Below are 57,671 nucleotides of genomic sequence, written 5' to 3' on the forward strand. Positions count from 1 at the left end.
TTCGAACAAAAACGAACGGTGAAAAAAATTCTTTTAAAAGCCCTATTCCCCAACTCGAAGAATACAAATACCAACTATCCCAACTTTTTAAAAGCCTCAATATAAAAATCCCAATTTACGGCGCAGTCACATTTGCATTTGCGAGCTCTTATGTTAAAACTGCTCCAGTCGATACAGTTTTTTTATTAACAAATGAAATTCGGAATTTTATTAGAGAATTAAACACGACTAATTCTATCTTAACCAATGAAGAACTCGACAAGATTAAGAATTGGATTCTAATCAAAAACAGAGAATACAACTCTTTTCCATTAAGCAGATACTATTCTATAGATCCTTCAGATATTATGACCGGAGTAGAATGTCCTGCTTGTGCATACATTGGCATGAAAAAAGTGAGCAGAAACTGGGTTTGTCCAAGGTGTAGAAATTTCAGCAAGTTAGCACACGAACATACTTTAAAAGACTACTTTCTAATTTACAAAGATATTATTAACAATCAAGAATGCCGGAGATTCTTTCATTTACAAGACAAACACGAAGCCACCAGGATTCTAAAAAATAATAAGCTAATAGCTAGTGGTAAATCTAGAAAAACTGAATATACTATGTCTCTATTTAAGTAAAAGCTATTTGCATTGGCAAATAGTTTTTATATTTATTCCCAGTAAATGTCTATACGAGACAGAATACACTGTGAACGCGACAACTTTCCAGGCGAGTACGACAAACAACACCTCGAAGACGACCAAACAAATGCCCAAAGCAACAAACCTATTAAATTGAATCTTTTCACTAGAGTGAAAAGCAAAAGCCTCTAAACCATCAAAAGGTTTAGAGGCTTCTCTTTATTTAATTGAATACTTCCCAAATCCATCGGTGCCTTCACCAATGTATTTGATATTACCATCTGCAGGGATTACTTTCTCAGCTTGTTTCGATGATTCAAATACTACATTAGCATTAGCCGGTAATGCAGCAAATTTCCAGTTGCCGTCTGCAGTTGGATCGATTGTTTTCTCTGCTAAAATATAGTCGATGATTGCTTGGCGGTTTTCATCTGGATATATTTCGATAGCTGTTGCATTACGTACGCCTGGGAATGTTCCGTTTGCGCGGTAGTTGTTTGTTGCAACGATGAATTCTTGTTTAACATCAATTGGTTTGCCATTGTATTGTAAGTTTTTAATACGAGATGAACTTTCATTTTTCAGGTTACCATCTGCATCGTATTTTGCAGGTTGTGTTACGTCTATTTCATAAGTTACGCCGTCAATTACGTCATAGTTGTATGAGCGGAAATCAGCGTTGATCAGCTGTTGCTCCCCTGTTTTCGCTGCATCAATTTGATTGAATTGACCAGCTGACATTTCCAACCATTCTTTAACGTCTGCTCCTGTTACTTTAACAGTCGCAAGTGTATTGTCATATAGGTATAGATCCGCTACGTTTTTAATTGCCAGTTCGCTTTTTGGAACGAATGTGTAGTATTCAGGATCACTTCTAGTTCCAGCTTTGAATGGTGCACCAGCAGAAAGCACTGGTAGGTTTTCATTTGTTGTACCTTTCAGTTTTGATTTCACATAAACTGTTTGAGCGTTGGTTACGATTTGGATGGATGGATCATCTTGCACTTGTGAGAAGTAGCTATGAATGTCTGCTGTTGTTGTTCCAACGGCTTTACGAACATAATTGATTGTACCTTCGTGTGCTTCTTTCACTGCATTTACAACGGTTTGATCAACGTCTGTAGCATCCTTCGCAATTGTACGAACTTCTGCTTTAGAAGACGCTACTGACCACTTATTTCCTTTTTTCTCAAGCATTAAATCAATTACACCTAAATGACTGCCGAATTTACCAGGCATTACAACTGGAACACCATTGATCGTTCCATTCGCTACATCAACATTCGTTAAAGAAGCGTCCACTTTACCAGGGAATACTTGGTGAGCATGTCCAGTAATAATTGCATTTACACCTTTAACCTTTGTCAATAAATACGTAACATCCTCTTCTCCTACTTCATGCTTCGTATCGCCAAGACCAGAGTGAGATAGAACAACGATTACGTCTGCTCCTGCTTTTTGCATTTCAGGAACGATTGCTTCTACAGCTTGAACAGAATCGTCGACCGTTAATTTTCCTTCTAAATGAGATTTATCCCATTTCAAGATTTGCGGAGGTACGATACCAGTAACCCCTACTTTAATCGTTGATTTTTTACCTTTTGCATCAACTACTTCTTTGTCAATTAATACATAAGGTGTATAAGCTAATTTTTTTGTAGCTGCATCGCGGATATTTGCATTTACATAAGGGAAGTTCGCATCATCTGTTACTTCATCTAAATAATCAACGCCATAGTTGAATTCATGATTACCAAACGTTGCTCCATCATATTTCAGTAATTCCATCGCCGTTACAGATGGATGTTCTTCTCCGTCAACGAGTTTGTCTACCGCTTGCTTGTAAGAACCAAGTGGAGTACCTTGGATTGCATCTCCGTTATCAAACAATAGAGTATTGCTGTTTTCCGTACGTGCATTTTTGATTAATGTAGCTGTTTTAGCAAGTCCAAGGCTATTAGAAACTGTATCTTTGTAATAATCATAGTTCACGATATTTGTATGAATATCAGATGTACCTAAAATACGTAAAGAAACTGTGTCACCAGTTGGAGTTGAATCTACACCAGCTGCTTTCAATACTGCCTCTACTCTTTCAAGTAAATCTTTCAACATTGGCAGGGTGCTAGTAGAAGGTAACTTATCAAGCAATGGCTTCATTGTTTCTAATACCTTTACTGCTTCTTCTTTTTTACCAGCTGTTAATAAATTTTCCGCTTGAACTACCTTCATATAAATAGTGACAGGTACTCGTAACTGGTCACGCTTTAGGTCCGCTGGTTTTTTGTAATGCTCTAACAATAAATCTCTTGCGGCTTTACCTGTAATTCTATATAGAATAGCCGTACGACCTTTTAATTGATAAGAAAGTTGATGGTATAATTTCTCTACTTTTGCCCAGTCTTTTTCAGCCTCTGCCTTCTTGATATCTGCCATAATTGGATTCAAATACTTGTCCGCATAATTATAAGCATCAATATAAGGAATAAGACCTTTTGCAATACTATCATTATATTGTTTGTTCAAATCTACTAACAAAGCAGCTTTATTTTTTTCTTTAGAATTAAAAATGGCATTTTTCGCTTTTTCGTAATTTACTTTCGCCTTGTTTAGCGCAGGATATAAATCCTTACTTGTAGCTAATTTACCCTTTTGTGCAGACACTACATAACCATGAGTAGCTGCTTTCATTTCTTTTTTCGCCTGATCCGCTAAACCTTGCATCGAGCTATTAGCAAATCCTACATTCGTAGAAGCCAACAAAGACGTCGCAAGTGCCGCAGCCACTACAGACTTTTTAATCGTATTTTTCTTCATAATTCCCCTCCTAATTTTAATCGTGCAAATTCTCACCTTATCACTCTATTTTCAGAATAATAAGACCCCTATTTAAAGATAATCTAAAACAATATCTACGACAATCGAAATATTATTAACTTTATGTAAATAGTTAAAATATCCCTTGTTATTTTTATCCACAAAATTTACATTATGTGGATATTAGATATTATTACAGGGTTGTTACTGGTGCCAGGCACCAGTAACAACCCTGTAATAATAATTCCTTTATTTCTTTTATCTTTTTTTATTCTTTTTAATGACTACTGCTAGACAGTATAAAATGCGAATGAAATAGTTTATCGTAGAACTCGACTAAGTAACCCGTTATATTAAAAAACTGGACTTCCAGTTGTTAGATAGTTTCTAACAAACGGAAGTCCAGATCTGCCGAATAGAGATTTTTACTTAGTTACTCTAAATGGATCTTGATTGTTTATTATTATATTCAAATCGGATTTATGGATTCGTTGACCAAAGGCCAGCTTCTTTAATGAAGATACGTTTGTTCAGCTTCAACTGTGCAACGATAAATTCTGCAATATCTTCCGGTTGCATCACTTTATCTGGATTGCCGTCGGTTAATTTATTTTCAAGAGCCAAATCTGTTGCGACAGTACTTGGTGCTAAAGCTGTCACACGAATATTATGCTTACGTACTTCCATCGCTAAGGACTCAGTGATTCCAAACACCCCGAATTTTGAAGCGCTATATGCACTTGTCAAAGGTGCTCCCTTTTGTCCTGCTGAAGAGGAGATATTAATGATGTCGCCTGATTTCTGTTCGATCATTCCTGGTAGAACTGCACGTGTCACATAATACACGCCCATCAGGTTCACTTGAATTATTTTCTCCCATTCCGCTACATCCAAATCCATAAAATTGCCGAACTTCGCTATTCCTGCGTTATTAATTAAAATGTCCACCTGACCGAGTTCATTCGTCAATGAATCAATTGCCTGATTCACTTCATCAATTGATGACACATCCGCTTTTGCAATTGTTGCTTTCACTCCGAGTGCTTCTACTTCCTTTGCAACGTCCTGCAATGTTGCTTCCGATTGTGCAAGAAGACCCACATTGACTCCTTCAGTAGCCAGTGCAAGAGCAATTGCACGTCCAATTCCTCTTCCAGCACCGGTAATTATAGCGTTTTTGCCTAATAATGTTTCACCCATCATGTTACCTCCCATTGACTCTAAATACTTCAAAACTCAAAGTCAGTATATCTAAAAATGGGGATAGTTGAAACAAATCTGACTTTAAGATAAGTATCTTTGCAACTGACAGACAATTTAGCATTCAGCAGAAGTAACTGAATAGGTGAAGTATATTTCTATTTAATCGTTTCAATAAAATGTTTTAAAATCCTAGCAGTTAAACCCCAAATTGTATAATGCTCATAGTCATAAAACCATTCCTCTATTTTTCTAGCTCTCCATTGATACTGATTGCCATTAGCAATCTTATCATAAGGAAAATCAGTTGGTGGCATCGGTTGCACGGGTACATAATGAACGTAAGGCTCATGGTTTATCAGCCATTTGACTGGTATCGTGAAAGTTTCCTCTACTTCTTGTTTGTTAAGTGAATATTTTTGTTGATCAATAGTTGCTACAAATGGATAAACGATAAACGAAGAGTTTGGAATATAGACACTCAATTGTCCAAGAACATGGATGCTTGCTGGATCGATACCTAATTCTTCATGTGTTTCTCGAATGGCTGCGTCTGACGGAGACGCATCTGTTGGATCAATTCGTCCCCCTGGAAAGCTAATATCCCCTGGCTGACTTCTCATCGTCATTGAACGCACTTCAAAAAGAACATGCCATTCGTCATTTATTTGAAAAAGCGGAATCAAAACTACAAACCGCATCGCTGTCTCCTCGCCAATAAATAAAGGTTGATCTTTTAGTCCATTCTTAATTTTATCGAGAAACATGAAATTCCTCCTTACCACTTTATTTCATATACTTCCATCGTACCATGAAAAAACTGTAGCCGAAATCACGAAAAGGATTCTACTAGTTTTTTGATTTCCATAATACCAAAAAATGGTTGAACGAGACAAACCTTGCCTTGAGCACGACAAACTATCCTTTAAGAGCGACAAACCAAGCCTCGAACACGACAAACTATGCTACGAGCACTACAAAACAAAAAAGCCTCTTAGAAGAGACTTCCTTATATTCATATCTAACTATTTTCTTTTAGTTGATTGATTCTTTCTATTATATGAATAATATTTGCTGTTTCTTTTAATGAAACTGGTGTAACCCCTGTTTCAAAAAATTTAACGACATGCTCTAGCAGTCCTGCATAGTATGGTTTTTCTTCTTCCCAGAGTTTCAGTGTATGCACGTGTTCTTTTGAATGAAGTACTGCTCCAAATCTATTATGCCATGCGTTTTCTCCACGGATGATCACGTGATTGCCATTTGAAAAAGTTAAATGTAATTGCTCACAATCTGGTAGAACCTTCAGTTCCATATGATCCACTGCCGTTCCAAAAAGGGTGACAACCATTTCAACTAAATGAATTCCATACCAAAAATACCCGGGCATTTGCTCTTGCAATGGAGTCGGCCCAAAGAAATAACCGCTAAGAAGATCTTTATTAGACGCCGCTGTCATAACTGATTCTGAGAATCTTAAAGAAGAGGAGCTCATTACAGATGTATTAAACCCTTTACTTAGCTTAATCACTTCTTTCATCTCCGTACTGCTCATCACAATCGGCTTATCAATAAAAACCGGTTTGCCATAACCCACAACTTTCTTGTACCAATCTAAATGATTTCTACCATCAACCGTTCCAATAATTACTGCATCGACCAAATTCATAAATTCATCAACATCATCAACAGGTACTACTCCATACTTCGTTGTAACTAATTCAAAATACTGTGGGAATCTATCCGCACTTATTGGCAAATCCTTCGAAAAGGTAGGAATAGCATGAGATATTCTAACCCCCTTAACATGATGAGGGTCACTTGAATCATTCAGTAATCTCGTAAAAATCTCACTATGAGAGGTATCTAAGCCGATTAAACCGATATTCATACGCTACTCTCCTCACTTTTTAGAAGAGAAAAAACTTGTCGTGGTCGTCCTCTTCTTGATATTTTTTCCATACCTATTACTTTTATTAATTTGCCGTCCAACCAAGACTGGATAATTCGGTGGGCACTCCTTGGTGTAATTCCTAAAACGGAAGCAAGTTCATGAGCTGTGAACTCGTTTTTCTTTTTTCGTTTTATTAATGCCATTGTTTTCTCCATATTTGCTGCACTCATACCGATAATCTCGGCTTTGTTAATTAATAATTGATCTGTCATTGCTAATGGATATTTCAATGGGGCAATCAAATCGATCGGACCAAAAACACTTCGGTCTTCCCTCACGATAAAGCAGCAAGATCCTCCACTATCTTGCGCTTGAATAAGCGCTACTCTTGCGTGAGAACCAGCCTCCAAGGCCGAAAAACCAAATCCAATCCCAATGGATAAGTGAACACCCAATTTCTTCTTTACTTCATCTACAATCGGCAAAAACTTATACCCTTCTGTAATTCGCTCAAAAATTCCTCTATTCGTTACAAACAAATATTCATTGCTGCTTAGAGCGGTTAAGTAACCACTCATTTGTTCCGCAAAATGAAGGAGCATACGATAGATAGCATGGTTTCGTTTTTGTAGCTGATGCTCCGTCATAAAATCATTGATGGGAGAAGAGGTATTTTCTATAAAGATTCTCCCTATAATAGTCTGCATCTCTTTTTGTTTTCGTTGGTTCGTTCCTAGCAGCATTCTTTCGATTGCAACAATAATATCTTCCTCGGAAGGCTTTAACCATTCGTTGAGAACGTTTTTATTTGTCAAGGATTCACTTACTAATTTCAAACTTGTTATTACAACTGTATCCTGATTTTTTGCTATGTTATCTAGATGATAATTAACCAAATCCTCTACATTTTCATTGGAGACCATGTCTTTAAAATTACAATACGTAAATGTTTCTTCTAAATTATTTTTTACTATTTCTATATATTCATTTTGAATCCCATCAAAGCTTATTTGAGTGAGATTCTTTTTAGCTTTCAATTTATAAAGTGCTTGGTAGAGACCGGAGCCTTTTAAAGGAATATAAAATGCAGGAATATCCATCGGTACTTCTTCTTTAGCAACTAGGTACGGTATTCTGCCTGAATAAAATAAACAATCTACCTTATCTCTAAGTTCTATTGTGAAATCTTTCGCTTCCTCCAGCACATCCGACAATCGAAAAATAGGCTGAATAGTAGGAAAGAGATCAAAGCACCTTATGAGCGTTTCGCGAATCCAAAGTGGCCCAATTACCCCAACCGTTATATTTGTTTTCATAGCATCCTGGCCTCCAACGTGAAAAGACACATCTCATCATGTGTCTTTTCCTCTTTCTTTATCTTACACTTTCCCTATTAAGAAAAGACTGAACGAATTCATCGTCATTTAACTCGGGATAGGTCACATAGACACGGTCAATTTCTTCTGACTGTCCAGAACTTAATACTTCATGATCCATTAAACACCAATTCCCTTGTAGAAGTCCTTGTCTTCTTAGAACCTCATTAATTCCAGCAATGCTTCCTTTAAAATCATTTTTGGAATCAAAGAATGCAGTGTTCGCATCTGTTACATTTTGAGCAATAGTAAACCATTTCTTATCGACTTGATTACTTTCACGAGCAAGTTTTTGTTGTTCAAACAATTTTACTGCTTCATGCGTCCATACGGACCAATGTCCCAAAAGTCCACCAACAATTTGTTTAGTTACTATTTTACCTTCCATTTCAAAAGCATATGAGGTAAATAAATCCGCAATAATATTATCGTCATTTCCTGTATAAAGCGCAATTTCATCTCTTCTGGAAGAAGCACACACAGCACGTAATACATCTAAAGTAAGATAACGATTGAATGGAGCAATCTTAATTCCTACTACGTTTGGTATTTCCGCAAACGATTCCCAAAAATCATAACTGAAAACTCGGCCACCTACAGCTGGTTGGAGATAGAATCCAAACACCGGCAACTCATTTGCCACTTCTTTCGTTCTTTCCAAAAGTTCCTTTTCAGAATATTCATTTAATCCACCGTTACTTAATAATACCATATCGTACCCAAGAGATTTAGCAATTTTTGTTTCTTCTAACGCTTGCTCAGTGCCTCCGCAAACACCTGCAATTTTTAAGAAGGGGCGTTGTAATTGAGCTTTCTCTACTTCTTCCATCGCAACTCTAAGAACCGTTTCATATAAATTAAAAGCAGGATCTCGAATTTCAAATTGAGTCGTATGAACACCTACAGCAATTCCACCTACACCAGCTTCCATATAGTATCTTGTCAATCTTCTCTGCGCCTTCTCATCCAGCTTTTTATCTCTAGTCAAGGCTAGAGGATGAGCTGGAATAAATGCTCCATCATGTAAATGCTTAATTAACTCCGGTGTTAATGCCATTAAAACTCCCCCTTCCTCTCTTGGAAGTGAGTTGGTTTATTAATCGTCTCTCCATCATTCGCAACCCAATCAGCTGTCCATTCAATCATTTCTCTTATGGAAACTCGCGGATAACCAAATAATTTATGCGCTTTACTTGCGTTATTTAACAGTGCATTATCTTGCTCTGCTCCAACAAAGACAGGCTTTTTACCAAACAAGCGACCAAATTCGTTAGCGAGCCATCTAACGGAAAGTGTTTCTGGACCAGTTACATTAAGAATAGTTGGAGGTGTACTTGCCAACAATAACGAGCGAATCGCATATTCATTGGCATCCCCCTGCCAAATAACATTTACATGTCCCATCGATAAATCAAGCGGCTTTTCATTATAAACGGATCTAGCGATTTCAAGTATTACTCCATACCGCATATCAATCGCATAATTTAATCTAAAAATAGTGAGAGGCGTTTGATCCTTTTGGGAAAAATAAGTGAAAACTCTTTCCCTACCTAAAGAGGATTGGCCATATTCCCCAACTGGAGCAACTGGATGAAGCTCCTCACACCCTCCAAAATATACAGGCACTAATGGATATACGTTCCCCGTTGAAAACGCAACAATATTGGAACCTTTAAAATGTTCTGCTACTCTACCAGGTAAATAAGCGTTCATTGCCCATGTATAATGCTCATTACCAGTAGTCCCGAATTTATTACCTGCCATATAAATCACATTCTTCTCTACAGGTAGACGCTTCAACTCTTCTTCGTTTAGTAAATCAGCAGCAATTGTCTCGATTCCGGCGCTTTCTAAATCCTCTTTCAATGTCCCAGATGAAAAACGAGAAACACCGATTACTTTCTTATTAATACCAGCCTCGTCGATCGCTCTCTTTGCCATCACCGCAAGCGTTGGCCCCATTTTCCCACCAATACCTAGAATAATGATATTACCTTCTATATTAACCATATCCTCAATCAATGCAGCAGATGGTTCTGTCATTAAGTTTTCTAATTCTTCAACTGTTTTCAACCTATATCCCCCTTAAGAAAAAAAGATGTTTTTTACATTGTTAAATGCTAGATAAAATAATACGAGCAATCCTATAATCCCTAAAACATTACTTAGCGTTTTATTTTTAAGCTCGCCCATAACCTTCTCATCATTTGCAACGACTAAAATCGAGATAGCGATGAAAGGTACAACAAAAATCGTCACTGCTTGTGCAAAGATAATTAAATTCAATGGTGCTGATCCAAAAACAATCCCAATCACGGAACCAAAGAGTATAACGAGAATTATTGAAAATTTTACTTTCATATTCGATAAGTTATTTCCGACTCCAAAACCGTCCGCCAATAAAGATCCACCGATTGTTGCATTTCCCATAAGAGATGAAAAGGATGCACCAAACAAACCAAGCATGAAAACAAATGTAGACCAACTTCCGAAAAGCGGTTCTAACGCCAACCCCATTTCAGTAGCATCATTTACGATGAGCCCCTGTGGTTTTAAAATTGTTGCAGCAGTAATCATAATAAGAAATGAAATAAAACCTAGAAGAAAAATACCTAAGAATGATTCTTTTCTGCCACTACCTGCATCAGAAATCTTCCAGCCTTTTTCTTTTACTAAATACGATTGATACAAGGCACCTACAATAGAAAAGCTCGTTGCAAATAGCGCTATGATTAACCCTGTACTTCCTTTAGGAATAGTTGGGATGAACCCTTTAAAAATATCAACTAAAGAAGGTTGAACCAAAATTACGGTAATAAGAAAAGCCAAAAGCATAATGACTACCAAAACAAGCATTAGTTTTTCTAGAATTTGATAAAATTGTTTTGCAAACAACAAAGCAATGGATAATAACGTAAAAATGACAATCCAAACTGTCGGATTCAAATTAGTAACTGTAGATACGGCTATACCTGTACCAATCGCATTTCCTGCTTGGAAGGATGCAGTTACGAGAAATGCCCCTATACCTATTAGTAATCCAGCTACAAAACCCCATTTTTCCTTAATAACTTCTATGAAACTCGATTTCGCTGCTATTCCAATCCTCGTGCTCATTTCTGTGTAGACCATCATCAGAATGACAGCCAATACAAGCGTCCATACTAATTGAGACCCATAAACCGCCCCTATTTTGGACGACAACGTAACACTACCAGGACCAAGAACCAACGCCGAAGTAATTAAAGCAGGACCTAGATAATTAAAAATATTTTTCTTTGTGCTAACCTTCCTACTTGTCACAGCTCCCAATTTTGCCCCTTCATTCACATTCATTCCCCCATCTAATTAATTATTCTGAATACTTATATAATTATATTAGCTTATCAAAACAATTAATGACATGACTTAAATACGTCTTTAATTAAGGAGGAATTCCATAATAAGGATGAGCGAGACAAATGAAACTGTGAACGCGACAAACCTAAGATAGCTTACATATAGAAAAGCAAACACAAGGTTAAAAGCAATTACTAAACAGACGATATTACTATAGAAGTAATATCTTCAATCTAAAATGAATATAAAGAATGGGGTGTGATCCATAACATTGTGTCCTTTCATTTTAAAGGAGATTTAGAAAGATGAAGAGATTACTAGTTTTTATTACTGCATTTATTGTTTTATTTTCAACATTTAGCACTGTTTCTGCGGCTCCGTTATTTAAAGATGTAGGAGATACATATTCTGCTAAAGCTGAGTTGGATTTTTTAGCTACTAAAGGAATAATAAAAGGAGATCCAACGAAGAATTTTGACGTTAATAAAGAGATAACACGCCTAGAAGCTGCTGAGATGATAATAAAATCTTTAGGATTAGATACGACAAATCGGTCTGCACTTATTTTCACTGACATAACTCCAGATCACGCCGGTTACCCAATTATTGCTGCCATTGTGGATGAAGGGATAATGAAAACAGATGAGAATGGTGCATTTAATCCAGATGCTCCTTTTACAAGAGGGGCAAGCGCAGTCTTTCTTGTTAGAGCTTTTGATTTTAAGGGTACAGTTAAAACGCCTTTTGTGGATGTGTTAGCAAATTATTGGGTTTCAGAGTCTATCAATATTTTGCAAGCAAACAAAATTGCCACAGGCTATTCAGACAATACATATAAACCACTCGCTAACATTACGAAAGTGGATTTTGCCATTCAACTTGCTCGTACTTTAAATCCAGATTTCCGGAAGGTTCCTTTTACTCCAATTCCTGAAGCTGTCTCTTGTGAGAAGCCTAGCAAAACAAAAAAAGTTAAAGTAAATGTTCAAGTTACATCTCTTTGGCATAAACCCGGCATTGACCGAGCTGTGGACCGAGCTTCTATCAACAAACCAGTGGACATTTCTAAGTGGATGAAAAGTATGAATTTATCACAGAAATAGTGGCTCGTAGGCAAAACGGAGACTCAAGCGATGAAGTAGTCGTTCTACAAAAAAGCGGAAAGTGGACCAAAATTGCAATAAAAGATCAGTATGTACCTTATCAAAAGGAAGGATATCCTGGTTGGGTTCCTAGTTCCCATTTATATGAGACAACAACAGATACAACTAATTGTTCTATCGCTATAGTAAATGCCAAAACTTCTACTCTATACAGCGATAAAAACAAAAAGAACAAATATATAGATATCAGCTATACGACTATCCTTCCAGAAGTGAAAGAAGATGGAGAATGGTTACACGTACTTACCCCACAAAACGAGTAAAATACTTACCTAAAAAAGATGCAAAGGTACACAAAAACTATGCAACAGTTCCAAAACCAACCAAAAGGATATTGTAAATAGTGCTAAAATGTTCCTTGGCCCTCCATTATTTATGGGCAGGTACATCATCATTTGGTTTTGATTGTTCAGGGATTATCTATTCTGTTTACAAAAATCACGGAATCCTCATTCTCGTGACTCCTTTTACCAAGCAACGAAGGGAACACCAGTTGCAAAGAAAAACCTACAACCTGGCGATCTAGTCTTTTTCGCTGGCAATAGAGGAAAAGGAAAAGTTTATCCTGTGGGCTTATACATTGGAGAAGGAAAAATGCTTCATGCACCTAACTCTTCAGACAAAGTAAAAATTGAATCTATATCGGCTGGTGTCTATAAAACAAACTATTCAGGTGCTAGGAGATATTTGAAATGATATAAAAATGCCTTGCAAGGATTTACTCTTTGCAGGGCATTTTGTTAATAAGATAAATTATTCTACAGATATTACTTCTACAGGTTCAGGTGGTTCCACAGGGTTTGTTTCTTCAGGATTAGGGTCTACAGGGGTTACAATTATCTCTGGTTTGGTTCCATTTAATAATCTTAACTTCGCTTTAGAAGGTGTTTCATACCTTATGGCTGAATTCTTTTGAAAGAATGCCCCCGCTCCAACACCATATAATCCACCTTGTGTACTTTTATAACTGTAAACTCGGTATTCTTCTCCTTTTTTCAAGTCGCGGATTTTGGTTAGAGAATTATCTTTTTCCAGTTTCCACAATGTTGTATTCGAAAGGATCGTTACTTTACCAAGTTGCCCTAATTTTAATTCTGTTTTGCCCCATATTACTCTTGTACTAGCATTAGTTGTGGATGTATTAACGCTCAATACGGAAATTAAAAGAATAGATACAATAGCTACTTTTTTTAGCATTACAATTCCTCCTTCTAATTTGGAGTAAGTTATTATTCTACTTTAAAATAAAAAGGATATTTCTACTATACGTTCTTGAGGAATTAATAATGTAATAAATCAAAGTATGCAATTATATAAATGAACCCACCTAGGAGTCATTTATAAAAGTGTTTTCTAATCACTAGGTTTATAGAACTAATTAATAGTAGAATTTGATCCTTCAACTCTGTATTCAAGTTGATCTTGGTTGACTAATCCTGTGGCATCAATAATACGAAGATAAGAAGAATTATTATATCCCAACTCCAGTTTAATAAAATCTTCTACTTTAAGTGAGTTTCCATCGACATAATTAACTTTTACAACAGCTGATCTCCCCATACCGTCATCAATTTTAATAGTACCAGTTAAGAATTCTTTAGGATGCATTTAGAAAAGTAAAATCTAATGTATCAGAGATTGTTACTCCATCATTATCTCTATCTATCCATTCTTTGATTCAATCGTTTTCCAGTACTCTTTGACAATACAGTATTCTTATTCTTATAGTTTCTCTCTTCTTTCAATAATCTATCCTGTAGTCAAGGTTCTTAATCGCTTCACTCATGACACAAAAGGATTACTTTTCTTATAGTATGGATGTCAATGTACTTCTTAATTGCTTTCTATACAGGTACAACATCATAAACAAGAAATATAATACACTAAAAAAACTAACCTTCTCCTCTAAATTTCAACGGAGTAGGTTAGTATAAAACTCAGAAGTGTTTCATCCAAAAATGGATAGAGTCCTTAACTTATAATATGTGCTGTAATATCACCGTTACTTTCCAAATGTAACTGTACGGAAAATATATTTTCTTTTCCATCAACCTCTATTTTCACACGATATATAGTAGTATTATTTATTTCTCCTAAATCGCTTCCAGTCGCTATAAAATTTATCGTGCCTTGACCAATTTTTAGATCAGTTATTTCAGAGGTAACTGTTATTCCATCCTTATAAACTGCAGATTCCCACGTATCAGTGCTTTCCTCCATTAGAGATACCTTTATATCATCTATTGAATCGATTGTATTATTCTTAACGACTAGGTTGTTGTAAATGAATGGACTACTATTTTCTATAGTGAAAGTTTCCCAAGAAAAAGTAAAACTCAAACGATCAATAACGTGAAAATGAAAAGATGTTCCTATGAAAGAATATGTTCTATTCTCCTCTGCATAAAGAATATTGAGTTTATATCGATCGGTAGTACCTTCAACTTGAGAGATTGTAATCCCTTCTGAATTACCGCCAATCTTAATATTTTCGATTAATTCTTCACCACTAGTATTTTTTGCAGTAAATAAAATTTCTCCTAAAGAGCCTTTTTGTATATCCGTTAAACTAACCACGTATTCGATTTGATATTCTGAAGTTTCTATTCCATCTTCTGCAGTAACCGTTAATACTGCCCCTTCTTCTATAATATCTTCATCATTCATTTCAGCACCCGCATTTTTTAACTTATATGTTTGGAATGAGTAATCAGATGCCTTCAAGTTATTTAATAACTGCTTTGTTGTGACACCTTCAAAAACAAATACCTTTTTCTTATCGTTAGAAACTGTGGATATATTGTCTAATGGTTCTTCTACTAAGCTAGTATTACTACTAGATGTTATGCCCTCATTTGAATCGATGGTAACTTTTATAATTTTTGATCCAAGGTGAATGTCTCCTCGCTGCAACTGGACTTCTACGTATTCATTTACAGGAGTCCCCGTTTTATTTTGACTCTTCAAGATCAATTCGTTTAAATCGATCATTAAAAATCTAGAACCCCTAACTACATAGTAATCAGAGCCTTTTTGCTCTACTTTTTGTCCAACTGCTACAACATTAAAATCGATAGCATCATCTGTATTAACGCCCTTAAATAATCGTTCTGTTAAAATAGAACCATCTGAAACATCAGCTTCTACCATAACCTCTGAAACTATTTCGGCATCAATAATTGGCTGCGAAAATAATCTCTGAGCCTTACCAACCACCCATTTTAAAGTTGCTTTTTCGGTATATGCATTATCCATTTTTTCTACAGCATTTAAAGCTTCATCTATATCACTTTGAGTAACTCCATCTGCAAGTTGTTCTTCATAATTCTCTTCTTTAAAAAGTTGATACACTGCATTTCTTGCAATAATGTATTGATCTAATTTTAGCATTTACTACATCAACCATTACCTTTATAGCATCCGCAGTTTGTAGATTAGTTTTATTCTTTCGTAATTCTTGTTTATATGCATCCATACTTAAAGAGTCAAATTGAACTCCATTGGTAGGTTCGGTGTCTGGATGTTTATTCTTAAATCGATAAATATTAGATAAGAAGCTACCAAATTGACCTATCCCATCTTCTATTCCATCCAACATTTCATAAAGAACAAAAATGTTCAAATCTTCATCATTGTACCCTTTATTCAAATATCCTGTTGGTCCCTCACCTCTAGCATAAAACAGAGAATATAAACTTGGTTTATTTGCTTTTATTTCTTCTAGATATAAGTTTAAGGTTGGTATTCCATCTTCAAAAGTCCACGAATAGTTTTTGAAGTCTTTAATCTTATGCACTATTCCATCTTGATAAAAGTAAAAGTGACTGATTATTTCCGAAACCGAGTTATCTTTAATTTTTGTGTTAGTTCTTATCGATACCCAATCATTCTGTTTGATTTCTACTTTTTCTAAAGATCTCCATTCTAACTCATAAGATTCAACCAAATCCAAAATAACCCCATTTTCGTCCACTAAGTATATAACCACCTCATGATCATGCCAGACAATAAACTCATCACCTTTATGATATTCAATAGCCTCTACTGGTACTTGTTCCCCTTTTGCATGGAGAGGGGTTACTCGATCACCTTTCTCCTCAAGAGTGTATTTTACGATATTATTACCTTGATTTTTCATATCTATCTTTACATAACCAAATCTTCCAGCTACAAACCATGCCCTTGCTTTAAAATTATCCGTATTTAATTTATCCTTTAGTTCTAAATTAAATTTCTCATTGAATACACCCGATATTTTTTCAATCTTATCTTCAGCTTGATAGTAGTTAACCACTACCTCCTTTGCTGTTTTACCATTTGGTGGTTCAAAATTGCCAATTACCGTATCATTTCCAATAAAAACTGTGGATTCTGTGTTATTCAATGTAAGATTTTTTATTGCACCATTTGTATTTAGTGTTATCCTCTTGTTTGAATCAATCTCGAGATTATCAATATTACTAAAACCTGTTATTACAACGTCATTTTTCGATTTAACATAGACGTTTTGAATCGTTCCGCATAAATCAACTTTAGATACACTATTTTCAATTTTCACTTGCGGGAGCGTAATGTAATCATCAGCTGAAATTTTTCCATTTGCCAACAATTGAATTGATTTAACTTCTGTATTAACTCCTGCACTAAAATAAACATCTTCTTTAGCAATTTCTGTTGTTCCAATCGTGGAATTACTAAAATTAACGTAAGAACTCGGCAGTTCTTTTTCACCTGGATTCAGAGTGGATGAAAAAAGTTTTTTTCTATCGCCCCTTCTACGATAGATGTCTTACCTTTTACTGTAATATTGTTTGCAAAAAAATTATATTTGGTATTTGGTGATATAGTAAAATCACCGTTTACAATTACGTTATTAATCGAATAATCATCTCCATTTACCACAACAGAACCTTCAATTATTGCTCCATTTCCATTTAAGAACACAGGATCCATATCACCAGAACCACTTTTATTTAGTTCAAGTTTTGTTACTTTTACTATTTCGCCATTTTTGACATCTAGTATAACAGTTGCGGTTTCTAATGCCATTGCATTTTCATAGCTAAAAAGCCTTTGTAAATCCTTAGATACTTTATATGACTTTCCATTCACGGTCACGCTTTGATTTGCTATATTACCTACTGTTCCAGATATTTTAACGGTTGGGTTTTCACTTCCACTGGTTGGTGGCGTTTGATCCGATTCTGTATTTTCATCAGTTGACGTCTCATCTTTACTATTCCCGCCACTTGTTAAAGGTGGACTAACCGGCGTTTTAGACTTTACTTCCCCAACTAGTTCTTGTACTCTTCTTACTTCTTTTAAAAGAGTATCAATGTAAGAAATCTTTTCAGGATTTGGCAGTTTTTCAATTAACACGCTCACACTTTCAAGCACTTTTTTGGCCTGTTCTTTTTTTCCTTCATTCATTATTTTATCTGCCTGTGCTACTTTCATGTAAATCGTTACTGGAATCATTAGATCTTCACGTTTACTGTCCGAAGTTTTTTTATATTTCTCTAGTAGTAAATCACGAGATGCTTTGCCAGAAAAACGGTATAAAATAGAAGTTCTAGATTTAAGTTGTACAGATAACTTATGGTAGGCTTTTTCAATTGACGCCAAATCATTTACCGCTTCTGCTACCTCAATTTCTTTCAGCAATGGTTCTAAATATGCGGTTGCATAATTATAAGCATCAATATATGGTATTAAACCTTTTGTAATTTTTTCATTGTACAAAGCATCTATTTCCTTTAGATAGGCTTTTTTCTTATTTTCATTTAGATTAGATGTAAGTATTAAGTTTCTAATATTATGGTAGCTCTTTTTAGCACTATTTAACACTGGATATAAACTGCTAGCCTGCACTAACTCCCCTTTCAATGCAGGATGAACATAATAGGTGGGGGCTTTTTTCAGTTCTAGTTTAATCACTTCAATTGATTGATCTAATGAAGTTGTTTTTCCTAATGCAGGTGGTGTAAACGACAATACTGTTGCTGAAAATAATACTGTTGCTATTGTTTGTTTTAATAGTTTCTTCTCCAAAATCTAAATCCCCTTTAATATACGTATTACATTAATATAGTGCTTTGTATATAAGAGTATTCTACTATTTGAGAAAAAAATGAAACACATCAGAAATCTAAATCAATAGAATTAAAAGAAAAATAACGAATGGTATATTAGATAACAAATAAATAAAGAAATTCATGTACAAGCTGAGGAGAATAAAGCTCGAAATCAGAGGCGCTATTGGCATATAGAACATAGCTTTCGGATGAAGAGGAATCATTTGTTAAAGAAATAATATTAAGCGAGCAGACCATATGAAGCTAGTTAGCCACATTTTAAAAGCTGATTTTTAAAAAATATTAGTAGTTTCTAATTAGTTCTAATACAAAGGCCACTCAAGGAGTAATTACTCTCTGAGTGGCTATTTTTAGGTATTGTGGACATATGGACCATCTAACTAAAAATCAGTCAAGAACATTTCATTTTCAGTATCGTAAATATTTAGCACTTTATATCCATCTACTGATTGTTCCATCTGTAAAACCCAGTAGAAGGTTGGTTCTCCTTCTATATCTTCTTGAAGATAAAAGACCTCAGTTGGATTAATACTATAAAATTCAAATAAGTCCTCAATACCCTCTTTAGCATTTTCATTCATTAGTTCAATATGCGTTTTACTAATTTCCATTAGATTTAACCGTTCAAATTCATTGTCGACTTTTATGAATCTCTTAAAGAGTTGCTCTTTCATATAACCAACTGAATTTTCTGGACCTAAATTATGGAATTGAAGAGCTCTTTCGAAGAATACAGAATCAGCTAGCGTAGATTCGATGTAAACTTCTTTGATTAGAGCAAGTCTCATTTCCCTTTCTCTTTGTTGCTTTTTTAATACTTCCTCATATTCGGAAGTATCTTTTACCTTTGTTGCTCTTTCTTGCTTGGGTAGATTTAAACTTTCAATCACCTTTGTTATTTCCTCTTGCCAATTAGGGACTTCCACATATGATGGCTTACCCGTTGTTTGGTTCACATCTGCAGTAGCAAGACTTAAACTGTATAATTGATCTCCATTCACCATTTCAAAGTTTGAATTATCGTCAGTACTTAAGTAGCCAACATTTTCCTGGATGACTATCTCATCTCCATAGGCTTCATAATGTGGGTACAGAGAAGACTGTTCGAAGTTCATAGTGTTATTGCTAATCTGTAGGGATTGTTCTTCAGGTTCAAATGGAAGTTTGTTACCTGTATAATTTACAAACAAGCGATATGGTTCTTTCCCGTCATTTAAAAAATAAGTAGGTAATTTATAGTTTTCAATATTAACCTCAAAGAACTGCTTATATTCAGAATCAGTATTCATTTGATCTGCTATGTCCAATAATTGTTCTACAGAGTATGTACTTCCTTCATAGTTCATTAAATTTGAAATTGAGTTCATTTCATAAAGATAATCTCCATCAATGAAGACAATTTTCTTACTTCCGTTAGGAGCAATTAGATACTCCCGATTCGACTCAAGTTTGGTAAATCCTTCATCTAGGAAGAATTGATAGTCTTCCTTTTCGAAAGTCCGTATATAAATATTCAACGGAATTCCCGATGATTCTGTGCTAATGTCTTCTAAAGATATGTACAGATTAAAAGAATCTTCATCTATGTTAAGGCTTGAGATAGGTCTGTTCTGATGACCTTCTTGTATGTCGGGCAATTTGATCGTCTCGAGCTTGTTACTTATCTCATTTACCAAAGCCGGTACCGCTTCTTTAAGTTCAGTCATTTCAGCCGATTTTAAGCTTTTAACATCTTCCTTTACTGTTGAAGTCTCGGCAACTTGGGTTTTCGTTGTTTCCTCCTTGAGTTCGTCCTGCACTGTTTCGTTGCTACATCCAGCTACGATTAGCATTACAGCTGCAGCAACTATCCACTTTTTCTTCATCTTATTAGCTCCTATCATATTAAAAAAATCAAGTAGTTATACGGCTTTTTATCTATCCGAAAAATGTACTTCTATTTTGAAATAAACAACAAGAAAAAGCCCCTCAATAGAATTTCCATTGAAGGACTTAATTCTAGGTGTCATCGACTATTATCAGAATCACATTTGTGATATAGAGTCCTCTTAAATAGATACTATTTTATTTTCTTTACACTAAACTTACCCTCAACAGAGTTACCATCTAAAACAACACCAGTGTAATAATCTCCAGAAACACTTCCGACCAAATCAAGCATTATGTATCCACTTGGCTTTTGAATCCATTTACCTTGCTCTAAACTTAAAGCTCCAGTTACTTTATCATATTCGAAAAACATAATGAATTTTCCTTCAGGTACTTTAGGATTTGTTAAGGTAGGACCAAAAGCAAATTCTACTGTTTCTTCTTTTACCGTTAATGTTAATCTCGTTTCTCCTTGATTAGCAGTGTATGTTCCTTCCCATACACTTCCACTTATAAATTCAACGTTACCAGCTTGACCATTTAGTAAGGATAATTTTGATTTAGATGGAGTTTCGTATTTTACCTTTGTGTTCTTTTGAACGAAACTTCCGCCACCTACACCATAAAGACCTCCGTGGTTATTTTTATAGCTGTATACACGATATTCTTCACCTTTTTTCATTGCACGTACAGTTGATAGCGATCCGTCACCTTCCAATTTCACTAGTGTAGTATCTGTTAAAATTGTTACTTTTCCAATCTGTCCTAGTTTTAATTCTGTTTTACCCCACATTACTTTCGTTGCTGCGTCTGCATTTTCGGCATTGTATGTACTAAATCCAAATGCCAATACAAGTAGGAAAATTATCTTAAAAATTTTATTAAACATTTTATATCCCTCCAATACCTTTAATACTACATTTAGAAAATATATAAGTCTATAGTAATGTATACATTTTAAAACAAAAGTACTAATAACCTAATTTATTTTAAGTAAAAATATGTGAATTTTTTATACTCATTGGATATTTTTGAGTTTAAGTAAAGCAGAAAAAATTGGAGAAAAGTTGGTTTAGGAAAAGAAGAATGGAAAAACAAAAATAAAAAAACATGGAAGTATCTGTTTTATCGAATGCGATATTAATTACTCTCTTTCGATTCAATCGCATTATAGAAGTGAAGAATAATTTGTATCCCTTTCAAAATATAGGGAGTGCAACTTAAAAGAGCTATTAAATATTTTGAGTTTCTCCTTTGTATAGTTATTTAACAATTCACATCTGTAAATAAAGAAAAGCCCCTCAATCGATTTCTCGATGAAGAAGCTATCCCTATTCTCGCAACCCAGCATCTCACTTTCCATTGTTTCAATAGTTCTATTACTTACCAACATAGTTTTGTCGCTTTTCCAAGTTGTCCAATCTTTAATTCTGTCTTCCCCCACATTACCTTGGCACTAGCTCTTACATGATTGTTATTATCGGTTAGCATTGATATGAAAAGAATTAAACCAATTGCAGTTACTTTTTTAATCATCTAATTACCCCCTTTTAGATATAGTACAAAATATTACGTCAAATTACCTAGTATACTATACTTACTTTACTTGATATTATGTATTCCTTCTATACAATACTTTCGACATACATCGATAATAAAAAAGCCTCTTAATCGATTCTCGAGTAAGAGGCTTGATATGACCTAATAAATTACTTATGTTAATCTTATTATATAATAATTTTTAATTCCTTATATGTTTAACTAATTAGTTTTTTATCAACTTATAAATTTACTTGTTCACATAAATTCCGCACTATATTCCTCATCATACATATGGCAACGAACAAATCTTCCTTCACTGACTTGTATTTCACGAGGTACAACACTTTCACATACAGCCTTTCGAAACTTGCATCGAGTATGAAAAGCGCAGCCATTTGGTGGATTCGAAGGACTTGGGACATCTCCAGCTAAAATAATTCGCTCCTTTTTTATATCAGGATCAAGTGAAGGAACTGCTGACATTAGTGCCTGTGTGTAGGGGTGCAGTGGATGTTGAAATAGTTGTTTTTTATCAGACAGCTCCACAATTTTCCCAAGATACATGACACCGATTCGGTCACTTACGTGTTTAACTACACTTAAATCATGTGCGATAAAAATATAAGTAAGTCCAAACGTCTCTTTTAAATCTTGAAATAAATTCAAAATTTGTGCTTGAACAGATACATCTAAAGCAGAAACTGGTTCATCCGCGATTATTAAAGCTGGATTCACCGCTATTGCTCTTGCAATCCCAATTCGTTGCCTTTGTCCGCCACTAAACTCATGTGGATAACGGCCAATGTGGATTGGACTCAAGCCAACCTTTTTTAATAGTTCTTGTACCTTTTCTTTTCTTTCGTTAGCACTCTGACCGATTTGGTGTGTAGAGAGGGCTTCCCCTAGAATTGCTCCTACAGTCATTTTAGGATTGAGAGAGGCAAAGGGATCTTGGAATACTATTTGCATATCGCTTCTCATTTTTCTTAAATCAGTTTGATTTAATGTAGTCACTTCATTTCCCTGAAACTGGACCGAACCTTCCGTTGGTTCAATTAAGCGAAGGATACTTCTTCCCATAGTTGATTTTCCGCATCCACTTTCCCCAACTATACCAAGCGTTTCCCCTTTGCTCACAGAAAAACTAATACCGTCCACTGCTTTAATGACCTGAGTTCCCTTGTTAAAAAGTTTTTTCTTCATAGGAAAGTGAGTTTTCAAGTTCTTTACACTTAGTAAAGTCTGGTTCAAACAGTCACCCCCTGCTCCTCATACAACCAGCATCTAACAAATTGAGATTCTATCTTAAATAATGGAGGGTTTTTCTCACGACATTTAGCATGTGCATGCTGGCAGCGAGATAGAAAAGGACATCCAGATATAATGACACCTAGGTTTGGGACATTCCCTTCAATTGGAGTTAGTCTTTCCTCGTTTTCACTGTCGATATTCGGAACGGATTTTAACAGACCAATCGTATAAGGATGCTTTGGTCCCTTAAAAATAGTACGTACGTCTGCTTGTTCCACAATCTGTCCATAATACATGACAATTACTCGATCTGCCATTTCCGATATTACGCCTAAATCATGGGTTATCAATAAGATGGCAGTATTATATTCTTTCTGCAATGTATTCATCAAATCTAATATTTGAGCTTGAATCGTTACATCAAGCGCAGTAGTCGGTTCGTCTGCAATAAGTAATTTGGGATTACAAGCCATAGCCATGGCAATCATAATTCTCTGCCTCATCCCCCCTGATAATTGATGAGGATACTCATCTACTATGCTTTCTGCCCGAGGTATACCAACCTTCTTTAAGATATCTATCGTTTTTTCCTTACTATTTGTTTTATTTGCTAGTCCATGTAAATAGAGGACCTCGCTAATCTGCTTTCCAATTTTATGCACTGGATTTAATGAAGTCATGGGCTCTTGGAAGATCATAGATATCTTATTTCCGCGTACGGAACGCATCTTTTTTTCTGAAAATAAGTTCAGATTTTCCCCTTCAAATATTATTTCACCTTCTATAAAACTAGCGCTTTTCTCTATTAGCCTCATCAAGGAAAGAGCAGTAACACTTTTTCCACAACCAGACTCCCCAACTAACCCTACTGTCTCTCCGTCATTAATATGAAAGGATAGATTCTTTACCGCTGAGATTCGACCTGCTTCCTCATCCTTAAAAGAAATATGAACATTTTCAACTTTTAATAATTCTGATTCCATTGGTTTGATTGTCAATAATCTACCTCCTAGCGCCTAGTTCGGAACCTATGCCTTTTATGGACGATTCATAAAATGTTGATAGGCTATTTCAGAAATACGAGCGATTGGTTCATCCCCTTTATACTCCAAGGAACTGCCAGCAGAATACACCGTAATGACAAATTCTCCTTTATCCTCGGGCAAATAAACGATACCAGCATCATTGAACATTGTTCCAAGACTGCCTGTTTTATTTGCTACTTTTTTATTTCGAGGCAATAACCCTCCAATACGTTGCTGAAAGTGCTGTTTAAACAAAATTTCGCGAATATCACTAGAGCACTCTGCTGACACGAATTCTCCTAATGCAATTTTTTCGAGTAACAGACTCATATCTTTCGCAGAACTTACATTATTCTCGATGCTATCTTGAAAAACAATGCTTTCCCAATCATATTCACCTTCTATGAGACGTCTTATTATTTCATCAAAAAGTTCTAAACTATATGGCTGAGAAGGTATACCTACACTTAAGCTGAGAAGCTCCCAAATAGTATGTTTAGTGTATATATTACTTAAGCCTAGTTGATGCATTCTGTCTTGAACACGATCCGCTCCACCTACAATACTTAGCACCTTATCGGTAGCTAAATTATCACTCACAATAATCATCATTGTAGCTAAATCTTTTATTGATGGTTGCACTCCATAATCCATTTCTTGGAACACACCCGAGCCCGGAACATAGTCTTCTTCTACTAACTTTATTCGTTCCTGCAAATCTATCTCGTCTTTATACACTTTTTCATATAATGTAGCTAAGATAGGAACCTTACAAACACTGGCCATTTGGAATAGTTGATTTTCTTGGATATTTACTTCCTCATTCGTCCCTAAATGTTTAATATATATGCCAAATGTAGCATCGATGTTTTCGATATAAGATTCTATTTTTTGTTGTAAACTCATTCAAGTTCTACCCCCATAATTTAGTTCGACTTAGGATCTAAGGCATCCCTTAGTCCATCCCCCAATAAATTAAAGCCTAACACGACTAACATAATCGCAAGTCCTGGAAATAGTGTCATCCACCAAGCTTGACTTAAAAATGACTTTCCTACAAATACAAGTGCACCCCACTCTGGATTTGGAGGTTGCGCACCTAGGCCGAGAAAACTAAGAGAAGCAGCAGATAATATCGAGCTACCAAATTCTAACGTTGCTAATATAATAATAGGTGAAGTGACGTTCGGTAAAATATGTTTACCTATTATCTTCCAATTTTTCACACCCAACGCTCTCGCTGCTTCTACATACTCTGTTTCACGTATAGACAGAACAGAGCCTCTTACTACACGAACAAATGACGGGACAGTGGAAATGGCTACAGCTATCATTGCATTCGTTAATCCAACTCCTAGAACAGCTACTATAGCTATTGCCATAAGTAACGAAGGAAACGTCATGAGGATATCTATAAACTGCATTATATATATATCAAGTTTACGGTAATAACCTGCAATTACTCCCAAGATTACCCCAATTGTTCCTGAAAGAGTAACCGCGAAAAGCCCCATTAGTAGGGAAACTCGGCCTCCATGAAGCATTCTAGTCCAAATGTCTCTTCCAAACTCATCCGTACCTAACCAATGCTCTAGGCTTGGCCCTTGCAAACTATCCTCAAAACTCATTTCGTTCACTGGATACGGGGCAATAATTGGTGCTAAAGCCGAAGTTATGATGAAAAAAAGTAATATGACTGAACCAATTATTGCTCCTTTATTTTTCATGATTTTATTTAAAAAATTGAAAGATGATTTTGATTTAATATCTATCGGATCAGGATCAACAAATGAAAGACTATTGTTTTCTATCGACTTCAGCATGCTCTCTCCTCTCAAACGACCGCAATTTGTTTTGGTTATTCGTATTGAATACGAGGATCTAGTTTTGTATATAAGAGATCTACTACAAAGTTTACAATTATTATCATCGCAGCCATAAACAGTAGCAAGCCTTGAACCGTTGGGATATCTCTAGTAGAAATTGCAGATACGATTAAACTACCAAGCCCAGGAAGTGCAAACACTGTCTCAGTAACTACTGCACCTGCCATTAAGTAGCCAAATTGCATTCCGATTAAGGTTACAACAGGGATAATAGCATTTTGTAAACTATGCCTAAAAACCAAACGATATAAGCCCGCTCCTTTTGCTTTTGCAGTTCGGATATAATCCTGTTTTATGACGTCTAGCATACTTGATCTAGTCATTCTTGCTATACTACCTGCAGTACCTAACCCTAATGTAAGGGAAGGAAGAACGAGTGAATAAAATCCGCTATATCCTGAGATTGGGAAAATACTCAATTGATACGAAAATAGAAGGATTAAGAAAAGAGCAATCCAAAATCCAGGAGCGGAAATTCCAACTAAAGCAAGTAACATTGCAAGCTGATCGTAAATCGTATTTTTTTTAACTGCCGCTAGGACACCAATTGCAATTCCTGTTACGGATCCAAAAATCATGCTATATAATGCTAATTGTGCTGTAATAGGAATTCGATTTAAAATCTCTTCCACAACTGTATAACCTGTAATATAAGAAGTACCAAGGTCTCCTTGAACGGCGTTCAACATATAGGAAAAATATTGGGCTGGAATAGAACGGTCTAATCCTAATCTCACTTCTAATTCCTTTATCGATTCTTCCGTCGCATAGTCTCCTAATATATGATTAATAGGATTTCCAGGTATTAAATGAATAATTAAAAATACTAGAACTGATACCCCGATTATAGTGATGATCATTGTAAACATTCTTTTGAATAAATAGGATGACAAGTAAACGCCTCCTCTGCTTGTGGATTAGAAAACCTATTTCTAACTCCTTATTCCTTTACTTTTACACTAGTCCACTCTATTGAACCGTCTATTGGATGTATTTCAAAACTTTCAAAATTACGAATGGCAGTAATATTTTCCTTCACATATAGTGGTACGAATGGAGACTCTTCCACTAACATTTCTTGTGCTTCTTCATATAGCTTTAAGCGAGCTTCTTGATCCATCTCAATCGCTCCTTTTTCCAAAATGCTATATATTTTTTCATTTTCATAGTGTAATCTTTTGGATTTATCTTTACCGAAAAGTAAGAAATTCAATACATCTGCATCCGGCCAACCGAAGCTCCAAAGTAACATTTCATGTACTCCCTTAGGTGTTTGTTCGATGATAGTAGCAGATTCTTTTACTGAGATCGTTATTTTAATTCCTATTTCCATCAACTGATTTTGTATGACTTGTGCAGCCCTTTGATTGGCTGGATCATCATCGACCCATAGGTCTACTGAAAATTCCTCGCCGTCTTTCATCACAACTCCATCTTTATTTTTTTCATTCCATCCCGCTTCAGATAAAAGCTTTTTCGCAGCGTCCGTATCCCTCGTATATTTGTCGATAGCCATTGTTTCTATTTTTCCACTGTATCCAAATGCTGCTTTTGGTAATGGACCAAATACTGCTTTTGCCTCACCGTCTAATGTATTTTCAATAATGGAATCTCGATCAATTGCAAGTGCAATTGCTTGTCTAACTTTAACGTCTTGGAAAATAGGTAACTTATTATTCCATCCCAAGTAGCTTAATACGTCGCCTGGAACTCTTTTAATCGTTACTTCCGAATCTTTTTCGAGATCTTCAATATATTGATAAGGAACATTTAACAAGACATCCACATTCCCTTTTTTAAATTCTAAAATTCTTGTCTCTTCATCCGGAATAAATCTGAACTTCACCCGATCAAAACCAGGTCCTTTATCTGTCCATTCAAAATCTTTGTAAGGTTCATAAACAAGAGAATCGCCTCTTTTAATTTCTACTAGCTTCAACGGTCCTGAACCACTTGGATTTTTCTCAAAACCTTCTCCGTCCGCTCCTAATACTGTTACATCTAAAGGTGCTAAGAATGGTGTCGTAGCATTAATAAAAAATGGTGCAAATTGATTCTTCCATTTAATTTTAAAAGAGTGTTCACTTAAAACCTCTATGTTTTCTATTTCCCCTGCATTGGTACTAAAAGGAGACGATGCTACTAATCTTTCAAATGATAGCTTAACAGCTTCTGCATTCACCGGTTTCCCCGAATGGAATACTGCATTTTCTTTCAGATTGAAAATAACTTCCTTCCCATCACCAATCACTTCGTAATCAGTGATTAGATTAGGAACAATGTTTCCGTCGTTATCAAGTTTTAATAAAGTATCATATAAAGGTATATTCGCTTCGCCTGTAGATGAAGTTCTATGAATATCAACAGAGTCTGGCTCAGATACTAAACCAACAACGACTTCTCGGTTACTTCCCTCTTTCGAATTGCTATCCGATTTCTTCCACCAATTACACCCCGATAAGACAATCGTGACAATAAGCAACATCGTAAAAATTACAATTGACCTTCTCTTCATGAATTCATGACCTCCGTATTTTTAATTTATATAACAAGAATGTCCTTTCCTTTATCCAGTTCTATCAACCCCCTCTGTTGAATTTAATAACATTTATATAATTGGAAAATAAAATCCTAGCTTGTACATTTTGAATTACAAATAATATATTCTTAATTTTCAAAATTTATGTACAGATACCTATCTAATTTCAATAAAAAAGACTCTTAATCGATTATCGACTAAGAGTCTTTTACACTTTGATTATTCTACAGAGATTACTTCCACTGGCTCAGGTGGTTCAACCGGGTTCGTTTCACCTGGATTAGGATCTATTGGCGTTACTATTATTTCGGCTTTGCCTCCACTTAATAGTCTTAACTTTACCTTGGAAGGTGTTTCATATTTAATGAAAGCATTCTTTTAAACAAATGCTCCAGCACCTACCCCATATATTCCTGTATCTGTTTCCTCCACCTGAGCTTTTTCTGACAAGTACTATTTGATTAGATGAAGAATGTTGTGAATATAAGATTTATAGTTTTCATATAATCTGTTAAAAGAGCTCACAAAGGGGGAAATTCGATTAAATGTTCTAATTGTGATCATGAACAAGTTTTTGGGAAGTTTTGCAGTATATGCGGAACTAAATTTGAGGAACCCATTTTGGATACCGAAAGTGTTGTTTCGAGAACACGATCAGCGAAACAACCAAACGTCCATGTAGAAAATATTAAACGAAAAACAAAAATATATAGCTCATATTTTATGAAACAATTAAAAAAGCCCTCTCATGCAAACAACCATGGAGAAAATGAGTTTACAAATAGTCTTGTTAGCATGATCTTATTTGTGGCACTTGTTACAATTTCACTATATTTATTTACAAATAATTTATTTTGGAGCAATTCACCAAGTTTTTTACCCTTTTTTATGGAAGTATTTTTACTTACATTCTTTATGATTGGCGTAGTTATTCTTTCTTTATTTCTAATTAGTAACTTTTTTGGTCCACAGCATTCATTTAAAGCAATAATTAGTTTTTATGGGGGTCAATTATCTCCACTCATAATTTTATCTATCATTTCTATATTTTTAATGCTCGTAGAATCATTTACATATGGGAATGCAATTTTAACTATATCCCTAATTTTTGGTCTTTTTATACTGCCACTTTATGTAATTAGTTTTTTGCTTACAAACAACCAATCTAGTGTTGACCCTCTCTACGGATTTATTTTGTATATTATCACTTTTACTATTTTATTTATGCTTTTCGTCATCATTGTTGGTGATTCCAAGATAGGTGGATATTTTGATAATATGAACTATTTATTTTAAGATTCCGTTTCCTATCGCAAAACCTAAATTACTAGTTGCAACGCCTTTAGTTAGAAGTAGCCAAATTTACAACTTTGGCTACTTCTTTTAGCGTTTAGCATAATACTAAAAACGGTAATTTGTTATCAAAATGGTAGCTCAATAATGACATTACAAGATGTACACTTTTACAAAATGATACAATCTATGGGTCTACTCAATTGTGAGCAGGAATATCCTATTTGAATTATTATAATGAATAACGTAGACAAGAAAAATTAGACTACCTGAAACACATAAAATAAAGTGTAATGGCAGCCTAATAAAGGTGTTATATATATGTCTCATATCGCTATGTCAGTATATAAAGAGTCTTTTTTAATTAATTATTCTACAGAGATTACTTCCACTGGCTCAGGTGGTTCCACAGGGTTCGTTTCGCCTGGATTAGGATCTATTGGCGTTACAATTATTTCTGGTTTGCTTCCATTTAATAATCTTAACTTTACTTTGGAAGGTGTTTCATATTTTATGGAAGCATTCTTTTGAACAAATGCTCCAGCACCTACCCCATATAATCCTCCATGAACACTTTTATAGCTGTATACCCGATATTCTTCTCCTTTTTTCAAGTCACGAATTTTCGTTAGAGAACCATCGCTCTCTAATTTCCATAAACTTGTGTTCGAAAGAATCGTTACTTTTCCAAGCTGCCCAATCTTTAATTCCGTTTTCCCCCACATCACTTTGGTGGCTGCACTTGTATGATTTGTACTCACAAATATGATGGAGATAAAAAGAATAAATACAATAGATATTTTTTTTAGCATTGTCCGTTCCTCCTTTTAATATGGCAATCAAAATCACACTATTATTTCCACTTTACCTTAAATTGGAGATTTATACTATATTATATTGTTTTCAAACTTTTTTATTAAACGTATTATTTCATCTTCCTAGTTCTTCATCAAAACTTTTATTTCTAATGAAATACAAAGCATTCCAACCCTGTAGAAATAACTCTATAGGGTTTTATTGTTCTTTTATATAACCCAATATAGTAAATAGAGACAGAAAAGCCCCCCAATCGATTTCTCGATCAAAGGACTTTTCCCTTCGTTACAAACTAGCTTTCTCAAGCTAACTTGTCAGACCTGATTTTAATAACCTAAATAGTCGGAATTGCTTCAGAACCTGGAATCGAAGATTCTGAATTTGGTACTATTGATCTCAGTTCTGGTTCTTTAACAATCACATTTACAGTTACTTCATTTTTACCGTATTTAACGGAAATTGTTGTGCTTCCTACTTCTTTCGCACTCACTAAACCATTACTTACAGAAGCCACTTTACTATTTGCTACTTTATAAGTTGCGGCTGTTGTAACATCTCTTTCTGTTGTTCTTCCATCCGCCGTTGTCGTTACTTCCTTAAGTGTCAGTTGTGCTTGTTTACCAGATTCTAAATCAACTTGGGTTTGGTTAACCACTAGAGTCACTTGTGGTTCTGTAACAGCCACATTTACAGTTACTTCATTTTTACCGTATTTAACAGTAATTGTTGTGTTTCCTGTTGCTTTTGCTCTTACTAAACCATTAGTTACAGAAGCCACTTTACCATCTGCTACTTTATAAGTTGCTGCGGTTGTAACATCTCTTTCTGTTGTTTTACCATCCGCCGTTGTCGTTACTTCCTTAATTGACAATTGCGCTTCTTTTCCAGGTTCCAAATCAATTTGGGTTTTGTCTACACTTAGTGTCACTTGTGGTTCAGTAACTGTGACATTTACAATGAGTTCATTTTTACCGTATTTAACAGTGATTGTTGTACTTCCTGCTGCTTTTGCTTTTACTACTCCTTCATTTACGGAAGCGACTTGCCCATTTGCTACTTTATACGTAGCATTTTTTGTAACATTTCTTTCTTTTGTTTTTCCATCTGCCGTTGTCGTTACTTCTTTAATTGTTAGTTGAGATTCTTTTCCAGGTTCCAAATCAATTTGTGTTTTGTTTGTTGTTAATGTTACTTCTGGTTCTGTTACAGTCACATTTACTGTTAGCTCATTTTTACCGTATTTAACAGTAATTGTTGTACTTCCTACAGCTTTTGCCTTTACTAGACCACTACTAACAGTAGCCACTTTATTATTTGCTACTTTATATGTTGCAAAATTTGTAACGTCTGATTGTTTTGTTTTTCCATCTGCCGAAGTGATTACTTCTTTAATTGTCAGTTGTGCTTCTTTTCCAGGTTCCAAATCAATTTGGGTTTTGTTTGGAATTAGGGTTACAACTGGCTCTGTTACATTCACATTTACATTTAACTCATTTTTACCGTATTTCACGCTGATCGTTGTAGTTCCTGCTGCTTTTGCTATTACTAAACCATTAGTAACAGAAGCCACTTTACTGTTTGCCACTTTATACGTTGCAGATTTTGTTACGTCTACCTGTTTTGTTTTTCCATCTGCTGTTGTTGTTACTTCTTTAATAATCAGTTGTGCTTCTTTACCAGGTTCCAAATCAATTTGTGTTTTATTTGCAGTTAGTGTCACTCCAGGTGCTGTAACAGTGACATTTATAGTTACTTCATTTTTACCGTATTTAGCGGTAATTGTTGTACTTCCTGCAGCTTTTGCTGTTACTAAACCGTTTTTAACGGAAACCACTTTACCGTCTGCTACTTTATACGTTGCAGCTTTTGTTACATCTTGCTGTTTTGTTTTTCCATCTGCTCCTGTTGTTACTTCTTTAATTGTCAGTTGTGCTTCTTTTCCTGGATCCAAATCAAGTTGTGTTTTGTTTGCAACTAAGGTCACTACTGGTTCTGTAACATCCACTTTGATAGTTACTTCGTTTTTACCGTATTTAGCAGTGATTGTTGTACTTCCTACAGCTTTTGCTGTTACTAAACCATCTTTTACGTTAGCGACTTTATTATTTGCAACTGTGTACTTAGCAGCCTTTGTGACGTCTTGCTGTTTTATTGTTCCATCTGCTCTTGTCGTTACTTCTTTAATTGTCAGTTGCGCTTCTTTTTTAGGTTCCAAATCAAGTTGTGTTTTGTTTGCAACTAGTTTCACTCCAGGTACAATAACTACTGGATCTTTCACTGTTACATTTACAGTCACATTATTTTTACCATGAGTAATGGTAATCGTTGTAGATCCCTTAGCTACCGCAGTTACTAATCCGTTAGAAACCTTTGCAACGCTTTCGTCTGCTACAACGTACGTAGCTGCTGCAGTTACATCTTTAACTGTCGCTGCACCTTCTGCTGGTGTTGAAGTTTCTGTAACAGAAAGTTGAGCTGTTCCTCCTGTTTCTAAATCGACTTTCGTTGGATTTACACTAAGTGTTACTACTGGTTCTGGTTCTGGATTATCATTTTCATATATTAATGCTTCTCCTACATTGCCTGCTGCATCTTTAATCACAACTTTCACGGAATCTGTTCCTGCAGTTACAGGGAATGTAAATGATCCGTCTTGCGCCAAATCAAAGTCCACGGCTGCAGCTGTGTTACCATTTGTAGTTGCAATATAAGAAGCATTAAGTTTTTCATTCAAGTCATATTCTAAGCCGTACAAATATAGTTCTTCATTATATTCGATATATTTGTCAGTCACTTGCCCTGTTGCTACTCCGTCTTTCACAGAGCCTGTAATTGCTGGTTTCGTTGTTTTCACAACAACTGGTCCAACATAGTCCCCAATTACTCCTGTAGCTGCCTGTGCAGTGAAGTCAATTGTATATAATCCATCTGGAATAGTAGTTGCAGGCGCACTGCCCCATGGCTTATATTGCCCTGCCACATTTAGTGTATAAGAACCTTTTCCAAGTGAAGAACCTGCATGCAAGTAGCCAATATAGCCATCTCCATATTCCCCACCTTCAGGATTCATGATGTCCCAAATTTCGATATAGTTAGTTGCTACATCTCCTGTTAACGTGAATGAAAGTACAGCACTGTCTTTCACACTATCTCCATTAAAGGACAGGTCTGTTCCTGTAATAGCCATATTTCTAATTTCAGTAGCAGCCACTCCACCAAAATCTGCTGCGAATGGCAATGAAACCTCTGATCCGCCACCGTTAATATGGATATATCCTAAAATTTCAGAACCATTTGGAGCTGTAGCTTTTGATGCTGTCAATGTAACATTTATCAATTGCTCTCCATCTAACGTGAATGTCGGTTTATCAACAGTTAGTTTTGCATCACCGAATGTTTTTATAACATCAACTGTTACATTATAATTTCCACCCTGTCCCTTTATATCTTTCACAAGGATTTGTTTCGTAACAGAAATATCATTTTCCTTCAAAGATTGTGGACCGAATGTTACAGTACCTTTCTTATTTTCAACAATTGCCCCAGTTCCGTCTAAAACAGCTGTATCTAAAGCATAGGCAAGGGCATTCGGACGAGCTGCTGCATAAGCATTTACACGCCCAGCACCTTGAGCAAATACATCGTATTTTGATTTATTAAGAACTTTTGCAGTATTAGAAAGTGCTACTTTTACATCAAATGCATTCCAATTCGGATTTGCTTGTTGGACAAGCGCTGCAATTCCTGCGATATGCGGTGTTGCCATCGATGTTCCCGTTTTGCGATCATAAGCTTCCGTATAAACAGCATCTGGGAAATCTGCTTTGTACATTGGAATTGTAGACATAATATTCGTACCAGGTGCACTTACATCTGGCTTGATATCGAAGTTAGGAGTAGTTGGTCCACGGGAACTAGAGTCGTTTACTTCGTCTCCAGTTGTATTAGCAGAGCTAAATTTACCGAAAGAAACTTTTCCTGCTCCATTTACTAATGCATCACGGATTGCATCTCCATCTGTTTGGGACATATCAAACGTTGGTAGGAAAGCAAATGAGTCACCTAGGAACGTTCCAGAAGCATTTGGAGCATTCGTACCACCAGCAAAGTTATGAATAATAGTTGCAACTGCTCCGTTTGCTTTTGCATGTGCAATTTTATCGACAAATGCAATGCTACCACGAGAGATCAACGCAACCTTTCCGTTTACATCGATTCCTTGATAATCCTTCGCTTCACCGTTTCCAGGAACAGCAACTAAGTCAAATTCCCCTTGTAGTTGTGTTGCTAGGTCTTTCCCAAAGGTAGTTCCCATCAACTGTAATTGCTTCGTAAGGTTATATTGGCCAACCTTAACATTCACTTCTCCGTTGTACATTGTTTCTGGGTTCGTTGTGTTACCAACTGCAATACCTAAACGTGCTGTAGATGGGGTTCCTATTGTTCCTCTGTTTGGACCTGAGTTACCTGTTGCTACAACTGCGATTGTCCCAGCCATCATAGCGTTATTGATTGCGAAAGATCCGCTATCTGTTTCAGAGTTATTCTCCCCACCAAGTGATAGGTTAATAACATCCATTCCTTCAATTACAGCAGTGTCAATAGCTTTTACGATTCCAGAATTAGCCCCACTTCCATATGCTCCAAGCACACGATAAGCGTAAAGGTCCACTTTAGGCGCAATCCCTTTAATGCCGTATTCATTGGCACCAATTGCTGCAATAGTACCTGCAACATGCGTACCGTGAGATGTATAGAACGCACTTCCTCTAGCATTAAATTCTGGTGTTCCTGCAGGACGTTCTACAGGTGAAGTTTCCGATGCGTCATCAGCCGAACGTGTTCTTGTATAGTCAGATGAATTCGGGATAAAGTTCTTTCCACCTTTATAAATACCTGCAAATTCTGGGTGGTTTGCATCTATTCCAGTATCAAGTACTGCAACTTTAATGCCTTGTCCTTCAAATCCCTCGTTCCAAAGCTTTTCAATTCCTAGGAATGAAATACTCGTATTCATCTTTGCTTCTATTTTCTTATCTTTTATAGTAGTATTTGTCGGTTTAGATTTTTTTGGTTCTTCCAATGCATAAACGATTGTATCAGGTTCGACAAGCGTAACTCCTTGAACAGTAAGTAGTTTTGGGAGGTCATTCGCTTTTACAACCGCTGCAAAACCATTTAAAACTGTATCGAATGAATAACCTTGTTTAATAGAAATATTTTTTAAACTTAATTCTTTTTGTACAGATGTTTGTTGTGCTTTTACTTTCGTTCTAACTTGATTCTGTTGTGAGGTTGAAAATGCTTTCCCTTTTAATTCGCTTATTCCTTTTTCAAGGGCAACCGGTTTTTCAGATAAATGTATGATTACTGCAACATCTTGATTGCCCGATAGGTCTTGTAAGTCTTTGTGTAATTTAGGTCCACCATCCAATACATTCAATTGCTCTGCGATTGCTGCTTTTAGTTGTAAAGTACTTTCGCTAGGAGCATTTTGCTTAAATGGCTTTGTACCTGTGTTTGCAGAAGCAGTCATTATCGGACTAAACATCGCAAAGATCATAGCTAGTACCAGAAATGAACTAAATAACCTACTAACTAATCTTTTTTTCAATATATTTCCCCCTTTAACACAGTCGACTCCACTCTTTGAAAGGATAGATTTGTCCAATATTATTACAAAAGACCTCATCCTTTATAAGAAATGGAGTAACATATGCATAGTGTGATACTGTCCTAATGTATGTCCTAGTCCATATTTCTATGACGAATTGATAGAAAAGAATTACCTATCCTATTTGTCTAGTTAACTATTTGAGGTAATATTAAAGGTCCTTTTAAAATGGGGGGCTAACTTGCGATTTGATGCGGGTATCTTGTGATTTGATGCGGCTATCTTGTGATTTGCGCTACATTTATAGTTATAAATAATAAAATCCCCTTTAAGTAGCATGTAAAATCCATGAATGTACATGGTTTTCTTACATGTCTGCTTAAAGAGGACATATTTACTTCTTAATTAATTTTACTCTTTTTTTAATATAGGTTTAGAAGCAGCTACATTAAATGCTAGATGATCTTGGTTAACTAGTCCGTCAGTATCTACGATAATTAATGACGATGAATTATGAGCAAAGTAAGGTTCACTCGAAACAAAATCTACTATTTTAATTGTATCTTTATCAATATTTTCGACCTTCACTACAGCTGTTCTACCAAAACCATCATTAATTGTTATTGTACCGGACAATTCTTTTTTGAATTCATGACCATAGGTTGGATTTAAGAAAATGAAATCCAGTGTGTCAGAGATTGTTAATCCGTTATTATTTATATCATTTAAAGTAATTTCTGTAGAAGCAAATGCACCTTCGTTAATGATAGCTGTAGCTGGAGTCGTTGGATTTTCAGAACCTTCCCCATTCTGACCATCTTTACCAGGGGCATATTGATATGCTTCAAATGTATTTGCTTCGTTTTGTAGTAAGCTAACTGAGCCATAGGTCCATTCGCCATTATCATCTACTTTTGTAGTGCCATGGAAAATACCGTTACGATATAAATGGACAGTATATTCGGCTTCTGCCGTACCACTGATAATATAGTTAGAACCATCGTATGTCACAGGAGTATGTGCTGGGTTTGTAATTTCCAATTTCGCTGCTTCGGTTACATCTATTGTTATGTTCCAAGTAGAAATGTTTTCTGTTTTTACTTCATAACCAACAGTAAGTGCATCTCCATTTGAAAGTGCTCTTTCAAATACTACTAGTGGTACATTTTGTCCCCGAATGAAAAATAGATCGTTCGAATCCCATTTGTATTTAAATCCGGCTGAATACACATAGTCATTCTCAAGATATATGTGTGAGCCATTGATACCTAAATTATAGAAATCACTTGTATTCTGTAACTGGAAAAAGTGAGTTATCGGTGCTGTCTTACTTGTTAGATTTTCATCCAGTTTTTGAATTGTCGGTTGTACATGGGTTACAGAAGCTGTACCACCTGCTGCTATAATAAATGATAAATTCCCATTTTGATCGGTGTAGGTTGTCGCTTCTTGTACTGCTGTTCCAAAATGACCATTCGCAGAGGTGATTACTGCGGTAGTGAAAGATGTTTCATTTGCTGGATTTGCATCACTCAAGCTTATAAGTACTCTCCCGAGATAAGGAGAGCCGTCCGAATATGTTAATTTAGCACTATATATACGATTATTTGTTGTTTCAAGGTATGCTACATCTGATTCACTTAGTAAAATACCAGTAGTATCAGGTTTTGCTTCTGTAACAAATTTCATCTGTTGCTCTTTCCAAGTGACTGTATAGTTTGTAGAAGGGTTAAGATCAGAAGTTGTTAAGATTACTGATTTTTTGTCTTCTGATAATTTAGCAGATTGCACAGTTTCTCCCGAAATCTTAAATTGTCCCGCTTCAAAGCCGACCAATGGTATGTCATACATTTTAGAGAAGTTAATAGTAACTGTATTTTTTCCATCAGTAAAAACGGTAAGTGGTCTTAATGGTAATGATGCTAATATGTAATCATAAGTTTTTGTTAATTGGCTTTCAAAAGTAAAATTTGCAGCATTAAGATTTAAGTAGTAAACAGCTTTATCTAATTCGAAAGCAGCTTCTTCTAACTTGTTTTCTTTAATATAATTGGAAGCCCTATCTAAATGCATTTTCACCGTCACATCATAATTTACTTGATTTATCAACTTTTCCATAGCAGGCTTCACAGCATTTCGAATGCCATCTCGAGTGGATTGCCCATAGACTCGGTCTAATAGTTTCACTTGTTTCCGATATTCAGCAGTTGCTGTATGATAAGCGGATTCTACTTGATGAAGGTCTTTCGAATTAATAGCTTTTTGAAGGTTGTTTGTTAAACCTTCAATTTTTTCACTTGATGTAATCGCGTCTATGTAAGCCTGCGCACGCTTTACATGAATTTTAGGCTCTACCAGTTTAGCTTGAATACTTAATTTTTCAGAGGTTGACAGTTTGCTAGCTTCGTTTTCTGCTGCGAGAATCGTTTTTTTAGCCATATTGTATTGATTATAGGGGCGAGTTTTAAAATCTGCAGAACCTTCTACTGAAATAGCCCATTTTAATATCGTTCCTGCGTTTTGTGCGTCTGTTACTATTTGGTTTGTATTCGTCGCTGCACCAGCTTTTTGTGTTGGTGATGAAATTAAAGCAACAATAGCAATTGAACATGCAATTTTAATAGCAATTTTTCTCATTTTGTTCTCCTTTTACTAGTATGTCTCTAGATGCATCTTTCTATATTTAAGTCTAACATGAATATATTGGCTTCTTATCGTCCAAAAAGCCCTTTCGTTGTAATAAAATACCAAACTAGTTACCGTTATCTGGACGGGATGAATAATTATTTTTATATGCTATAATAATAGAATCTTATCTAGAAAAGAAAGGAATTTACTCATGACAAATTCTCCTAAAACATATAAAACAGAAATAGATTTTTCTGTCGACTGGGACATACCGACACAAGAAAAATATATATTCCAATTCTACCATCAGCAATTAGAAGACTTAGAGGCTAATCAGTTACATGTACACGGAGTGAAATTATACACAGTAGATTCCGGAATTGTTGTAACTGCTATTATTAGACACTCATTACCTAAGAAATTACGTTTAGACCAAGTAGTATTAGTAGTAAAAGATACCGAAGGAAAAGAACTTGCGAAGAAGCAATTTGATATGCAGTTATTTGGAGAACTTGAACCATGTACAGCTAGACCATGGAACTTCTTATTTGAAATGGAGGACTTATTAGTTCCTTATGAAGAAATAGAAAATGAAATGGAATTTGAAATGGCATTTGAGTATTATGAAAAAGTAGTGAAAGACTTCGAATTATACTTAGATGAAAATTGGTCTAACGGTCTTACAGAGGATCAAAAAAAAATTGTACATGATCTAGTTTCCACATTAGAGCCCCTCAAGGAAAATGAAATATCGATTGTCGGATTCCATTTTCATGAATCTGAGGACGCAGTGACTATTTATATCATTATTCGAAATGCATTCTCACAGGACTTAACAATTGAAAATCTACCGATTCAACTATTTGATGCAACTGCTGAAATGGTATGTAAGCTCGGCTTCCCACTAGGACAATTTACAATTGCTTCAAAACAGGCTAGACCTATTAGTTTGTCATTCTCTAAAGAAGTATTCCAAAAAGAAAATCCTGATTTTAGTTCTTGGAAGATAGAAATGGTTCCTCAAACTTTATAAATTACTAGTCAAAAGCAAAAAAAGTAGCCATTTATTTAACTTTGGCTACTTTTTATTTCTGAAAATGAAATTTACATTTATGAAACCTCACCATTTAACAGAAGAATTGAAATTAATCTTTGTAAAAAGAAGTAACCTATAAAGTAGATTTTTTGTCTACTTTATAGGCCTTTTTTTGGTGGTTATCCTCTTTGTTCGTTCTATCTCAAATCAAATATTTATACGTAGGAACACTATTCGTGTAGAATATTTCGAAACAAGGAGATAATTTAATATCCCTTAATCTGAAACCCAGTATTTACTTTTAAATTCAAACCATAAGCATTTGTAACCCCATCAATAGAAATTACATTCAATGGCCCAGTTAAAGCACCATCTTTCCCATTAGTCATTATAACAGCAGTACCTTTACTAGTATCGATTGATCCAAATTTTATTTTAAAGCCATTGTTTAGAGGACTAAATTTTGTGTCACTTTGATTGTTTGAGAATTTAACTTTTGTCCCGTCTAAATCTTGAACAATAATTGTAGCATTAGAAGCAACAATTGCTTGATCTTGAGCTAGAACTAAACCATTTTTATTTTTTAATGGAGCAACTGTAAATGTTACTTCCTTATCCAATAAGTCTTCGCCGATACCGGTTCCTTCGGTTACGGAAGCAAGTTCAAATGGTCCTTCTACAACTCTTAATGTTTTTGCATCCCACCCAAGGCTTGTAGGAGCAGCTTTACCTGCAACTTGTTGAACAAACGAATAATCACTTATTGTGTTTTGGTCCACGTTTGTTGAGTAGCTCCATGCTCCGTTCGCGCTTATTCTTGTTTTACCTATATATGTGCTATTTTTGAAGAAGAAGAGTTCATAGTTAGGTTGCCCTGTACCATTCAAGTCAATTCTGCTTCCATCCATACGATATCCTGCTGTGCCAGATCTATAAGAAAACTTTGAATCGAGCAGTAAATCGATAAAATAGAAATTCGATGTAATCTCAAACATCGAATTAGCTGTCGGTTGGTACGTTCCAGTGATTGTATCTTCCATATCCAAAGCAGATTTGAATGAATCAAACGCTACTGCAATACCTTCATTTCGATAAACATCACCAGATGGCTTCATTTTATATTTCATACCATCAGAAGTGACAAAATAATTATTATTAATGTCGACATAGTAAATTTTCTTATTAGAGAAAGTACCCGATTTTGCAGGTGCATAAAAGTTTAGTTTTGCTGAGGACTTTGTTTCTACTACAGTAATACCCTCCATTTTGTTGAAAGTAATTACATTATCAATTGCAGCGACGTTGACATCTTTAGCAGTAAAAGTAATAGTAACATTACCATTTTTTTCTGGTGTTACATTGATACTTCTTGCGCCAGCTATATTGTTTTCAATGCCATTAATAGAAACTACCTTTATGCCTGCTGGAATATCGACACGTACCGTAGCTTTAGAAGGTTGGCTATATGACTCTGAAAAATTAGCTACTAAAGAAAGTACTTCCGTTGTTTCCCTATGCTGAATCGTTTGATTGTCTATTTGAATTGGCACAATACTTCCTGGAACTGTAAAGCTAGCAGAATTCCCTTTGAATTTCATCGTATACTTAATACCAGGAGTTTGAACGGAAGTTGTTAATGTTACAGTTGCTCCATCATTACTTAGTACAGCTCTAGTAGCTGACAAAGAGTTATCAAATGTAAACTCTGAAAGCTGAATACTAGAAACAGCTCTGCTTAATTTTACCATTACAGTCGTGCTATCCACTCTTGAAATCGAGACAAGTTGAACTGGTTGAGACGCAGTTACTGCATCTAGATTTTTTTTCAAAAAGTTACCCCAAATTAATACATTTGAATTCACAATCGATTGGGCTTCATTTATATTCTTTGTTGCTTCTAGATATTTACCATAATTGATGTTCGTTGTTGCAGCTTTCGTCAACATGTGTACAGTTACATCGTTCTTTAAATAATTGATCAACTGCTCTGCAGGTCCTTTTACCACATTACGGATTTTATCTCGTGTAGATTGACCATATACACGATCCAACAAAATCGTTTGTTTGCGGAATTCTGCCGTCATTGCATGATATGCTACTTCTACTTGTTCTAAATTATTTGTAATAACAGCTTCTGAAAGTGCCTTCGTTTTCGCTTCAATCTTAGTGCTTGCGGTAATAGCATCCAGATACCCTTGAGCACGTTGAAGTTGCGTTTTGGGTTCAATTAATAATGCTTCATACTTCAACTTATCTGAGTAACTTGCTCCATTCATAGCAGTTTCTGCTTTAGCAATCGCTGTTTTTGCAGCATTAAATTGAGTCCACGGTTGAGTTACCCCATCTGCAGTTCCCTCAATAGAAATCGCCCATTTTAAGACAGTACCAGCCTTTTGCGCATCGCTTATTAATGACTCAATATTTGTTGCAGCATCTGCCTGTTGGCTTGGTGCTACTGTGACAAAAGCTGAAGTAGCTACCGCTGAAGATACAATAATTTTCTTTGTTTTTTTGTTCATGAAAATTCTCCCCCTTTTTATTCACGAATATATAATTTGACTCTAGTAGTATTATAATATAAAAACATGGTCAAATTTCAATTATTTTCTAATTTGTTTATTTACCTTACTTAGTTATTTTACAATGAACATTAGTATACTTTTTTATTTGAGGATTTTTTTGGGTTTTTTACCGATTCTTACTGGGTGTTTATTAGTACGCTTATCATGCAATAAAGTTTCATCTCTAATGAAAAATCAAAACCCCGACTACTGTATCAGTGAATGCAGTAATCGGGATTTTTTGTTTTATTGTAAACTTAAATTCTTCTATCCACATGTCACTCTTATCTGTCAAAACTATTAGATTTGACCTAATTAAAAGTAATATAGCAATTAGTATCAATATTATATAAAATACAAATTGTGAAAAAAAGTAAAATTGGTTATTTATATGGTATAAGAGGGGGAACTAATTGCCTTATCTAACATCTCTGAAATTAGTTATAGGTAGTGCAAGAACAGATTTGTATACGTAATAATTTCACCATTAAATAAATCTAATACAGGCGATAAATGAAGCTTCCCGCCGAATAATTTAAACTCCGTAATATCTATTACCCATTCTTCATGGGGTGTGTCAGTTGTAAATTGGCGAGCTAAATGATGCGGCACAATTTTACCGAACGTACTTTTATAAAACTTATATTTTTTCAAACGTACAAGGCATTTTAAACCAAGCTCTTTCATAATACGTTGAACCTTCTTATGATTCACTTTCTTCCCACGATTCACAAGCTCATCACGAATACGACGGTAACCATAACGGCCTTCATGTTCCTCATAAATCGCTTTGATTTCTGTTTTTACCTAGGCATCTTGATCGGGTTGATTCATTCGCTTCACTAAATCTTAATACGTGCTACGTGATATGCCCGCGAGCTTTACGAGTGCTCTCACCGGGCCTTAATTCATAGACTACTTGCGCTTTGTCTTGTTTGGTGATTTTTCCTTGTTTTGTACTTAAGCATTCTACTTATTTAAATACTCGCTTTCCATATGTAAACGTTCAAATTCTGCTTGAAGTGCTTCAGTAGAACCTTCAAATAGTGCCTGTTTTGTTAGTTTATTTGACTCTTTTTTCATGGATAGATGCCCCTTTTTCTTTGACTGAAGGGCATCAATTCCTTGTGTTTCGAATTGTCTTTTCCAAACAATAATAGTGGAAGGAGCAGCTATTCTAAAGATTGCCGCTGTTTCATTTAAGGATGTACTGTTTTCACTCATAAAATTTAGTATGTCCAGTTTAAACTATTGTGTGTAAATTGTATATCGTTTAACGAAAGCTTCCTCAACATTATGTTGAAATTGTTTCACCCATGTTAAAAGATTACAATAAGCAACTCCTATCTCTTTACTAATATCTCTTACGCTTTCATTACCAGTTAGATAGCGAGTATCAGCTCGTAATTTGTCTTCTGCAGTAAATTTAGCAATAAAAAACACCCTAATTGTTAGATTATGCCGTCTAACAATGGGGTGCAGTTAAAAATCGAGTGTGTTTTTTTATTTAAAGTTAGGTAATGCAATGTGTTAGTCTTTACAGATTTAGTAGGACAAATTCTCAGGGGGCTCATATGTAACAACGTACTTAATACCTACAGTTTAATTTAGTTCAAAAAATCCCATTTCTTTAGAGTATTGTTCTCCAAAAAGAATATCATATTGTATTAGTTTATAATAATCTTCTAACTTACGTAACGATTCCGGACTATATTCAAATAAATTTCCTTTTGAATCCAGCTTCACAGTATATGTATAACCCGGCATAACTTCTGAAAATTCATTGATAAAGGAATAGTAACTTGGGAGACTTAAACTAGACCATTCGAGAATTTTAGGAGCAAGAAACGAGGGACTAATTGAGCCTACATTAGGAATCTCCATACTGTAATTATTCCAAACTGCTAAAGGAGTTTGTTTCATTTTTAGCTCATCTTCCAATTCCCATGTATTAGGTTTCCCAACAAAGCCTGACTCTTGATAAACATCACTCAATGTTGGGAGATGATCTCCAAAAAAGATAACTAAAGTAGGTTCTCCAAAACTATTAAGATACTCAATTAGTCTTTTCAATTCTAAATCAGCATCAGCAACACCGGTCGCATATGTATTGAGTATCCTCTGCCCATCCTCACTATAGTTCCCTGGTACTTCAATAGTCTCAGTACCGTATCTTTCGTTATTATAACCACCATGATTTTGCATTGTTATAGCATAAATAAAAGTAGGGTCTAAGTTATTTTTCAGTTCACTAATGATTAAATTGGTTATTTCTGAATCAGCAATAAAATCTCCCTTTTGTTGCGGGTTTTCTAAATTTTCGTAGGCAATAAACTCTTTAAATCCAAGTAAAGGATAAACAACGTTTCTATTCCAAAAATCTCCTCCAAACGTATGAATTCCCACAGTGTAATAACCATGTTGTGAAAGTATACTTGCAAGTGAGGGGGTTTCTTTCTTTATGTACTGTGCGTATGGAATTGATCCTTTTGGTAAAAGATTGATAGAAAGACTAGTTAAAGCTTCGAATTCCACATTTGCTGTTCCTCCGCCAAATTGGGAAGAAACTATATAACCTTTTTTATTTTCTTCAATAGTTGGTATATAATTCATTCTTTTTACTTCTTCACTAATATTTCCAATGTCCCAAAATGACTCACTCATAATTACTACAATATTAGGTTTTATTTTGGGGTGCTCATTACCTAGAATTCCATCTGCGTAACTATATTTTGAAACTATTTTATCTTGTAATATGTCTTTTGAATATTGGTTAGGAGACTCTAAGATTGCATTTGGAACATTTATTATGAATCCTAAAACAATTCCATTTATATTTTGATTATTAACTTGATTCTCTGGAACTGCAAATATTCCACTATTGGAGAATATATTTTGAACGAAGTTATATGGATAGTAACATAAAGTCAAAATGATAGTTAACGAAATAGTAAATAAAGAAATTCTATTTACCCAATTTAATTCTTTAAAACTTGTAAATTTTATTACTAATGAAATTGTAATCAATATAAGTAGACTAAAAATTATTATCCAAATGTAACTGACCTCTTTATACAATACTGGGAGCAACTTATATACTTGATCCACAAAAATTACATCCCATGGTAATATTGGATCTCCTAAAAAAATAATTTTAAATCTATTGATTATAAATAATATTGCAAAAAGTATAGAATTCATTAGAATCGAAAAATATATATTGTTGAAAATTGACAAGAAAATTGACTGACATAATAGGAAAAATACAACAGCGAATAAGTACTTCTCAAATGATTCATAAAACCATTGTGTTGATTCGATTATCCATGGATATGATAGAATTAAATTCTTTCTATTGAGTGATTCAATAATAATAATGAATAAAAATGGATATAATAAAAATACTATCTTATTTAAATAGCGCATCAAACTAGCATTCCTTTCAAGTTCCAAATACTAAAAGATTAAATCGCACTTCTCTTATTTCTAATGCGTATTGTAAAGTAATAGTACATAAAATTACAATGAAGCTTACAACTAATTTATTTACGTTTCTCTAACGTTACGTGTGTTACTTATGATAGGATCAAATACTAGTTCAAGTAATTCATTGAAAAAATATATTTAGGAAATTTGAATTTTTAATATTTTCTTTGTATCTATAAAAAATATCCCCAATTAATTACTGTTGGGGATATTAATATTGTTATTTAAAATTTTTAAGCAATGCATCTATAACCCTTTGTTGCTGCTCCACTGTCATTTTCGAATCAGATGGTAAGCAAATGCCTCGTTCAAATAAAATCTCACTAACTACTTCATCTTCACTATGAGCATAGAACTTACAACCTTCAAACACTGGTTGCAGATGAAGTGGCTTCCATACTGGGCGTGCTTCAATATTTTCCTCATTAAGAGCATCGATTAAGTCATATGGAGTTATAGATATTTCCTCAGGATCTAGCTGCATCACACTTAGCCAGCGATTGGAAAACGTATCTTCTAGCTCTGGCATTAAAGATACACCATTAATCGAATCTAATACTTCAGAGTACCGATCAAAAATCGCTCGTTTCTGAGCTACACGTTCGTCGAGTACTTCCAATTGACCTCTGCCAATTCCAGCGAGCACATTACTCAAACGATAATTATAGCCAATGACACTATGTTGATAATGCTTCGCTGCATCACGGGCTTGAGTTGCTAAAAAGCGAGCATGCTCTAATGACTCTAAGTCATCTGACACAAGCATACCCCCACCTGAAGTCGTGATGATTTTGTTTCCGTTGAATGAATAAACACCATACTTACCAAATGTTCCGCTTTTTTTCCCTTTATAAGTAGAACCTAATGATTCAGCAGCATCCTCCACCACTTGAACATCATAGCGATTACAAATTTCCATAAGCTCTTCCATCTTCGAACTTTGTCCATATAAATTGACAATAACGACCGCTTTAGGAAGCTTTCCGTCTGCAATTGCTTCCATAAAAGCTCTCTCCAAAGCTTGTGGGGACATATTCCATGTATCCCATTCGGAATCGATGAATACTGGTGTTGCACCACGATACACAATAGGATTCGCACTAGCAATGAAAGTCAAACTAGAACAAAAAACAGTATCTCCTGCTCCAACCCCTAGTAGGTTAAGCGCTAAGTCAATAGCAGCAGTACCTGCACTAACCGCAGCAGCTCCTTGAATACCAACGTATTCAGCTAATTCGTTCTCAAAACCATCCACATTCGTTCCTAAAGGGGCAATCCAATTAGTCTCAAATGCTTCATTTATGTACTTTTGTTCAGTACCACCCATATGTGGGGAGGATAATAAGATTCGTTCGCTCATATACTTGACCTACTTTCAACTATGCTTTTATTGTGAATTAGTATGTGTAAAAACCTTTTTTAGTTTTTCTACCTAATCTATTTCCTTCAACATATTTTCGTAATAAAGGTGCCGGTCTGTATTTATCCTCACCTAAGTTCTTATGCAACGTCTCCATAATTGCTAAACATGTATCCAATCCTATGAAATCAGCTAGTTCTAGTGGTCCCATTGGATGATTTGATCCTAATTTCATTGCTTTATCGATTTCTTCTGATGTAGCGATACCTTCTTGTAAAACAAATATCGCTTCATTAATCATTGGGATTAAGATTCGATTAACGATAAAACCTGATTGATCTTGAACAAAAACTGCTTTTTTTTCTATGTCATCTATGAAAGCTATCGCTTTATCCACCGTTTCTTTCGAAGTGTTTAATCCTCGAATGATTTCAACTAATGGCATCATGACAGCAGGATTAAAAAAGTGCATACCGATTACACGCGATGGATCAATGAACATTGAACCTAGTTTCGTTATTGAAAGTGACGAAGTGTTTGTTGCTAATATTGAACTCTCATGCATGATTTCACTTAGTTTATGAAATAGTTCCTTTTTCTTCGAAAGGGTCTCTGGTATTGCCTCAATGACTAAATCCATTTCTCTACAAAGTTCTAACGAAGCTGAGTACTTAATATGATTAATAGTCTTTAGAAATTTTTCTTCACTAATTTTACTTTTTGATAGCAACTTATTTAGTCCAGTTTCAATGGTTTTCGACGCTTTTCTAATATTAGTTTCTTTATAATCTATCAAAGTTACTGTAATATCATTCATTGCTAGATATTGTGTAATTCCAGAGCCCATTTGTCCAGCACCAATTATTGCTACATTTTGCATTAAGAATACCACCTATAATAACTTTTTATTCACTAATTAAGAGTTCCAATAATTATTTTTCTTGCAGAGTTCTTCATATTCTTCTTTTAAAATACCAACAATAACTCTATCATAATATCGGTTATTTCTATAAATATGTCGTCGGATTCTTCCCTCTTCAATCCAACCACACTTTTCAGTATATAAATTAAATGAAGGGACATTATGTTCTGCAATGTCACCATCTAGTCGATTTAATTGAAGTTCTTCAAAAGCAAACTTCATTGTAGCCATTACAGTGTCTCTTCCATATCCGTGTCCTCTTAATTCTTTTTTTCCTATGATAATACCATGATGAGCCGATCTATTTTTTACATCTATGTTAGTCAATGTAGATATCCCAATGAATCCATCTTCTTCTGTATGAATAGCAAACCTATGATTCTTATCATCTGCGATTGTTCTTTCATACCACTGCATTTGCTGGTAGCTAGATATGGGATAAGACCAGCCTCCAACTAAGTTTCCGATTACTGGGTCATTATGATAGTTCCTTAATTCTTCCATATCACCTGGCTCTAATGCTCTTAAAGTTACTTTCTTTCCTTGAATGTTCATATTATTCTCCTCCAGGTTATAAATCATCTACATCATTTTCATTTTGTTGATGCGAAATCCCCCTTGAACTAAGTACAGAGGGCAAAGTTAAAATTAGTATTTTTATATCTAGCCATAAAGAATAATTATCAATATACCAAATATCCAATTCAATTCGTTTACTCCATGGAATTTCATTTCGTCCATTTATTTGAGCCCACCCTGTAATTCCAGGTAGAATGTCAAGCCTTCTAAGTTGCAATTCACTATATTTATCAACTTGATATTTCAATGTGGGTCTTGGCCCAACAAAACTCATTTCTCCTTTTAAGACATTAAATAGCTCAGGTAATTCATCTAAACTTGTCTTTCTTAAAAATTTTCCAACTTTAGTGATACGTGAATCGTTCTCTCCATCCATATATAATCCTGCACCTAGTCGATGTGCATTCTCAATCATACTTCTGAATTTATAAATTCTAAATAACTTTCCGTTCTTCCCTACCCTTTCTTGTGCAAACAGAACCGGTCCAGCTGATGTAGTTTTAATTAATACCGCTATTAGAATTAGTAATGGAGATATTACTAATATGGTTATTGTTGCACTTGTTATATCAAAAAATCTTTTTAATATCCTTTGCATTCTCTAACTCCTATATAAAGGAAAGTACCCATTATCCTTTTGTATTTTTCTTTCTAAAACTAATCTGTCATATTTCTCTTTGTCATACACTTTTTTCCCTATCCAAAATTGTAGCGGATTATCTTTAGTGAAGGACTTCTTAAATTTATATAAACTGTCATCATTTCCTTGATAACCTCCACCTAAATGAAATGATTGATATCCTTCAATCTTAGCCCAATTTGCTATTTCAAATAATAGTAAATTATTTGCGCCAGTATGAAGATATTCCTTTAAGGCTCCTGACAAATGATAGTGCACATATTTTCCATAACTCATTACTAATGTCACAGAAACTAACTTGTCTTGGTAGTAAGCTCCGAACATATGCAAGTTTTCTCCAATATTTAAAAAAAGACTTTTAAAATATTCCTCATCAAAAAAATAATAATCAATTGCATTGTTTCTTCTCATAGTTTGAGAGTATATTGACACAAATTCACTAAAACTTCCTTCAGGTGAAAGTTTCGAAATGCTTAAATTATTTCTCTTAGCTTTACGTATCATATTACGAGTTTTGCTCGGAATTGTTGCAAATAAATCCTCTGATTTTTGCAAATCTATAGCTATTGTATTTCTAATATATCTTGTTTCCAAAACAGTTTCTATCCCCCAATAATTCTCTATTACAGGATGAAATCTTATAAATTCGCTAACAATGCAACTATCTAAACAGTATTTTTTAAAAGCAACATTGAATTGAATTAATAAATCTTCATTGCTCTTTGTAACTTCTATAAGTGGTCCTCCATATCCGTATGGAGTAGTGATATCATATATCGCTATCCCATTTAAATTATTAATTTTTCGCTTTAGAAATGGGTAGGCAACTGATCCATTTTCATCTGTATAATAAAAAAGAATTGGTTCTCCTTCATCAAGTAATAATGAACTTTTAAAATACTCAGCTGTAAAATAAATATCCCCACACTTAAATTTGTCAATAATCATATTCCATCGCAAATCTTCTACTTTTATTACCTCATACAAAATATTCAGCTCCTAAAATATTCTTTAGTTATATCTATTATTCTCTCCATCTCTCTTAAAGAGTATCTTTGATCACTAGGAATAGTAAGTATAGAACTAGAGATTATATATGGATTTGTACAATTTAAATTTCCTATTGCTTTAGGTGTTGGCCAATGTACAGGTGGATATACATTTTGACTTATTAGATAGCGTTTGAATTGATCTCTCTTTTTTACGAATATAGGAAATCCCAATGGAACTTGTGATTCATTTACAACCGGATTTACAAATTCAATTTCACTTATTCGTTTTAATCCTTCCTTAAGAATTAAGTAATTATCTTGTCTTGTCTTTTTTAACTTTTCTAAATTATAATTTAATAAAAGGTTTTTCGAGACAGTATCCATGTGTGTAATGTTTATTAAATTACTGTCTAATATTTTTTCTGCTTCACTAAAGTTTTTTAAAAACTCTTCCTTCACTTCAGCACTATTATTCCATTTTAAATATGTATCTTTTAATATCCCAGCATACAATCTTTTCTCAACAACTGTTATACTATTCTCGTCCTTATTTCGACAAAATATATCCTTGTTTACAAGATTATTGTTATCTTTTATTACTGCCCCAGAAGGTAACCCCATCCATTTCCTCAAACTAGCTATTTCAAGATGCCCTAGTCGCTCAACATTGTCAAAAAAATTATGTGTAGTATCTTCAATTACGATAATTTTATTTTTAAGCGTTTTTATATATTGCTTGAATTCATCTGTATGTTGTATATTGAAATAATTAATTAAAAATACTGCTTGCCTTTCTTTAATCTTACTATTAAAACTTTCAATATCTATGGTTAGATTTACATTAATATTATAAAAATCAATAGAAACTTTACTTTCTACAAAAGGATTCAAGATGCTCTCACATAAATAATTTGGTAACAAAAAGTTGTTAATTCCTTTCTCATTAACTAGCGAGTCAATAATAAATTTAATTGCCGTTCTTCCAAAGTTAACTAAATAGCCTTCTATAAGATTTTTTTTTATTGATTCAATTTCACAATGACTTAATTCAATTTCAAATTCACTACCTATTTCCATCTTAATCTCCCTTTACTATCGCTAATCAAAGTCTTCTCTAAACACTTCAACACTTCTCTATTTTATATAAACGTGTAAAATAATATTTTATTTTACACGTTTATATAAAACAGTTTTTTCAAACAATTCGAAAATACTTTCTTGGACATTACTAAGAGAATGTACAGCTGTTGGATAAGTAATGGAGTTTTTTTAAAAAGAGTACTGATATCCAATATTATCACTCATCTTTATGCTTTAAAATTTTCTGCCACTTTCCTTGTCAGAGTAACATTTTTATATTGACCTCTGTAAAAAAAAATGGTGTTAATACAGAATATCTGCAACCTATACCATCAGCGTTACTTCAAATAATTTCCAATAATTTGAAAAGTGATAACCTGTTTTATATTAGTGCCATATTTTGAAATAAAAATGGCAACTACACTTTTTTATCTTATAATTTAAGCGGTGTATTATATAATTTCCACTCAAATTTTGCTCCTCACACTCCTAAATTGTCTAATTTTCTTTCAAAACAAGGGTAGTACAGCTTTTTTTAACTAAAATGATTAGCCTATTCCAATGACCAACTATACCGTCTCTCTTAATCTATAGGCAGCAGTAAATATACATTCCATTTCAACATTAGAAACATCCTTATGATAAATTTCTCCATCCTAAATACTCTGCATCTAACGATTAACCATTTTCCATGCAAGTATTTATCTATTTTACAGTCTCTTTGAAAAGGTTTTCTAGAATTCCTCTAAATATGTGAGATTGAATTAGTGTTATAGGAAAGATCGTCTTTTATTTAAGCTCTTTCGAATAGTTACAAAAATATCCCTCTCCATAAATAACTAAAATCTACGCTAAGTAATAGTTCAGAATGATTTGGAAGGTTTCACCAAATCCTTTTCCCATCTCCATGCATCTTCACACATCTCATTTAATCCACGTTCAGCTTTCCATCCAAGTTCTCTTTCCGCTTTAGATGGAGCCGCATAACTCACTGCAATATCTCCAGGTCTACGATCCACTATTTTATATGGAATCTTCACTCCATTTACTTCTTCAAATGTACGTACTAAATCTAAAACGGAATAACCTTTTCCTGTTCCTAGATTAAAGATATGATTACCAGAATGATTACTCAAATAGTTAAGAGCCTTTAAATGGCCATGCGCAAGATCCATTACATGAATAAAATCTCTTACTCCTGTCCCATCAGGTGTAGGATAATCATCACCGTAGATATTCAAAAATTGCCTTCTTCCACTCGCTACCTGTGTAATATAGGGCATTAAATTATTTGGAACTCCATTTGGTCTTTCTCCAATAGTTCCAGATGAATGCGCACCAATTGGATTGAAAAACCTCAATATCGCAATACTCCATTCAGGATCGGATTTAGATAAATCTTGAAGAATTTCCTCAATCATCAGCTTTGTTCGACCATATGGGTTTAGAATAGAAGTAAGTGCTTTTTCATAAACAGGTGGCTCAGTCAAATCTCCATATACAGTTGCAGACGAACTAAATACTAGTTTTTTAACATTGTTTCTTTGCATCTCATTTAGCAAATTGATGGTCGTACCAAGATTCTCTTCAAAGTATCGAAGGGGGTTTACTACAGACTCAGCTGGCGATTTTAGCCCTGCAAAATGAATGACTGCATCAAAATGGAATAGTTCAAATACTTCTGCAACCTGATGCTTGTCCAATAAATCTCTTTTCATAAAATGTATTGGATCGGCACTAAGTTTTTGGATTCTATCCAGTACGCTAGAATCGCTATTCATAAGATTGTCTACAACAACACATTCAAAGCCATTATTCGATAGTTCCACTACTGTATGACTACCAATATACCCCAGACCACCAGTGACAAGTATTTTCAAAGAAATTCACCCTTTTCCTAATACATCTTCATATATCTCGATATATTCTTTCAATACATTCTCAAGTCTATATGGCTCCACATTCTGATAACCAGCAGCCCCCATCTTCGACCGTTTTTCCTCATCATTTAATAAAGAAATAAATGTTTCTACTAATACGTGATCATTACCATGAGGTATAACATAGCCATTCTCACCATGAGTAATCAAATCCCTCAATCCACGAGTATCCGAGACTACGCATGGTATACTAACAGACATGGCCTCCATTATACTTTTTGGAAGCCCTTCACGATGCGACAGAAGACTCACAATATCTGAAATTCCTAAAAGATCATTAACATCAGTACGATATCCTAAAATACGTACATCAAGTAATTGATTTGCATCAATAAAGTGCTCTATTTCTTCCTTCAACTCACCATCTCCTATGAGCAATAAGGCTGCTTGAGGAGCTGTTTCTTTAATCTGTCTCCAATTACGCAATAAAAACATATGATTCTTATTCTTATTGATTTCAGCAACATAGGAAATCACAACCGCGTCTTCTGAAAGATCCAACAATTGCCTCAATTCTTTCTTTTCTTCTGCACTAATTATGCTCTCTAATGGTTTTACACCAACACCATGCACATAATGTACGGCATCTTTCTCAAATCCCATTGTCAAAGCTCGTTTATAATCCTCTTCATTCATCGTAATTAGTCCATCCGTCCAACGTGCAGCTAATCGTTCAATAGTATAGTAGATCAACCAGTTCAAAAGGGGAGCCCTTTTGTAGAAATGGAATCCATGTGCTGTATATATAACACTTCCTAATTTAGAATGACGAAATGCCATTCTAGTTAATAATGAAGCAACAGGAGTATGCACATGAACTAGTTTAAACTCTTCATTTATGAAAAGTTTTTTTAACTTCTTATAAGCCTCGATATTACTTTTACTTAATGGACTCCTGCTAAAAGGTATATCAATGCATGAGAATCCCATTTGGGATAATTCTTTTTTTATTCTCCCATCCTCTGCTGCTACAGCAAATACCTCATACCCTTTACTCTGCAAAAACTTCATATAAGGTATGTGAAAAGCGGTAAAATGCCTGTAGACAGAAGCGACAAATAATATTTTCATAATATTGAGTTTCCTTTTCTCGGACTATTCAAGTCATTATAAACATCTAAATATTCAGAAGCTGTATTTAAAATAGAATATTTATCTATGCAAAAATTAGTTTCAAGTATTGATGAACTATCAGCAATAGTCAGAATTTTTTTAGACAAATCTTGTTCGTCCCCTGCTTCAAATAATGTACCGCCGGCATCTTTTACGACATCCCGTAAGCCTGGTACATCAGAAACAATTACAGGAAGTCCTGCCGCCATTGCCTCTACTGCGACTAATCCAAATCCTTCCCATCTAGAAGAAAGCACAAAAATATCTGCTGCTTTCATAAGGGATGGCACATCTGTACGTTTCCCTAAAAAGTGAATTCTAGAACTACCATAATTTTTAGCATATTCTTTTACTTCGTCCATTCTTTCTCCATCACCTACGAACATAACTAAATAATCCTCTGGCAATGTTTTACTTGCTCGAATAAGCGTTTCATGATCTTTTTGTTCACGCATTGCTGCAACCATTAGAATAATTTTATCCTTTTCAGTAAGTGAACTTACTAGTGAAGTTCTATCGATTGTTGTAGCTAATTCATATTGTTGCAAATCTATTCCATTTTCTATGATTACAGTTTTTGATTCTGTTTCTTTTAAAAAACTATTCAAACTATCTTTTGTAGCTTTTGAAATGGCGATGATTTTATCATATTTCTTATACATCCAGCGGTCTAATAAAAAAAACAAGCGATTATCTCTTCTCTTATTATGCGTATTATGCTCAGTAGTTACTAGTTTAGTATTTGAGAACAGTGACTTCATTGCAATTGGGGTATACAGTTGTGTAGCGAATAAATGAGTGTGAATAATATCATATTGATTAGCTTTCAGTATACTCCTTATAAAAAGTATATTTTGTACGCTATAAACTTTTTTTGTTGGACCCCAGTAAACTTTCACGCCATGCTCAAGCAACTTCTCACTAAAAAAGTCAGTTTTTTTTGTTAGCACTGCTACATCGCAGATAACATCCTGCTTCTTCATTTCTATTACTAAGTCAACTAGCATTTTTTCTGCTCCACCTGAACCCAAAGTCGTTATAATGTGTAATATACGCAAAGTCATTTAATGTACCTTCTCTATTCTATAATCTTAAAGTGCTTAATAGAAAACTATCTCAATCTGTACTTATAAAACAGCTGAATGATTAATTTCCTTGGTAAAAGAAACAATGGTAATATAACGAGATATTTCTTTGAGTACTTAAGCATCTCTCTCCAACTAGATATTGCTTGTCTACGTTTTCCCGATAACAACAAATAGGTAACTGCCCCCATATATTTCTTTATTAAAAATCGTATCTGTCCATGTTCAATAATAGAGTACTTAAAATTTGTAATAATATCTAACTGATAATTTGCAAATTCGTTTGCATATTTTACTTGTCTACTAGTATTAGTTAGTCTATCCTCAGAATCATCCATAAGCTGAACAATATCCTCGTTTATTATCGGGAAACCATAGTCTAATGCAATTTGATACCAAAGTAATGATTCAGCACCTATTTTAGATGCAGGAAAAGAATAATTTTTTTTTGATAAGAAGTGTTCTTTATTTATTACATGTATAACATCACCAATTATTGCATTATCTATCATTTCTTCAAAAGAGTATACTCGAAAGAAGTCATCATAACGAAGAGTTGAGTTAGACAATATAAAATTATAAACTGGATATTTGTCACCATCATATTCCATAAAAAAATAGTTAACTTTTTCAAAAGCCTCGGGTCTAAAAATATCATCGTCATCCATAATAATTACGAAATTACTACTTGCTGTCTCAATTCCTCTGTTCCTCGCTGGTCCAGGCCCACTGTTCTTCGCTTGGCATAAATATTTGACTTGTGGAAACTCTTTGACTATCTCGTTTTTATAAGAAGGTATCGAATGATCATCTACAACAATAACTTCATAATTGCTATAGTCTTGAATCATTATCGAATTGAGACATCTTCTTAAGAGTTCTTTTCTGTTGTAAGTAGTTATTACAATACTTAAGGATGTTTCCATTTGGCACCTCCGTTTTATTTAGTTCCAAATTTTTTATAAAGTGTTAAATATGCTGTCATGGGAAGGATAAATGTCATCCATTCGGAAAACTCAGTACTATATGGATGGAATAAGCCACTCAAAACATAATACAGAAGCATCATAATAGAACTACAAAAAATGGCCTTCATAAATCCATTATTTATTACTTGAATTTTCTTTAAAGCATTTGGCAACAAATATATCCATCCACAGGAAATAAGTGTTAAACTCAGTACCCCAAGAAGCCCAAAATCTCCCCAAGCCTGTAAATATGTATTATGTACAACCATACTACTACCATCTGTATATATCGCTACTGTTGTAAAAGCCCCTGTCCCTACTAGTGGATTTTCAATGATTTTTTCTAAAGCCGCAATTAACATCATATAGCGTGCGGGATCTATAGCTTCAAGTCCTACAGACAAAGATTCAGAGTTTAGAATTGATAATATACTTTCACCAATCCTTGTCCCCAAAAATAATTTAATATTAATCAATATTGCAACTGTAAATAAAAAAACAACTAGTACTGGTACTATAATAACCTTTATTTTATCCTTAAAATTCCCTACAATATAAAATATGGGAACTAAAATTAAAGTTAAAATAATTAATAGCATTCCAGTTCTTGATCCATCCATATAAACAATAACCAAACTTAAAGTCATCATGATAAAATATATAAATTTTTTAGTAAAAACTACTAACATTATATTCAAGAAGAAAGCAAGAGATCCTATCTTTACTAAAGATCCAGGATAATTTAGAATAGTTCCCCAACGTCCATCAGCAGTTAATATCCACGCAGTCGGAAATCCTGCTAATCCCATCATTAAAAATAAGAAGTTAGCTATCACTAATATATTAAACATAAAAAACATAATTTTTAAACTAATCGTTTCGTAATTCAAAAAGTAGTACATTGTAAGGAAAATAAGGAGGAGTTTTGTCATT

General features: G+C 34.6%; 43 protein-coding genes and 2 pseudogenes (2 of these 45 only partly in view). 6 read left to right on the forward strand and 39 right to left on the reverse strand.

Features of this window, described 5'->3' with window-relative positions; translation table 11 throughout:
* On the forward strand, nucleotides 1-626 hold the 3' portion of the coding sequence (locus tag PGC35_RS02375; RefSeq protein WP_375218040.1) for a nuclease-related domain-containing protein. 328 nt of this gene lie to the left of the window's left edge; only the last 626 of its 954 coding nucleotides appear in the window; the start codon falls outside the window, past its left edge; it ends in the stop codon at nucleotides 624-626.
* A 222-nt stretch (nucleotides 627-848) separates the two neighbouring features.
* On the opposite strand, the gene PGC35_RS02380 is transcribed toward PGC35_RS02375, so the two are convergent.
* The 8 genes from PGC35_RS02380 to PGC35_RS02415 all read right to left on the reverse strand — a co-directional run bounded on the left by PGC35_RS02380 (nucleotide 849) and on the right by PGC35_RS02415 (nucleotide 11,252).
* Nucleotides 849-3,446, reverse strand: a complete 2,598-nt coding sequence (locus PGC35_RS02380) for a bifunctional 2',3'-cyclic-nucleotide 2'-phosphodiesterase/3'-nucleotidase (RefSeq protein WP_375218041.1) — start codon at nucleotides 3,444-3,446, stop codon at nucleotides 849-851.
* 480 nt (nucleotides 3,447-3,926) lie between these two features.
* Complete coding sequence (locus PGC35_RS02385) at nucleotides 3,927-4,646, reverse strand: 3-ketoacyl-ACP reductase (RefSeq protein WP_056827917.1); 720 nt, start codon at nucleotides 4,644-4,646, stop codon at nucleotides 3,927-3,929.
* Between the two features lie 158 nt (nucleotides 4,647-4,804).
* Nucleotides 4,805-5,413: an NUDIX hydrolase gene (locus PGC35_RS02390; protein WP_375218042.1), complete on the reverse strand. Its 609-nt coding sequence runs from the start codon at nucleotides 5,411-5,413 to the stop codon at nucleotides 4,805-4,807.
* 254 nt (nucleotides 5,414-5,667) lie between these two features.
* Nucleotides 5,668-6,537: a Gfo/Idh/MocA family oxidoreductase gene (locus PGC35_RS02395; RefSeq protein WP_375218043.1), complete on the reverse strand. Its 870-nt coding sequence runs from the start codon at nucleotides 6,535-6,537 to the stop codon at nucleotides 5,668-5,670.
* Entirely contained in the window at nucleotides 6,534-7,856 is a 1,323-nt protein-coding gene (locus PGC35_RS02400) for a GGDEF domain-containing protein (RefSeq protein WP_375218044.1), read from the reverse strand. Before PGC35_RS02400 ends, PGC35_RS02395 begins: the two co-directional genes overlap by 4 nt.
* 58 nt (nucleotides 7,857-7,914) lie before the next feature.
* Nucleotides 7,915-8,973, reverse strand: a complete 1,059-nt coding sequence (locus PGC35_RS02405; RefSeq protein WP_375218045.1) for a dihydrodipicolinate synthase family protein — start codon at nucleotides 8,971-8,973, stop codon at nucleotides 7,915-7,917.
* Nucleotides 8,973-9,989: an NAD-dependent epimerase/dehydratase family protein gene (locus PGC35_RS02410; RefSeq protein ID WP_375218046.1), complete on the reverse strand. Its 1,017-nt coding sequence runs from the start codon at nucleotides 9,987-9,989 to the stop codon at nucleotides 8,973-8,975. The genes PGC35_RS02405 and PGC35_RS02410 overlap by 1 nt, the downstream gene beginning before the upstream one ends.
* Nucleotides 9,990-10,001: 12 nt before the next feature.
* Complete coding sequence (locus tag PGC35_RS02415) at nucleotides 10,002-11,252, reverse strand: Nramp family divalent metal transporter (RefSeq protein WP_375218047.1); 1,251 nt, start codon at nucleotides 11,250-11,252, stop codon at nucleotides 10,002-10,004.
* A gap of 308 nt (nucleotides 11,253-11,560) precedes the next feature.
* Here PGC35_RS02415 and PGC35_RS02420 point away from each other — a divergent pair, with 308 nt between their 5' ends.
* The 3 genes and pseudogenes from PGC35_RS02420 to PGC35_RS02430 all read left to right on the forward strand — a co-directional run bounded on the left by PGC35_RS02420 (nucleotide 11,561) and on the right by PGC35_RS02430 (nucleotide 13,114).
* A complete protein-coding gene (locus PGC35_RS02420; protein ID WP_375218048.1) occupies nucleotides 11,561-12,358 on the forward strand; it encodes an S-layer homology domain-containing protein in 798 nt (265 codons plus the stop codon).
* The gene (locus PGC35_RS02425; RefSeq protein ID WP_375218049.1) at nucleotides 12,325-12,681 is read left to right on the forward strand and encodes a hypothetical protein; all 357 of its coding nucleotides are present in this window, start codon (nucleotides 12,325-12,327) and stop codon (nucleotides 12,679-12,681) included. Before PGC35_RS02420 ends, PGC35_RS02425 begins: the two co-directional genes overlap by 34 nt.
* Before the next feature lie 80 nt (nucleotides 12,682-12,761).
* Nucleotides 12,762-13,114 (forward strand): annotated as a pseudogene (locus tag PGC35_RS02430) (C40 family peptidase).
* A gap of 57 nt (nucleotides 13,115-13,171) precedes the next feature.
* Here PGC35_RS02430 and PGC35_RS02435 read toward each other — a convergent pair.
* The 14 genes from PGC35_RS02435 to PGC35_RS02500 form a co-directional block, all read right to left on the reverse strand.
* Nucleotides 13,172-13,615 carry a hypothetical protein gene (locus PGC35_RS02435; protein ID WP_375218050.1) on the reverse strand — a complete coding sequence of 148 codons (444 nt, stop codon included), beginning with the start codon at nucleotides 13,613-13,615 and terminating at the stop codon, nucleotides 13,172-13,174.
* Nucleotides 13,616-13,792: 177 nt separating this feature from the next.
* Nucleotides 13,793-14,026: a hypothetical protein gene (locus PGC35_RS02440; RefSeq protein WP_375218051.1), complete on the reverse strand. Its 234-nt coding sequence runs from the start codon at nucleotides 14,024-14,026 to the stop codon at nucleotides 13,793-13,795.
* A 363-nt stretch (nucleotides 14,027-14,389) separates the two neighbouring features.
* A complete protein-coding gene (locus PGC35_RS02445; protein WP_375218052.1) occupies nucleotides 14,390-15,808 on the reverse strand; it encodes a toxin Cry1Ac domain D-VI-related protein in 1,419 nt (472 codons plus the stop codon).
* On the reverse strand, nucleotides 15,753-17,027 hold the full coding sequence (locus tag PGC35_RS02450; protein WP_375218053.1) for a hypothetical protein: 1,275 nt from the start codon (nucleotides 17,025-17,027) through the stop codon (nucleotides 15,753-15,755). Before PGC35_RS02450 ends, PGC35_RS02445 begins: the two co-directional genes overlap by 56 nt.
* 128 nt (nucleotides 17,028-17,155) lie before the next feature.
* Complete coding sequence (locus tag PGC35_RS02455; protein WP_375218054.1) at nucleotides 17,156-18,469, reverse strand: hypothetical protein; 1,314 nt, start codon at nucleotides 18,467-18,469, stop codon at nucleotides 17,156-17,158.
* A 424-nt stretch (nucleotides 18,470-18,893) separates the two neighbouring features.
* Complete coding sequence (locus tag PGC35_RS02460; RefSeq protein ID WP_375218055.1) at nucleotides 18,894-20,378, reverse strand: hypothetical protein; 1,485 nt, start codon at nucleotides 20,376-20,378, stop codon at nucleotides 18,894-18,896.
* Nucleotides 20,379-20,572: 194 nt separating this feature from the next.
* Nucleotides 20,573-21,271 (reverse strand): hypothetical protein, encoded by a 699-nt coding sequence (locus tag PGC35_RS02465; protein ID WP_375218056.1) that lies wholly within the window; start codon nucleotides 21,269-21,271, stop codon nucleotides 20,573-20,575.
* A 494-nt stretch (nucleotides 21,272-21,765) separates the two neighbouring features.
* On the reverse strand, nucleotides 21,766-21,918 hold the full coding sequence (locus PGC35_RS02470; RefSeq protein ID WP_375218057.1) for a hypothetical protein: 153 nt from the start codon (nucleotides 21,916-21,918) through the stop codon (nucleotides 21,766-21,768).
* Nucleotides 21,919-22,179: 261 nt separating this feature from the next.
* Complete coding sequence (locus tag PGC35_RS02475; RefSeq protein WP_375218058.1) at nucleotides 22,180-23,175, reverse strand: ABC transporter ATP-binding protein; 996 nt, start codon at nucleotides 23,173-23,175, stop codon at nucleotides 22,180-22,182.
* Complete coding sequence (locus PGC35_RS02480) at nucleotides 23,172-24,158, reverse strand: ABC transporter ATP-binding protein (RefSeq protein ID WP_375218272.1); 987 nt, start codon at nucleotides 24,156-24,158, stop codon at nucleotides 23,172-23,174. Before PGC35_RS02480 ends, PGC35_RS02475 begins: the two co-directional genes overlap by 4 nt.
* Nucleotides 24,159-24,212: 54 nt before the next feature.
* A complete protein-coding gene (locus PGC35_RS02485; protein ID WP_375218059.1) occupies nucleotides 24,213-25,106 on the reverse strand; it encodes a serine hydrolase in 894 nt (297 codons plus the stop codon).
* A 20-nt stretch (nucleotides 25,107-25,126) separates the two neighbouring features.
* Nucleotides 25,127-25,927, reverse strand: a complete 801-nt coding sequence (locus tag PGC35_RS02490; protein WP_275789504.1) for an ABC transporter permease — start codon at nucleotides 25,925-25,927, stop codon at nucleotides 25,127-25,129.
* A gap of 131 nt (nucleotides 25,928-26,058) precedes the next feature.
* Nucleotides 26,059-26,979, reverse strand: coding sequence for an ABC transporter permease (locus PGC35_RS02495; protein ID WP_156316796.1), 921 nt, complete (start codon nucleotides 26,977-26,979; stop codon nucleotides 26,059-26,061).
* A gap of 47 nt (nucleotides 26,980-27,026) precedes the next feature.
* Nucleotides 27,027-28,601, reverse strand: coding sequence for an ABC transporter substrate-binding protein (locus PGC35_RS02500; protein WP_375218060.1), 1,575 nt, complete (start codon nucleotides 28,599-28,601; stop codon nucleotides 27,027-27,029).
* Nucleotides 28,602-29,246: 645 nt separating this feature from the next.
* Here PGC35_RS02500 and PGC35_RS02505 point away from each other — a divergent pair.
* Nucleotides 29,247-29,921: a hypothetical protein gene (locus PGC35_RS02505; RefSeq protein WP_375218061.1), complete on the forward strand. Its 675-nt coding sequence runs from the start codon at nucleotides 29,247-29,249 to the stop codon at nucleotides 29,919-29,921.
* Nucleotides 29,922-30,286: 365 nt separating this feature from the next.
* Here the strand turns inward: PGC35_RS02505 and PGC35_RS02510 are convergent, their stop codons facing one another.
* From PGC35_RS02510 to PGC35_RS02520, 3 genes are all read right to left on the reverse strand, one after another.
* Nucleotides 30,287-30,730, reverse strand: coding sequence for a hypothetical protein (locus PGC35_RS02510; RefSeq protein WP_375218062.1), 444 nt, complete (start codon nucleotides 30,728-30,730; stop codon nucleotides 30,287-30,289).
* Between the two features lie 338 nt (nucleotides 30,731-31,068).
* Nucleotides 31,069-36,348: a S8 family serine peptidase gene (locus tag PGC35_RS02515; RefSeq protein WP_483880161.1), complete on the reverse strand. Its 5,280-nt coding sequence runs from the start codon at nucleotides 36,346-36,348 to the stop codon at nucleotides 31,069-31,071.
* 411 nt (nucleotides 36,349-36,759) lie between these two features.
* Nucleotides 36,760-38,985, reverse strand: a complete 2,226-nt coding sequence (locus PGC35_RS02520; protein ID WP_375218063.1) for a hypothetical protein — start codon at nucleotides 38,983-38,985, stop codon at nucleotides 36,760-36,762.
* Nucleotides 38,986-39,187: 202 nt separating this feature from the next.
* On the opposite strand from PGC35_RS02520, the gene PGC35_RS02525 reads away from it, so the two are divergent.
* On the forward strand, nucleotides 39,188-40,009 hold the full coding sequence (locus tag PGC35_RS02525) for an SLAP domain-containing protein (RefSeq protein WP_375218064.1): 822 nt from the start codon (nucleotides 39,188-39,190) through the stop codon (nucleotides 40,007-40,009).
* A 269-nt stretch (nucleotides 40,010-40,278) separates the two neighbouring features.
* On the opposite strand, the gene PGC35_RS02530 is transcribed toward PGC35_RS02525, so the two are convergent.
* The 14 genes and pseudogenes from PGC35_RS02530 to PGC35_RS02595 all read right to left on the reverse strand — a co-directional run.
* On the reverse strand, nucleotides 40,279-42,531 hold the full coding sequence (locus PGC35_RS02530; RefSeq protein WP_375218065.1) for a hypothetical protein: 2,253 nt from the start codon (nucleotides 42,529-42,531) through the stop codon (nucleotides 40,279-40,281).
* Between the two features lie 507 nt (nucleotides 42,532-43,038).
* Nucleotides 43,039-44,007, reverse strand: a pseudogene (locus tag PGC35_RS02535) (IS3 family transposase); the annotation flags it as partial.
* A 168-nt stretch (nucleotides 44,008-44,175) separates the two neighbouring features.
* Nucleotides 44,176-45,681 (reverse strand): LTA synthase family protein, encoded by a 1,506-nt coding sequence (locus PGC35_RS02540; RefSeq protein ID WP_375218066.1) that lies wholly within the window; start codon nucleotides 45,679-45,681, stop codon nucleotides 44,176-44,178.
* A gap of 598 nt (nucleotides 45,682-46,279) precedes the next feature.
* Nucleotides 46,280-47,419: an aminotransferase class I/II-fold pyridoxal phosphate-dependent enzyme gene (locus PGC35_RS02545; protein ID WP_375218067.1), complete on the reverse strand. Its 1,140-nt coding sequence runs from the start codon at nucleotides 47,417-47,419 to the stop codon at nucleotides 46,280-46,282.
* Nucleotides 47,420-47,456: 37 nt separating this feature from the next.
* On the reverse strand, nucleotides 47,457-48,299 hold the full coding sequence (locus tag PGC35_RS02550) for a 3-hydroxyacyl-CoA dehydrogenase family protein (RefSeq protein WP_375218068.1): 843 nt from the start codon (nucleotides 48,297-48,299) through the stop codon (nucleotides 47,457-47,459).
* 36 nt (nucleotides 48,300-48,335) lie between these two features.
* Entirely contained in the window at nucleotides 48,336-48,896 is a 561-nt protein-coding gene (locus tag PGC35_RS02555) for a GNAT family N-acetyltransferase (protein WP_375218069.1), read from the reverse strand.
* Nucleotides 48,897-48,912: 16 nt separating this feature from the next.
* On the reverse strand, nucleotides 48,913-49,518 hold the full coding sequence (locus PGC35_RS02560; protein ID WP_375218070.1) for a sugar transferase: 606 nt from the start codon (nucleotides 49,516-49,518) through the stop codon (nucleotides 48,913-48,915).
* Between the two features lie 3 nt (nucleotides 49,519-49,521).
* Nucleotides 49,522-50,547 carry a lipid II:glycine glycyltransferase FemX gene (locus PGC35_RS02565; RefSeq protein WP_375218071.1) on the reverse strand — a complete coding sequence of 342 codons (1,026 nt, stop codon included), beginning with the start codon at nucleotides 50,545-50,547 and terminating at the stop codon, nucleotides 49,522-49,524.
* A gap of 5 nt (nucleotides 50,548-50,552) precedes the next feature.
* Nucleotides 50,553-51,629 carry a PLP-dependent aminotransferase family protein gene (locus PGC35_RS02570; RefSeq protein ID WP_375218072.1) on the reverse strand — a complete coding sequence of 359 codons (1,077 nt, stop codon included), beginning with the start codon at nucleotides 51,627-51,629 and terminating at the stop codon, nucleotides 50,553-50,555.
* 866 nt (nucleotides 51,630-52,495) lie between these two features.
* Nucleotides 52,496-53,512: a UDP-glucose 4-epimerase GalE gene (galE, locus tag PGC35_RS02575; RefSeq protein WP_375218073.1), complete on the reverse strand. Its 1,017-nt coding sequence runs from the start codon at nucleotides 53,510-53,512 to the stop codon at nucleotides 52,496-52,498.
* A gap of 6 nt (nucleotides 53,513-53,518) precedes the next feature.
* A complete protein-coding gene (locus PGC35_RS02580) occupies nucleotides 53,519-54,643 on the reverse strand; it encodes a glycosyltransferase family 4 protein (RefSeq protein WP_375218074.1) in 1,125 nt (374 codons plus the stop codon).
* The gene (locus PGC35_RS02585) at nucleotides 54,640-55,749 is read right to left on the reverse strand and encodes a glycosyltransferase (RefSeq protein ID WP_375218075.1); all 1,110 of its coding nucleotides are present in this window, start codon (nucleotides 55,747-55,749) and stop codon (nucleotides 54,640-54,642) included. The genes PGC35_RS02580 and PGC35_RS02585 overlap by 4 nt, the downstream gene beginning before the upstream one ends.
* 47 nt (nucleotides 55,750-55,796) lie before the next feature.
* Nucleotides 55,797-56,696, reverse strand: coding sequence for a glycosyltransferase family 2 protein (locus PGC35_RS02590; RefSeq protein WP_375218076.1), 900 nt, complete (start codon nucleotides 56,694-56,696; stop codon nucleotides 55,797-55,799).
* A gap of 14 nt (nucleotides 56,697-56,710) precedes the next feature.
* Nucleotides 56,711-57,671, reverse strand: the 3' portion of a protein-coding gene (locus tag PGC35_RS02595) for an O-antigen ligase family protein (protein WP_375218077.1). The gene runs 239 nt beyond the window's last position; only the last 961 of its 1,200 coding nucleotides appear in the window; the start codon falls outside the window, past its right edge — the gene reads right to left on this strand; it ends in the stop codon at nucleotides 56,711-56,713.

Origin of the sequence: Psychrobacillus sp. PGGUH221, assembly GCF_042055255.1 — a bacterium.
In the GTDB taxonomy this organism is placed as follows: Bacteria; Bacillota; Bacilli; order Bacillales_A; family Planococcaceae; genus Psychrobacillus.

What these genes read in the sequence shown, in the direction of transcription:
- PGC35_RS02510 (WP_375218062.1), bottom strand. Translation starts at nt 30,730, where the DNA reads ATGCTAAAAAAAATATCTATTGTATTTATTCTTTTTATCTCCATCATA.
- PGC35_RS02420 (WP_375218048.1), top strand. Translation starts at nt 11,561, where the DNA reads ATGAAGAGATTACTAGTTTTTATTACTGCATTTATTGTTTTATTTTCA.
- PGC35_RS02395 (WP_375218043.1), bottom strand. Translation starts at nt 6,537, where the DNA reads ATGAATATCGGTTTAATCGGCTTAGATACCTCTCATAGTGAGATTTTT.
- PGC35_RS02555 (WP_375218069.1), bottom strand. Translation starts at nt 48,896, where the DNA reads ATGAACATTCAAGGAAAGAAAGTAACTTTAAGAGCATTAGAGCCAGGT.
- PGC35_RS02570 (WP_375218072.1), bottom strand. Translation starts at nt 51,629, where the DNA reads ATGGAAATAGGTAGTGAATTTGAAATTGAATTAAGTCATTGTGAAATT.
- PGC35_RS02415 (WP_375218047.1), bottom strand. Translation starts at nt 11,252, where the DNA reads ATGAATGTGAATGAAGGGGCAAAATTGGGAGCTGTGACAAGTAGGAAG.
- PGC35_RS02520 (WP_375218063.1), bottom strand. Translation starts at nt 38,985, where the DNA reads ATGAGAAAAATTGCTATTAAAATTGCATGTTCAATTGCTATTGTTGCT.
- PGC35_RS02440 (WP_375218051.1), bottom strand. Translation starts at nt 14,026, where the DNA reads ATGCATCCTAAAGAATTCTTAACTGGTACTATTAAAATTGATGACGGT.
- PGC35_RS02585 (WP_375218075.1), bottom strand. Translation starts at nt 55,749, where the DNA reads ATGACTTTGCGTATATTACACATTATAACGACTTTGGGTTCAGGTGGA.
- PGC35_RS02550 (WP_375218068.1), bottom strand. Translation starts at nt 48,299, where the DNA reads ATGCAAAATGTAGCAATAATTGGTGCTGGACAAATGGGCTCTGGAATT.
- PGC35_RS02500 (WP_375218060.1), bottom strand. Translation starts at nt 28,601, where the DNA reads ATGAAGAGAAGGTCAATTGTAATTTTTACGATGTTGCTTATTGTCACG.
- PGC35_RS02530 (WP_375218065.1), bottom strand. Translation starts at nt 42,531, where the DNA reads ATGAACAAAAAAACAAAGAAAATTATTGTATCTTCAGCGGTAGCTACT.
- PGC35_RS02445 (WP_375218052.1), bottom strand. Translation starts at nt 15,808, where the DNA reads ATGCTAAAATTAGATCAATACATTATTGCAAGAAATGCAGTGTATCAA.
- PGC35_RS02400 (WP_375218044.1), bottom strand. Translation starts at nt 7,856, where the DNA reads ATGAAAACAAATATAACGGTTGGGGTAATTGGGCCACTTTGGATTCGC.
- PGC35_RS02590 (WP_375218076.1), bottom strand. Translation starts at nt 56,696, where the DNA reads ATGGAAACATCCTTAAGTATTGTAATAACTACTTACAACAGAAAAGAA.
- PGC35_RS02465 (WP_375218056.1), bottom strand. Translation starts at nt 21,271, where the DNA reads ATGTTTAATAAAATTTTTAAGATAATTTTCCTACTTGTATTGGCATTT.
- PGC35_RS02380 (WP_375218041.1), bottom strand. Translation starts at nt 3,446, where the DNA reads ATGAAGAAAAATACGATTAAAAAGTCTGTAGTGGCTGCGGCACTTGCG.
- PGC35_RS02435 (WP_375218050.1), bottom strand. Translation starts at nt 13,615, where the DNA reads ATGCTAAAAAAAGTAGCTATTGTATCTATTCTTTTAATTTCCGTATTG.
- PGC35_RS02485 (WP_375218059.1), bottom strand. Translation starts at nt 25,106, where the DNA reads ATGAGTTTACAACAAAAAATAGAATCTTATATCGAAAACATCGATGCT.
- PGC35_RS02480 (WP_375218272.1), bottom strand. Translation starts at nt 24,158, where the DNA reads ATGGAATCAGAATTATTAAAAGTTGAAAATGTTCATATTTCTTTTAAG.
- PGC35_RS02545 (WP_375218067.1), bottom strand. Translation starts at nt 47,419, where the DNA reads ATGAGCGAACGAATCTTATTATCCTCCCCACATATGGGTGGTACTGAA.
- PGC35_RS02470 (WP_375218057.1), bottom strand. Translation starts at nt 21,918, where the DNA reads ATGATTAAAAAAGTAACTGCAATTGGTTTAATTCTTTTCATATCAATG.
- PGC35_RS02405 (WP_375218045.1), bottom strand. Translation starts at nt 8,973, where the DNA reads ATGGCATTAACACCGGAGTTAATTAAGCATTTACATGATGGAGCATTT.
- PGC35_RS02580 (WP_375218074.1), bottom strand. Translation starts at nt 54,643, where the DNA reads ATGAAAATATTATTTGTCGCTTCTGTCTACAGGCATTTTACCGCTTTT.
- PGC35_RS02385 (WP_056827917.1), bottom strand. Translation starts at nt 4,646, where the DNA reads ATGGGTGAAACATTATTAGGCAAAAACGCTATAATTACCGGTGCTGGA.
- PGC35_RS02460 (WP_375218055.1), bottom strand. Translation starts at nt 20,378, where the DNA reads ATGAAGAAAAAGTGGATAGTTGCTGCAGCTGTAATGCTAATCGTAGCT.
- PGC35_RS02390 (WP_375218042.1), bottom strand. Translation starts at nt 5,413, where the DNA reads ATGTTTCTCGATAAAATTAAGAATGGACTAAAAGATCAACCTTTATTT.
- PGC35_RS02560 (WP_375218070.1), bottom strand. Translation starts at nt 49,518, where the DNA reads ATGCAAAGGATATTAAAAAGATTTTTTGATATAACAAGTGCAACAATA.
- PGC35_RS02525 (WP_375218064.1), top strand. Translation starts at nt 39,188, where the DNA reads ATGACAAATTCTCCTAAAACATATAAAACAGAAATAGATTTTTCTGTC.
- PGC35_RS02490 (WP_275789504.1), bottom strand. Translation starts at nt 25,927, where the DNA reads ATGAAAAATAAAGGAGCAATAATTGGTTCAGTCATATTACTTTTTTTC.